The organism is Enterobacter sp. HG048 (assembly GCF_024702055.1).
Lineage (GTDB): Bacteria > Pseudomonadota > Gammaproteobacteria > Enterobacterales > Enterobacteriaceae > Enterobacter > Enterobacter dykesii.
Genome location: NZ_JANLIZ010000004.1, coordinates 57672 through 114372 on the forward strand (window position 1 = coordinate 57672; position 56701 = coordinate 114372).

General features: G+C 56.3%; 59 protein-coding genes and 1 tRNA gene (2 of these 60 only partly in view). 47 read left to right on the forward strand and 13 right to left on the reverse strand.

Going from position 1 to position 56701, the window contains the following annotated elements:
- The 7 genes from tssA to NUX24_RS07295 all read left to right on the forward strand — a co-directional run.
- A protein-coding gene (gene tssA / locus NUX24_RS07265) for a type VI secretion system protein TssA (RefSeq protein ID WP_257830598.1) crosses the window boundary here: on the forward strand, positions 1-1343 show its 3' portion. 253 nt of this gene lie to the left of the window's left edge; 1343 of the gene's 1596 nt are visible here — the last part of the coding sequence; its start codon lies off the left edge, out of view; its stop codon occupies positions 1341-1343.
- A gap of 20 nt (positions 1344-1363) precedes the next feature.
- Positions 1364-3127, forward strand: a complete 1764-nt coding sequence (gene tssF / locus NUX24_RS07270) for a type VI secretion system baseplate subunit TssF (protein ID WP_257830600.1) — start codon at positions 1364-1366, stop codon at positions 3125-3127.
- Positions 3082-4191, forward strand: coding sequence for a type VI secretion system baseplate subunit TssG (gene tssG / locus NUX24_RS07275; protein ID WP_257830602.1), 1110 nt, complete (start codon positions 3082-3084; stop codon positions 4189-4191). The genes tssF and tssG overlap by 46 nt, the downstream gene beginning before the upstream one ends.
- The gene (gene tssJ, locus NUX24_RS07280; protein WP_257830604.1) at positions 4172-4708 is read left to right on the forward strand and encodes a type VI secretion system lipoprotein TssJ; all 537 of its coding nucleotides are present in this window, start codon (positions 4172-4174) and stop codon (positions 4706-4708) included. The genes tssG and tssJ overlap by 20 nt, the downstream gene beginning before the upstream one ends.
- The gene (gene tssE, locus NUX24_RS07285) at positions 4701-5153 is read left to right on the forward strand and encodes a type VI secretion system baseplate subunit TssE (protein ID WP_257830607.1); all 453 of its coding nucleotides are present in this window, start codon (positions 4701-4703) and stop codon (positions 5151-5153) included. The genes tssJ and tssE overlap by 8 nt, the downstream gene beginning before the upstream one ends.
- A gap of 13 nt (positions 5154-5166) precedes the next feature.
- Positions 5167-5637, forward strand: coding sequence for a hypothetical protein (locus tag NUX24_RS07290; RefSeq protein ID WP_257830608.1), 471 nt, complete (start codon positions 5167-5169; stop codon positions 5635-5637).
- Positions 5638-5740: 103 nt separating this feature from the next.
- On the forward strand, positions 5741-7072 hold the full coding sequence (locus NUX24_RS07295) for a VasL domain-containing protein (protein ID WP_257830610.1): 1332 nt from the start codon (positions 5741-5743) through the stop codon (positions 7070-7072).
- Between the two features lie 49 nt (positions 7073-7121).
- Here the strand turns inward: NUX24_RS07295 and NUX24_RS07300 are convergent.
- Together NUX24_RS07300 and NUX24_RS07305 are read right to left on the reverse strand one after the other, a co-directional pair.
- Positions 7122-7193: transfer RNA gene (locus tag NUX24_RS07300), tRNA-Arg, on the reverse strand.
- A 75-nt stretch (positions 7194-7268) separates the two neighbouring features.
- Positions 7269-8198: a formate/nitrite transporter family protein gene (locus tag NUX24_RS07305; RefSeq protein ID WP_023312586.1), complete on the reverse strand. Its 930-nt coding sequence runs from the start codon at positions 8196-8198 to the stop codon at positions 7269-7271.
- 314 nt (positions 8199-8512) lie between these two features.
- Between NUX24_RS07305 and mlaA the strand changes: the two genes are divergently transcribed.
- Positions 8513-9265 carry a phospholipid-binding lipoprotein MlaA gene (mlaA, locus tag NUX24_RS07310; protein WP_023336447.1) on the forward strand — a complete coding sequence of 251 codons (753 nt, stop codon included), beginning with the start codon at positions 8513-8515 and terminating at the stop codon, positions 9263-9265.
- 44 nt (positions 9266-9309) lie between these two features.
- Here the strand turns inward: mlaA and fadL are convergent, their stop codons facing one another.
- Positions 9310-10632, reverse strand: coding sequence for a long-chain fatty acid transporter FadL (gene fadL / locus NUX24_RS07315; RefSeq protein ID WP_023312584.1), 1323 nt, complete (start codon positions 10630-10632; stop codon positions 9310-9312).
- Positions 10633-11004: 372 nt separating this feature from the next.
- Between fadL and NUX24_RS07320 the strand changes: the two genes are divergently transcribed.
- The 4 genes from NUX24_RS07320 (at position 11005) to sixA (ending at position 15679) form a co-directional block, all read left to right on the forward strand.
- Positions 11005-11289 (forward strand): YfcZ/YiiS family protein, encoded by a 285-nt coding sequence (locus NUX24_RS07320; RefSeq protein WP_023336445.1) that lies wholly within the window; start codon positions 11005-11007, stop codon positions 11287-11289.
- 237 nt (positions 11290-11526) lie between these two features.
- Positions 11527-12837: an acetyl-CoA C-acyltransferase FadI gene (gene fadI / locus NUX24_RS07325; protein WP_087823068.1), complete on the forward strand. Its 1311-nt coding sequence runs from the start codon at positions 11527-11529 to the stop codon at positions 12835-12837.
- Positions 12837-14984, forward strand: a complete 2148-nt coding sequence (gene fadJ / locus NUX24_RS07330; RefSeq protein ID WP_257830617.1) for a fatty acid oxidation complex subunit alpha FadJ — start codon at positions 12837-12839, stop codon at positions 14982-14984. The genes fadI and fadJ overlap by 1 nt, the downstream gene beginning before the upstream one ends.
- 209 nt (positions 14985-15193) lie before the next feature.
- The gene (gene sixA / locus NUX24_RS07335; protein WP_257830619.1) at positions 15194-15679 is read left to right on the forward strand and encodes a phosphohistidine phosphatase SixA; all 486 of its coding nucleotides are present in this window, start codon (positions 15194-15196) and stop codon (positions 15677-15679) included.
- A 46-nt stretch (positions 15680-15725) separates the two neighbouring features.
- Here the strand turns inward: sixA and smrB are convergent, their stop codons facing one another.
- Positions 15726-16277, reverse strand: a complete 552-nt coding sequence (smrB, locus tag NUX24_RS07340) for an endonuclease SmrB (protein ID WP_023344606.1) — start codon at positions 16275-16277, stop codon at positions 15726-15728.
- A gap of 145 nt (positions 16278-16422) precedes the next feature.
- On the opposite strand from smrB, the gene prmB reads away from it, so the two are divergent.
- From prmB to NUX24_RS07370, 6 genes are read left to right on the forward strand one after another with little or no spacing between them, the layout of a single operon-like run.
- Positions 16423-17355, forward strand: a complete 933-nt coding sequence (gene prmB, locus NUX24_RS07345; protein WP_008502612.1) for a 50S ribosomal protein L3 N(5)-glutamine methyltransferase — start codon at positions 16423-16425, stop codon at positions 17353-17355.
- A 60-nt stretch (positions 17356-17415) separates the two neighbouring features.
- Positions 17416-18501: a chorismate synthase gene (gene aroC, locus NUX24_RS07350; protein ID WP_257830624.1), complete on the forward strand. Its 1086-nt coding sequence runs from the start codon at positions 17416-17418 to the stop codon at positions 18499-18501.
- A gap of 2 nt (positions 18502-18503) precedes the next feature.
- Positions 18504-19328, forward strand: a complete 825-nt coding sequence (gene mepA, locus NUX24_RS07355; RefSeq protein ID WP_024908935.1) for a penicillin-insensitive murein endopeptidase — start codon at positions 18504-18506, stop codon at positions 19326-19328.
- A complete protein-coding gene (locus NUX24_RS07360; RefSeq protein WP_032642026.1) occupies positions 19328-20137 on the forward strand; it encodes a sulfite exporter TauE/SafE family protein in 810 nt (269 codons plus the stop codon). The genes mepA and NUX24_RS07360 overlap by 1 nt, the downstream gene beginning before the upstream one ends.
- Complete coding sequence (locus tag NUX24_RS07365; protein ID WP_033146101.1) at positions 20137-20682, forward strand: elongation factor P hydroxylase; 546 nt, start codon at positions 20137-20139, stop codon at positions 20680-20682. The genes NUX24_RS07360 and NUX24_RS07365 overlap by 1 nt, the downstream gene beginning before the upstream one ends.
- Before the next feature lie 13 nt (positions 20683-20695).
- On the forward strand, positions 20696-20974 hold the full coding sequence (locus NUX24_RS07370) for a YfcL family protein (protein ID WP_047652588.1): 279 nt from the start codon (positions 20696-20698) through the stop codon (positions 20972-20974).
- Positions 20975-21030: 56 nt separating this feature from the next.
- On the opposite strand, the gene mnmC is transcribed toward NUX24_RS07370, so the two are convergent.
- Positions 21031-23028, reverse strand: a complete 1998-nt coding sequence (mnmC, locus tag NUX24_RS07375; RefSeq protein ID WP_257830631.1) for a bifunctional tRNA (5-methylaminomethyl-2-thiouridine)(34)-methyltransferase MnmD/FAD-dependent 5-carboxymethylaminomethyl-2-thiouridine(34) oxidoreductase MnmC — start codon at positions 23026-23028, stop codon at positions 21031-21033.
- A 158-nt stretch (positions 23029-23186) separates the two neighbouring features.
- On the opposite strand from mnmC, the gene fabB reads away from it, so the two are divergent.
- Positions 23187-24404: a beta-ketoacyl-ACP synthase I gene (gene fabB, locus NUX24_RS07380; RefSeq protein ID WP_257830633.1), complete on the forward strand. Its 1218-nt coding sequence runs from the start codon at positions 23187-23189 to the stop codon at positions 24402-24404.
- 208 nt (positions 24405-24612) lie between these two features.
- On the forward strand, positions 24613-25791 hold the full coding sequence (locus NUX24_RS07385; protein ID WP_257830635.1) for an MFS transporter: 1179 nt from the start codon (positions 24613-24615) through the stop codon (positions 25789-25791).
- A gap of 42 nt (positions 25792-25833) precedes the next feature.
- On the opposite strand, the gene flk is transcribed toward NUX24_RS07385, so the two are convergent.
- Positions 25834-26838, reverse strand: a complete 1005-nt coding sequence (gene flk, locus NUX24_RS07390; protein ID WP_126329828.1) for a flagella biosynthesis regulator Flk — start codon at positions 26836-26838, stop codon at positions 25834-25836.
- Between the two features lie 113 nt (positions 26839-26951).
- Between flk and pdxB the strand changes: the two genes are divergently transcribed.
- The 15 genes from pdxB (at position 26952) to hisP (ending at position 40973) form a co-directional block, all read left to right on the forward strand.
- Entirely contained in the window at positions 26952-28088 is a 1137-nt protein-coding gene (gene pdxB, locus NUX24_RS07395; protein ID WP_257830638.1) for a 4-phosphoerythronate dehydrogenase PdxB, read from the forward strand.
- Between the two features lie 67 nt (positions 28089-28155).
- On the forward strand, positions 28156-29169 hold the full coding sequence (locus tag NUX24_RS07400) for an aspartate-semialdehyde dehydrogenase (protein WP_047652582.1): 1014 nt from the start codon (positions 28156-28158) through the stop codon (positions 29167-29169).
- Positions 29169-29981 carry a tRNA pseudouridine(38-40) synthase TruA gene (gene truA, locus NUX24_RS07405; RefSeq protein ID WP_008502600.1) on the forward strand — a complete coding sequence of 271 codons (813 nt, stop codon included), beginning with the start codon at positions 29169-29171 and terminating at the stop codon, positions 29979-29981. Before NUX24_RS07400 ends, truA begins: the two co-directional genes overlap by 1 nt.
- Before the next feature lie 28 nt (positions 29982-30009).
- Entirely contained in the window at positions 30010-30669 is a 660-nt protein-coding gene (locus tag NUX24_RS07410; protein ID WP_039263236.1) for a DedA family protein, read from the forward strand.
- 154 nt (positions 30670-30823) lie between these two features.
- Complete coding sequence (gene accD, locus NUX24_RS07415) at positions 30824-31729, forward strand: acetyl-CoA carboxylase, carboxyltransferase subunit beta (RefSeq protein ID WP_003861408.1); 906 nt, start codon at positions 30824-30826, stop codon at positions 31727-31729.
- A gap of 70 nt (positions 31730-31799) precedes the next feature.
- Positions 31800-33068 (forward strand): bifunctional tetrahydrofolate synthase/dihydrofolate synthase, encoded by a 1269-nt coding sequence (gene folC / locus NUX24_RS07420; RefSeq protein WP_257830644.1) that lies wholly within the window; start codon positions 31800-31802, stop codon positions 33066-33068.
- Positions 33058-33756, forward strand: a complete 699-nt coding sequence (gene dedD / locus NUX24_RS07425; protein ID WP_257830646.1) for a cell division protein DedD — start codon at positions 33058-33060, stop codon at positions 33754-33756. The genes folC and dedD overlap by 11 nt, the downstream gene beginning before the upstream one ends.
- A 165-nt stretch (positions 33757-33921) precedes the next feature.
- Positions 33922-34410: a colicin V production protein gene (gene cvpA, locus NUX24_RS07430; protein ID WP_000262116.1), complete on the forward strand. Its 489-nt coding sequence runs from the start codon at positions 33922-33924 to the stop codon at positions 34408-34410.
- Positions 34411-34443: 33 nt separating this feature from the next.
- On the forward strand, positions 34444-35961 hold the full coding sequence (gene purF / locus NUX24_RS07435; protein WP_021241570.1) for an amidophosphoribosyltransferase: 1518 nt from the start codon (positions 34444-34446) through the stop codon (positions 35959-35961).
- A gap of 89 nt (positions 35962-36050) precedes the next feature.
- Complete coding sequence (locus tag NUX24_RS07440; protein ID WP_214576760.1) at positions 36051-36620, forward strand: UbiX family flavin prenyltransferase; 570 nt, start codon at positions 36051-36053, stop codon at positions 36618-36620.
- Between the two features lie 291 nt (positions 36621-36911).
- On the forward strand, positions 36912-37694 hold the full coding sequence (gene argT / locus NUX24_RS07445; RefSeq protein WP_193806068.1) for a lysine/arginine/ornithine ABC transporter substrate-binding protein ArgT: 783 nt from the start codon (positions 36912-36914) through the stop codon (positions 37692-37694).
- Between the two features lie 226 nt (positions 37695-37920).
- Positions 37921-38703, forward strand: coding sequence for a histidine ABC transporter substrate-binding protein HisJ (gene hisJ, locus NUX24_RS07450; protein ID WP_023336423.1), 783 nt, complete (start codon positions 37921-37923; stop codon positions 38701-38703).
- Positions 38704-38791: 88 nt separating this feature from the next.
- On the forward strand, positions 38792-39478 hold the full coding sequence (locus NUX24_RS07455) for a histidine ABC transporter permease HisQ (RefSeq protein ID WP_023336422.1): 687 nt from the start codon (positions 38792-38794) through the stop codon (positions 39476-39478).
- Positions 39475-40191 (forward strand): ABC transporter permease, encoded by a 717-nt coding sequence (locus NUX24_RS07460; protein WP_008502590.1) that lies wholly within the window; start codon positions 39475-39477, stop codon positions 40189-40191. The genes NUX24_RS07455 and NUX24_RS07460 overlap by 4 nt, the downstream gene beginning before the upstream one ends.
- Positions 40192-40199: 8 nt before the next feature.
- The gene (hisP, locus tag NUX24_RS07465; RefSeq protein ID WP_023312558.1) at positions 40200-40973 is read left to right on the forward strand and encodes a histidine ABC transporter ATP-binding protein HisP; all 774 of its coding nucleotides are present in this window, start codon (positions 40200-40202) and stop codon (positions 40971-40973) included.
- 36 nt (positions 40974-41009) lie between these two features.
- Here the strand turns inward: hisP and NUX24_RS07470 are convergent, their stop codons facing one another.
- The 4 genes from NUX24_RS07470 to yfcG all read right to left on the reverse strand — a co-directional run bounded on the left by NUX24_RS07470 (position 41010) and on the right by yfcG (position 43544).
- Entirely contained in the window at positions 41010-41519 is a 510-nt protein-coding gene (locus NUX24_RS07470; RefSeq protein WP_257830653.1) for a GNAT family N-acetyltransferase, read from the reverse strand.
- A 44-nt stretch (positions 41520-41563) separates the two neighbouring features.
- Complete coding sequence (locus NUX24_RS07475; protein ID WP_257830655.1) at positions 41564-42457, reverse strand: TIGR01777 family oxidoreductase; 894 nt, start codon at positions 42455-42457, stop codon at positions 41564-41566.
- A 13-nt stretch (positions 42458-42470) separates the two neighbouring features.
- A complete protein-coding gene (gene folX / locus NUX24_RS07480; protein ID WP_023312555.1) occupies positions 42471-42839 on the reverse strand; it encodes a dihydroneopterin triphosphate 2'-epimerase in 369 nt (122 codons plus the stop codon).
- A gap of 75 nt (positions 42840-42914) precedes the next feature.
- Positions 42915-43544: a GSH-dependent disulfide bond oxidoreductase gene (gene yfcG, locus NUX24_RS07485; protein ID WP_008502585.1), complete on the reverse strand. Its 630-nt coding sequence runs from the start codon at positions 43542-43544 to the stop codon at positions 42915-42917.
- Between the two features lie 140 nt (positions 43545-43684).
- Here yfcG and yfcF point away from each other — a divergent pair, with 140 nt between their 5' ends.
- Genes yfcF through yfcD form a run of 3 tightly spaced genes read left to right on the forward strand, consistent with a single transcriptional unit; the run spans position 43685 to position 45547 of the window.
- A complete protein-coding gene (gene yfcF / locus NUX24_RS07490) occupies positions 43685-44329 on the forward strand; it encodes a glutathione transferase (RefSeq protein WP_257830658.1) in 645 nt (214 codons plus the stop codon).
- Positions 44330-44385: 56 nt separating this feature from the next.
- Complete coding sequence (gene yfcE, locus NUX24_RS07495; protein WP_257830660.1) at positions 44386-44937, forward strand: phosphodiesterase; 552 nt, start codon at positions 44386-44388, stop codon at positions 44935-44937.
- A gap of 55 nt (positions 44938-44992) precedes the next feature.
- Positions 44993-45547: an NUDIX hydrolase YfcD gene (yfcD, locus tag NUX24_RS07500; protein WP_023312551.1), complete on the forward strand. Its 555-nt coding sequence runs from the start codon at positions 44993-44995 to the stop codon at positions 45545-45547.
- Between the two features lie 3 nt (positions 45548-45550).
- On the opposite strand, the gene NUX24_RS07505 is transcribed toward yfcD, so the two are convergent.
- A complete protein-coding gene (locus NUX24_RS07505) occupies positions 45551-46570 on the reverse strand; it encodes a LacI family DNA-binding transcriptional regulator (protein WP_029741925.1) in 1020 nt (339 codons plus the stop codon).
- A 234-nt stretch (positions 46571-46804) separates the two neighbouring features.
- Between NUX24_RS07505 and NUX24_RS07510 the strand changes: the two genes are divergently transcribed.
- From NUX24_RS07510 to NUX24_RS07530, 5 genes are all read left to right on the forward strand, one after another.
- Positions 46805-47248: a PTS sugar transporter subunit IIA gene (locus tag NUX24_RS07510; RefSeq protein ID WP_047060619.1), complete on the forward strand. Its 444-nt coding sequence runs from the start codon at positions 46805-46807 to the stop codon at positions 47246-47248.
- An 80-nt stretch (positions 47249-47328) separates the two neighbouring features.
- Entirely contained in the window at positions 47329-47601 is a 273-nt protein-coding gene (locus tag NUX24_RS07515; RefSeq protein WP_023336413.1) for a PTS sugar transporter subunit IIB, read from the forward strand.
- 21 nt (positions 47602-47622) lie between these two features.
- Complete coding sequence (locus NUX24_RS07520; RefSeq protein WP_257830666.1) at positions 47623-49014, forward strand: PTS ascorbate transporter subunit IIC; 1392 nt, start codon at positions 47623-47625, stop codon at positions 49012-49014.
- Entirely contained in the window at positions 49011-49841 is an 831-nt protein-coding gene (locus tag NUX24_RS07525) for a transketolase (RefSeq protein WP_257830668.1), read from the forward strand. The genes NUX24_RS07520 and NUX24_RS07525 overlap by 4 nt, the downstream gene beginning before the upstream one ends.
- Complete coding sequence (locus NUX24_RS07530; RefSeq protein ID WP_023312546.1) at positions 49834-50787, forward strand: transketolase family protein; 954 nt, start codon at positions 49834-49836, stop codon at positions 50785-50787. The genes NUX24_RS07525 and NUX24_RS07530 overlap by 8 nt, the downstream gene beginning before the upstream one ends.
- Positions 50788-50861: 74 nt before the next feature.
- On the opposite strand, the gene pta is transcribed toward NUX24_RS07530, so the two are convergent.
- Both pta and ackA read right to left on the reverse strand, forming a co-directional pair.
- Positions 50862-53003, reverse strand: a complete 2142-nt coding sequence (gene pta, locus NUX24_RS07535) for a phosphate acetyltransferase (RefSeq protein ID WP_047652569.1) — start codon at positions 53001-53003, stop codon at positions 50862-50864.
- Between the two features lie 76 nt (positions 53004-53079).
- Positions 53080-54282, reverse strand: coding sequence for an acetate kinase (ackA, locus tag NUX24_RS07540; RefSeq protein WP_023312544.1), 1203 nt, complete (start codon positions 54280-54282; stop codon positions 53080-53082).
- Positions 54283-54619: 337 nt separating this feature from the next.
- On the opposite strand from ackA, the gene yfbV reads away from it, so the two are divergent.
- The 4 genes from yfbV to NUX24_RS07560 all read left to right on the forward strand — a co-directional run.
- The gene (yfbV, locus tag NUX24_RS07545) at positions 54620-55075 is read left to right on the forward strand and encodes a terminus macrodomain insulation protein YfbV (RefSeq protein ID WP_023312543.1); all 456 of its coding nucleotides are present in this window, start codon (positions 54620-54622) and stop codon (positions 55073-55075) included.
- 91 nt (positions 55076-55166) lie between these two features.
- Positions 55167-55661: a YfbU family protein gene (locus NUX24_RS07550; protein WP_257830671.1), complete on the forward strand. Its 495-nt coding sequence runs from the start codon at positions 55167-55169 to the stop codon at positions 55659-55661.
- Positions 55662-55672: 11 nt separating this feature from the next.
- Positions 55673-56332 (forward strand): sugar phosphatase, encoded by a 660-nt coding sequence (locus NUX24_RS07555; protein WP_126329801.1) that lies wholly within the window; start codon positions 55673-55675, stop codon positions 56330-56332.
- Positions 56333-56407: 75 nt separating this feature from the next.
- Positions 56408-56701, forward strand: partial view of an SLC13 family permease gene (locus NUX24_RS07560; protein WP_257830673.1) — the beginning only. 1539 nt of this gene lie beyond the right edge of the window; only the first 294 of its 1833 coding nucleotides appear in the window; it begins with the start codon at positions 56408-56410; the stop codon falls past the right edge of the window.

Genomic DNA, 56701 nt, shown 5'->3' on the forward strand with positions numbered 1-56701 from the left:
TCCGTGTGGCAACCTGGTACTGCTGGGCGAAGCTGCACCGCGAAGGTGAACAGGGGCTGGCCGAAGGACTCGAACTGCTGGCTGGTCTGCTGGAACGCTTTGATACACAGCTGCACCCGCAGCGTGACCGCAGCCGTAAGGCGGCACTGGAATGGCTGGCAGGATCGCGCATGACTGACTCGCTTTCCCTGTACCCGGAAGTAGTCAGGGAAGAGGCTATGCGTACTACAGGAGCGCTGCTGCTAATAGCACAGCTTATTGAGAATGAGCCGGATGAAACCCGTCCCGAACTCAATGCGCTGTACGGCGCGCTGGAAAGCCGTCTGCAGAAAGCGGGCGGCGTGGATGCGGTGGTACCGCAGAACGCCAGTACCAGCGAAACCCCATCGTTTGCCAGTCACAGCGATGCCCCGGTCATCGGGCGGATTTCGTCCGGTCAGGATTTGCTGGCCCAGGCCCGCACCCTCACCGAATACCTGCGCGAGCAGCCGGATGGCTGGCTGTCAGCACACCATCTGATGAAAAGCCTGCGACATGACACCCTGCGGGCCATTCCGGCCCCGGATGCGCAGGGACGTACGCGCATCGAGCCGCCAAGGGCGGATCAGCGCGCGTTGCTCAAACGCCTCTACCTGCAGCAGAGCTGGGCTGAAATGCTGGAAACGGCCGACAGCACCTTTTCCCGCGGAGCCAATCACCTGTGGCTGGATTTGCAGTGGTACATCCACCAGGCGTTGACGAAATCCGGTCAGGAGACGCTGGCCGACATTGTCTTGGCTGATCTAAAAGGGCTGCTGTCTCGCCTGTCCGGGCTGGAGACACTGGCGTTCAGTGACGGTACACCGTTTGCGGACGAAGTGACGCTGAACTGGATCCAGAATAGCGTGATTGATACCACTGGTGGGTGGGACAACGATACGCCATTAGCCCCGGCCACCGCCGGTAACGATGACATTCTGGCGCTGGAGCCGGAAGCCGTGGCGCTGGCCGACAGTGAAGGCCCGGATGCCGCGCTAGGCTGGTTGCAGACCCGGCCGGGCATGACCACCGATCGTCAGAAGTGGCTGTTGCGTCTGCTGATGGGGCGCATTGCTGAGCAGTACGGTAAAAATGACCTGGCGGTACACCTGTTTGCTGAGCTGGGTGAACGTGCAAGAGAAGTGACCCTCAGTAACTGGGAGCCTGAGCTGATGTTTGAGGTGCAGGCCCGCCATCTGAAACTCCTGCGTCTGAAAGCCGGTCGCAGCGAGGCTGAAAAGGCCCGCCTTACACCGGTAATGGACCAGTTACTTGCCGAACTGATCGCCGTCGATCCAGCCCGTGCCGCCGTGCTTTGCGGTTAAATCCACAGGAACAGAAATAAATGGAAGATTTGACCCTGCGTTATTACGACGCAGAAATGCGGTACCTGCGTGAAGCCGCGAAAGAGTTCGCTCAAACCCATCCCGATCGCGCAGCAATGCTCGACCTGGATAAGGCCGGCACACCCGATCCGTATGTAGAACGTCTGTTTGAGGGCTTTGCTTTTTCGATCGGACGCTTGCGGGAGAAGATTGACGACGATCTGCCGGAACTTACCGAAGGACTGGTCAGTATGCTCTGGCCACACTACCTGCGAACCATTCCGTCACTCTCGGTGGTGGCGTTCACGCCAGTGCTTCAGGCCGTGAAGATGGCGGAAGTCATGCCCGCGGGTCTGGAAGTTTACTCCCGCCCGGTAGGGCCGAAGAATGCAGTCTGCCGCTACCGCACCACTCGCGATGTGATGCTCAATCCGCTGAACATCTCAGGGATAACCATGACCACTGAGCCTGACGGGCGTTCGCTGCTGCGGATGCGCTTTGCCTGCAGCACACAGGCGGACTGGTCCCATGCTGATCTCAGCCACCTGAGTCTCTATCTCGGCGCGGATGCGCCTGTCAGCAGTCAGTTACATCTGATGCTGACCAGGCGACAGGCTGCCCTGTATATGCGCCTGCCCGGACAAATCGACCGCATTCGCCTTGACGGGTACTTCTCGCCGGGAGGATTTGCGGAGGAAGATGGACTGTGGCCGAAAGGCGATACCGCCTTCAGTGGTTACCAGCTGCTGCTGGAGTATTTCACCTTCCGTGACAAGTTTATGTTTGTCCACCTCAACGGCCTGGATGGCATTATACCGCCTGACGGAGCGGAGTATTTCGACATCGAAGTCGTGTTCAGCACACCGTGGCCATCAGAACTGCCGGTCACCGATGACGCAGTTCGTCTTCACTGTGTGCCGGTGATTAACCTGTTCACACTGGAAGCTGACCCTCTCACCATTACCGGGCTTGAAAGTGAGTACCTGCTGCGCCCCAAACGTCTGCAGGACGGACACACCGAGATTTATTCGGTGGATTCGGTGACAGGCTCAAACCGGACCAGTGACGCTGAGTATGTGCCGTTCAGCAGCTTCAGGCACAAGGGCGGGATGATGCGCCGTCATGCACCACCCCGTTACTACCACACCCGCGTGAAGCGCAGCGTGACCGGGTTGTATGACACCTGGCTTATCCTTGGGGGACACCAGTGGGAAGAGGACCGCCTGTTTGAGCGTGAAGCCGTATCGCTGCAAATCACTGGCACCAACGGCCAGCTGCCGCGCCGTGCACTACAGAGTACGCTGCTTGACCGCTGTGAGCAGGTGGTCAGTACACAACTTTCAGTACGTAATCTCTGTAAACCAACGCTGCCAGTCTATCCGCCTTCCGAAGACCGGTTTCACTGGCGGGTTCTGAGCCACCTGGGATCCGGTTTCCTGAACATGATGAGTACCGCCGAAGTGCTGCGCGGGACGCTTGCGCTCTACAACTGGCAGGAAGATGAACTGAACACCCGGCGTCTGGGGGCGATTCAGCATGTAGAGCACCATCGCCTTCAACGTTTTGAACAGGGCTACCTGCTTCGGGGGCTGGATATCGAAGTAACCCTCGACAGCAACGGTTTCACCGGTGAGGGTGACATTCACCTGTTCGGTGAAATGCTCAACCGATTCTTTGCGCTGTATGCCGATATGAACCAGTTCAACCAGCTCACCCTCATTGTTCAGCCAGAAGGAAAATGCATCCGGTGGAAAGAGAATCACAGTCCGCGTCTGCCCGGCTGATAGCGCAACTGGGCGACCGGCTGCCGCACATGAATTTTTACCGTTTCTGTCAGCTACTGGAGCAGAGCCAGCCGGATAAACCGGTCACCGGCAGCACCTGGCAGGTACGCCATGAGCCGGTGCGCTTTCGGCCCCATTCGGGGATGGGGTTCCCGGCCTCTGAAATCAAAGGGGCAGAGCTATCGGAACATCCGCACCTTCCACCCACAATCCGTACCACCTTTATGGGGCTCTACGGCGTGGAATCCCCGCTGCCGACGCACTACATCGATGATATTACCCAACGCCGGGAAGGCTATGAAGCCACGGCGGACTTCCTCGATATCTTCAACCACCGGCTGATTGCTCAGTACTACCGTATCTGGCGTAAATATTCCTACCCGGCGACCTTCGAAGAAGGCGGTAAGGATAAAACCTCGCAGTACCTGCTGGGACTGGCCGGGCTTGGGATTAACGGCTGCACGGATAGCATCGCGACCCCGGCTTCGCGCTTTCTGGCGCTGCTGCCGGTTATGTTGCTGCCGGGGCGTACCGCAGAAGGCATGGTCTCGCTGGTGCGACTCCTGGCACCCAACACGCAGGCGAAAATCTGGCACCATGACAAACGCCGTGTGCCTCTGAAGAAACCTTTGGTTATGAGCGTCAGCCAGCCTGTCACGCTGACAAACCGTCCGGTGATGGGTAACTATGCCACCGACGTAAACAGCCAGGTGCTGATACGCCTGACAACCACTGACTCAACTGAAGTGCTGGGCTGGTTACCGGGCGGGGAGCTTCACTCGGACCTGATGACGCTGCTGCATGTGTATCTTGGGACTCGCCTGGATGTCCGCCTGCAGCTATCCGTCGACCGTAGTCTGCTGCCGGACGCGACGATGAACATTAAGCCCGATGCCGGAGCCGGGCAGTTGGGCCGCACCGCCGTGATGCGGCCGCTGAATGCAGCGAACACCGTTACGCACTCCAAAACCAAAACCATAACCATCAATCTTGGCCGCTATGAGCGGGTACAGGAAAATATTCACCGCAGGGAGACCGATGAAGATGGCGATTACCGCTGGTAAATTTCCTCTGGCTGCGCTGGCCGCTGGTATCACCTTGATGCTGGCGGGCTGCGGGCTGACGCAAAAAGTGACAGACGGCACCGTTGCTGTGACCAAATCGATTTTTTACAAGCAGGTAAAAACCCTGCATCTGGATATTCGCGCCCGGGAGGCAGTGAACAGCAATGCGGGTGGTGTGGCGCTGTCGACGGTGGTGCGCATCTACCAGCTTAAGGATCGCAAAACGTTCGACAGTACTGACTATCCGTCACTGTTTAAAGAGGACAGTCGGGTCATCAAAGCAGACCTGCTGGTGGAGAAAGATATCCTCCTGCAGCCGGGCGGGGCGGTCACGGTCGATATGCCGATGGATGAAAATGCTCAGTACGTGGCGGTGGCCGGGATGTTTATGTCACCGGACCTGGAGAACAATACCTGGCGTGTGGTAATGAGTCGCGGTGACCTTGATCCGGATAAGGCACGCGTCATTGAGGCGGGGAACAACAAACTGACCATGCAGGTGCTGAAAGATGAATGAGACGCCCCATTCCTCGCTTTACGAGACGCTATTTGGCAATTTTACCGGTGGGTTCGATCTGCATCAGGTCAGTGAAGAAAACCAGGTCATCCTTTCGGTTCTGGATAACATGCAGCGCGTTCTCAACTGTCGCGCCGGCACGCTGGCGCATCTGCCTGACTACGGGCTGCCCGATATGACCAAAATCCTGCAGGGCATGCCCGGAACGGCTCATGAACTAATGGGTACATTGTCTGCCGTCCTGCTCAAATATGAACCGCGCCTGAAAAAGATAGACGTTGTTCTGCTGGAGCAGAGCATTCCCGGCGAGCTGCGCTATGCCATTGATGCTGAACTTAAAGGGATTGGCCTGGTGCGCTACGGGACTGAGTTTATGCCCGAAGGTCGGGTCCTGTTGCGGCATCTCAGGCAACAGCAGTATCTCGACACAACTCTCCGTATATAAGGCAGATAACACCATGTCAGTAAAATCACAGTTCCTGAAGAAGCTGCAGGCCAGACAGCCTGCACCCGTTCCCGCAGCTAATAAAAGCCAGGTTGATATTGCAGAGTTTCGCCAGCGAATGGCTGAGCTTCAGGATGAGATGGACGCGTGGCTGACAGATACGGGACTTAATACGGAGCCACGGACGGTATGCGTTCCGGACCTGCTGGTGGAGAGCGGGGCTTTTGATATTTCCGGTATCGTCCTGCGTTATGGTAACCGGGCGGTTAAGTTTATGCCGATATTTCTTTATGGACAGGGAGTCGCAGGTTGTGTCGAGGTGACTTTGTGTTCCGGGGATAAGGTGATTTCTCAGGGACGCCTGTTCATGCGGGTGGGGAGCGTAAATGACTGGATCTTTACTCCCCCTGATACATCACCTCAGTCAGGACAACTATTTGATGAAGGTGTTTTTTTCGGTCTGATTTTAGCGCTGCTGCCATAGCAATAACATTCATTTCTTTATTAGTCATTGCGTTTCTACACGCAAAACTGTCTTACACATCAACTGACGATATTAACCGACACGGATATGCAGGCCCTGCAGAATGACCAAACATATAACGTTAAAAACCGGCGGCGACCCGCGTACGCTGCCAGATTATGCCGCTCTCCGCGATGAACTCAGCAAGCTGACGCATCCTGCTCGCCCTGATGTGAACTGGCAATATGTTCAAAGACTCTGTCTCTCAATGTTTGAACAAAACGGCGTGGAGTTGCAGACAGCAGCCTGGTACACCCTTGCCCGTACTCACCTGTCTGGATTAGCTGGCCTGAATGAAGGGCTGGCGATTCTGGAGGCCCTGATTAGCCGCCAGTGGCGCACCTTATGGCCGAAGACACAACACGCTCGTATGGAAATCCTTAGCGGCCTTAGCCAGCGCCTGCAGCAGCGCATGCGTATGCTGCCATTCAACAGCAGTCATCTTTGTGAGCTTTATCGTGCAGAAGCGTTACTTACCAGCCTGAGCGCGGTGCTACAGCGCCTTGAGCTTAAACACCTTAGCCAGCTTGATACGTTACGAACGTTGATACGTTCAAGTGCTGAACGGCTGGAAAGCAGTAATGACGCATCAGATTTGAATGTGAACATGAAGCCCGATAGCGAATCGCCTCTGGATAAAGCCGAACCGATCGAAGAGGTGAAATGGATATATGTTGTGCATCAGGAAAATCAGCCGAATGGAGAGGATCGCACGACAGCCCCCGTGCCAGTCAGACAGTGGAAGCCCTTTTTTGCCGGGATGTGTTCAACGCTGGTGGTTTGCATCGCTGTGGCTTGGGGATGGATTTCTTTGTCCAGACCCGACCCCCTGGCGACTCAGGCTTTTGCCTCTCTGGCTCCGTTACCTGAAGTGCTCACGCCCGTGCAGCAAAACGCGTTAACACTGCGAGGCACTTTATCGTCCACCTTTATCACAGACACGCAGCAGCAGCTTGCCCGCCTGGATAAACTGCCTCCTGACTGGAATATTTCCTACAGCCTTCAGCTGTTAGAACAGCTCCAGACATTGCGGCCGGAGGAGGCGAAATCGCTCACAATGCAGTGGCAGCAAAAATTTAACGCGGCTGCGTTGCCTGTCGACGCCATGAATAGCTGGTATCAGGGAATGATGACGCTTCAGCAACTGAGTCACCGGCTGAGTAGTCTGGACGAGCAAAAAGGAAAATACATCACGGTAAGCGAGCTTAAATCGGTGGTTTTTTCGACTATACAGTCCTTTAACCAAACGATACCGGCTGAAGAACAGCTCAGGCGTCTGTCACAGCATCCAGCAGGACATGCGCTTCCTGAAGCTGAAAAGACTCAACTGGAGTTACGTCTTAAACAGCTGGCAACGCGTTACGCTCAAATAAAACAGGATTCTTCTGCTCAGTGAATTCTGGCGTTGGACAGACGAATGTGCTGAAAAAAGCGCGAGGGTAAAGTGTCCCCTGCAGGAATCGAACCTGCAACTAGCCCTTAGGAGGGGCTCGTTATATCCATTTAACTAAGGGGACGAGGCGGCACTAGTATAGCCTTATTTACACTTTGCGTTAAGCGCATCGCCGCCTGACTGCTCAAAGAGTCACCATTCAGGTCGATTTTTTTGTCGATTTATCATCATTTTCCCGTGCCTTAAGCTCAGCTTTGCGTTTGTTCGACATGTCGTTACGAATTTGGGCATGGCTTAACAGCGCGAAGATAAACGTTCCGCCGCAAATGTTTCCCGCCAGCGTCGGAAGGGCAAACGGCCAGAAAAAATCGCTCCAGTGAAGCGTACCGTTAAAGACCAGATAGAGGATTTCAACGGTACCGACCACTATATGCGTGGTGTCCGCCAGCGCAATCAGCCAGGTCATCAATATGATCACCACAATTTTGGCGCTTCCCGCTGAAGGAAACATCCAGACCATCGTGGCGATAATCCAGCCAGAGATGATGGCGTTTGAGAACATCTCGACCGGCGTGTTTTTCATTACGTCCATGCCGATTTTCACAAACGCATCCCGGGTGGGTTCATCAAAGATCGGCATATATTCAAACGCCCATGCCGCGATGCCCGTGCCGATAATATTACCCAGCAGGACCACGCTCCAGAGCCGCATCAATAAACCGAAATTACCGAGTGTGGGGTTTTGCATCACCGGCAGAACGGCGGTCACCGTGTTTTCGGTAAACAGCTGCTGGCGGGCCATGATGACAATAATAAAGCCGAAGGTATAGCCGAGATTTTCCAGTAAAAATCCACCGGGTACGCCTTCCAGCTGCACATGAAATATCCCTTTCGCAAGCAGAGATGCGCCCATTGAGAGCCCGGCAGCGATGGCTGACCAGAAGAGGGCCATCGCGTCGCGCTCCATCTCTTTTTCACCATCCTGGCGTATATGCTCGTGGATAGCCATTGCGCGGGAGGGGAGGCGATCTTCATCAATTTCAATCTTCTCGCCGCGCGCTTTCTCCTCACTTTCAATTTCAAGATCCTCACTGCTCTCACCAATTTTTTCTTCGCCTACATCTTTCATATCTGCTCCCGGAGGTTGTCTTTCTTTTAAGCGTAGCGGCTTTTATCGGGATGCCTGTGGGGATGCTCTTAAATTGTCAGCAATGACAACAAAGGTGATACATCTCTTTCAAAGACATTATAAAATTGCCAGCGAAACGAATTCCAAAAGCCAGGCTATGCTGAGATCAGAGTCACGGTGGTTACTGCCCGTAATTGTGCTCATAGACATCGGTAAACGTGCTGTTACAATCGCTTGCACGTTTACAGACGGAGCATTAACGGCTCCGTTACGGATGGCAATCAACGATAGCCATACTGAACAGGGAGATATTTATGAAACTTCGGCTGTCGGCGCTTGCGCTTGGCGCGACGATGCTTGTGGGCTGCGCCAGCTCCGGTGAGCAAACGGGACGCTCCGATCCTCTCGAAGGATTTAACCGCTCAATGTATAGCTTCAACTACAACGTACTGGACCCGTATGTGGTTCGTCCGGTAGCAGTAGCATGGCGCGATTATGTTCCACAACCTGCGCGTAACGGGTTAAGTAACTTTACCAGCAACCTCGAAGAGCCTGCGGTAATGGTGAACTACTTCCTGCAGGGCGACCCGTATCAGGGGATGGTCCACTTTACCCGCTTCTTCCTGAACTCCATTTTGGGGATGGGGGGCTTTATTGATGTAGCAGGTATGGCTAACCCGAAACTGCAGCGTGAACAGCCGCACCGTTTCGGTAGTACGCTGGGGCATTATGGTGTCGGTTACGGTCCTTACGTTCATCTGCCGTTCTATGGCAGCTTCACCGTGCGTGATGATGGCGGCGATATGGTCGATACGCTGTATCCGGTTCTGTCGTGGCTGACCTGGCCGCTGTCGGTGGGTAAATGGACGGTGGAAGGGATTGAAACCCGCGCGCAACTGCTCGACTCTGATGGTCTGCTGCGCCAGTCTTCTGACCCGTATATTATGGTGCGTGAAGCGTACTTCCAGAATCATGACTTTATTGCCAACGGCGGCAAGCTGAAGCCGGAAGAGAATCCAAACGCGAAGGCAATCGAAAACGAACTCAAAGATATTGATTCGGAATAAATAAAAAAGGTGAGCAATGCTCACCTTTTTTGATTCTAATCCAATTAGAACGCGTAGTTGAAGTTCATGCCGTACAGCCAGGCTTTACCTTCGGAAGAGAACTCATACGGACCTTCCTTGAAGTTAACTTTTTGACCGTGCATATAAGAGATACCTGCATCAATAGATGCATCTTTATTGAATGCATAGGTCGCACCTGCGCTCAGCCAGAAGCGGTCCTGATCCGGAATTGAGATAGAGCGTTTGTCTGCTGGTACCGGACTATCATCGAAGGCAATACCGGTACGGAATGTCCAGTTGTCATCCATATAGTAGGTGGTCCCCAGCGCGATGCGGTAAGCATCACGGAAGCTCTCATCTTTATAGAAGAGCGTGTCGCCGTTGCTATTGGTCGCCTTCAGCTCCTGGAACTGGCTCCAGCTGGTGTAGGTCAGGCTATAGTGAACTGCCCACTGTGGCGCCACTTTGTTATAACCTGACAATTCCCACATTTCTGGTAAGTGCAGGCTCAGAGAGCCGCCAGTGGTTTGGCCATTGGTGCCCATCGGCAGACCGAAGTTGCCGAGGATCTGGTTATAGGCAGAAGGGAGGCTGCTTTTGTAATCTCCATCAAAGTCGATTTTTACTTCGGAACGGTAGGTTAAGCCGTAACGGTTGTTTTTATCGAGTTCATAAAGGATACCGGCGTTCCAGCCAAAGCCCCACTCATCGCCCTTCAGATAAGCGATCTGAGTGTCTGCCGGGATACCAGCCACTCGCTGTGCCAGGGCTGGAGGAAGTGCGCCTGAGCCAGCGACGACTTTACCCAGGTCGCCCGCATAACGTTCGATCTTGGCTTTAGCATACACAGCGTCAAAGCCAACGCCGAAACTCCAGTGATTATCCAGACGGTAAGCACCGCTCAGGTTCAGGTTCAGGGTTTCCAGGTCGGTTTTACCGCCAAACGCTCCAGCTGCATAGTCGTTATTGAACTCGGTTGCTAAACCGTAGTTAGAGGTCACGGATGCGCCCCAGCCGAACTGGTCGTTAATCGGCGCCACGAAGTGCATGTTTGGAACCCATGCCGTTGGGGCAATGTTATCCGATTTCAGATCGGCGCCTGTCGGAGAACGGCCCGATATATCAACACCTGGATCGACAAAAATTGCACCGGCAGAGAAAGTCGGACGATCGAACATCATGATCAACGCGGGGTTACGACTCGCGTTACCCGCATCATCAGCAATAGCGCCTTCCCCTGAATACGCACGGCCAAGGCCAGAGGAAGAAAATTCGTTTAACTGAAAGCCCGCTGACCAGGCGGAAGTGGAGACGAGTGCCACTGCGACTGCCAGCGCAGTCTTGTTGAACAGGGTTTTCTGGCTCATGACCATAACCTCATTGAGTTATTTTTATTCAATAATTGTTACATACCGTAACAGGAGCGCGAAGTGTAGGGTCTGAGGTATGACAGACAAATCAGACCAGTGGCCAGAGTATAGGTCTGACCAGCCGGAATGTTGCAAGTTTGTTTATTAATATTTTCAAACATGTTTCGTGAAACGAGATCTGGTTGGCAAAATTGTGACCATCAATACTCACCCAAAAGGGTGGTTTTTGTTTTAGATCATTTTTTAGTGTGATATTGGTCACTTATCCGCTTTTGCGCCATTAACGGCTGGAGAGCGCCCGCTCCGGGGCGTAAAATAGCAGCATCGTGTTTATCTCGCGCGCTGCGCGAATACAGAGGAAATTGAGCTATGAGTAAATGCAGTGCTGATGAAACCCCGGTTTGCTGCTGTATGGATGTTGGGACTATCATGGACAACACCGATTGCACCGCCTCTTACAGCCGTGTATTCACCAACCGTGCCGAAGCGGAAGAGACCCTGGCCGCGCTGAGCAAGCGTGCGCGTGACGTTGAATCCGATCCGTGTGAAATCAAGTCTACCTTTACCGAAGTGGAAGGTGGCGTGAAGCTGGACATCGACTTTGTCTTCGCCTGTGAAGCAGAAACGCTGATTTTCCAGCTGGGCCTGCGTTAATCTCTGTGGCCTGATGCCCTCACCCCCAGCCCTCTCCCACGGGAGAGTGTGCAAACACTAAAAACGGTAACCTATGGGTTACCGTTTTGCTTTTTCCTTGGGGCATTTTCTTTTTCTTCTCTGTGTTTTAGCTCGCACTTTTTCGTTTCCCCGATTGGCTGAATGTAAAAAAATGGTTAAGACTATTATCAGGTCAGACCACTTTATGTTTGCAAAAATTTTTTACAGGGGAGTGTTATGAGTCAGGCATTACCGCTTATTACCCGTCAGGGCGATCGCATTGCCATAGTCAGTGGGTTGCGCACGCCGTTTGCGCGTCAGGCAACGGCGTTTCATGGCATACCGGCCGTTGACCTGGGGAAAATGGTAGTGGGGGAGATGCTGGCTCGCAGCGAAATTCCGCCTGAGGTCATCGAACAGCTGGTATTTGGTCAGGTTGTGCAGATGCCTGAAGCCCCCAATATTGCGCGTGAAATCGTCCTCGGTACCGGGATGAACGTGCATACCGATGCCTACAGCGTCAGCCGCGCCTGCGCAACCAGCTTCCAGGCCGTAGCTAACGTCGCCGAAAGCCTGATGGCGGGCACGATTCGCGCCGGGATTGCGGGTGGGGCGGACTCCTCTTCGGTGCTGCCGATTGGGGTCAGTAAAAAGCTGGCGCGCATCCTGGTGGATGCTAATAAAGCCCGCACGACGGGTCAGAAACTCAAACTCTTCTCGCGTTTACGTCTGCGCGACCTCATGCCTGTACCACCTGCCGTAGCGGAATACTCCACCGGCCTGCGCATGGGCGATACCGCCGAGCAGATGGCAAAAACGTACGGCATTACGCGTGAACAGCAGGATGCCCTGGCGCATCGCTCGCATCAGCTTGCGGCAAAAGCCTGGTCGGAAGGCAAGCTGGCCGACGAGGTCATGACCGCCTATATCCCTCCCTACCGTGAACCGCTTGCGGAAGATAACAATATTCGCGGCACCTCAACGCTGGCGGATTACGCCAAACTGCGCCCGGCGTTTGACCGCAAACACGGCACGGTGACGGCGGCGAACAGCACGCCGCTGACGGATGGCGCCGCCGCCGTGATCCTGATGACCGAATCCCGCGCGAAGGAGCTGGGCATCACTCCCCTGGGCTATCTACGCAGCTATGCCTTCACCGCTATTGATGTCTGGCAGGACATGCTGTTAGGTCCGGCGTGGTCCACGCCGCTGGCGCTGGAGCGCGCGGGGCTGACGCTGGCTGATTTAACCCTGATTGATATGCACGAAGCGTTTGCCGCGCAAACCCTGGCAAACGTCCAGCTGCTGGCAAGCGAGCGTTTCGCGCGCGATGTGCTGGGCCGCGCCCATGCCACGGGCGAAGTGGATCAGAGTAAATTCAACGTGCTGGGCGGCTCTATCGCCTACGGTCATCCGTTTGCCGCCACAGGGGCGAGGATGATCACGCAAACATTACATGAACTCCGTCGCCGTGGCGGCGGGTTTGGCCTCGTTACCGCCTGTGCGGCGGGTGGCCTTGGCGCAGCAATGGTTCTGGAGGCTGAATAATGGATATGCCATCTGCATTTAATCTGACGGTTCGCCTCGATAACGTGGCCGTTATCACTATTGATGTGCCTGATGAAAAGATGAATACCCTGAAGGCCGAATTTGGTGTTCAGGTGCGCGCGATGCTAAAGCAGATCCGCGATAACAAAGCTATTCGTGGTCTGGTGTTTATCTCTGCCAAGCCGGATAACTTTATCGCCGGCGCGGATATCAACATGATCGCCCGGGCGCAAAGCGCCCTGGAAGCCGAAGAGCTGGCGCGTCAGGGGCAGCAGGTGATGGCGGAGATCAACGGTCTGCCGATCCCGGTCATTGCCGCGATCCACGGTGCCTGTCTGGGCGGTGGGCTTGAGCTGGCGCTGGCCTGTCACAGCCGGATTTGCACCGACGATGCGAAAACGATTCTGGGCCTGCCGGAAGTGCAGCTGGGACTTCTGCCTGGCTCCGGCGGAACGCAACGGCTGCCGCGCCTGGTGGGTGTCAGCACGGCGCTGGAGATGATCTTAACCGGTAAACAGCTGCGTGCCCGTCAGGCGCTCAAAGCCGGTCTGGTCGATGATGTCGTGCCGCAGTCCATTTTGCTGGAGGCCGCCGTTGAGCTTGCGCTGAAAGGGCGTCAGGCAAAACGTCCTCTGCCGGTTCGCGAGCGCGTGCTGGCCGGCCCGTTGGGAAGAACCCTCCTGTTCAACATGGTGGGCAAAAAGACCGAACAAAAAACCAAAGGCAATTACCCGGCGGCAAAGCGGATCCTGGACGTGATCGAAACCGGGCTGTCGCAGGGCAGCAGCAGCGGTTATGCCGCGGAGGCCAAAGCCTTTGGCGAACTGGCGATGACGCCGCAGTCGCAGGCGCTGCGCAGCATCTTCTTCGCCAGCACGGACGTGAAAAAAGATCCGGGCAGCGAGGCTGAGCCTGCGCCGCTGCGTGCCGTTGGCGTACTGGGTGGGGGACTCATGGGCGGCGGTATCGCTTTTGTTACCGCCAGCAAAGGCAAATTGCCTGTACGAATCAAAGACATTAATCCTAAGGGGATCAACCACGCGCTGCAGTACAGCTGGCTGAACCTTGATCTAAAGGTCAAGCGCCGCCATATCAAGGCAAGCGAGCGTGATAAAACCCTGGCGATGATCTCCGGTACGACGGATTACAGCGGTTTTGCGCACCGCGATCTGGTGATTGAAGCCGTGTTTGAAGATCTGGCGCTTAAACAACAGATGGTGGCAGACGTTGAGCAACATTGCGCCCCGCACACCATTTTTGCCTCTAACACGTCGTCATTACCGATTGGCGATATCGCGGCGAAAGCCGTGCGTCCGGAGCAGGTGATCGGACTGCACTTCTTTAGCCCGGTAGAAAAAATGCCGCTGGTGGAGGTTATTCCGCACGCGACGACCAGTCCGCAAACTGTTGCCACCGTGGTGAAGCTGGCGAAAAAACAGGGCAAAACCCCGATTGTGGTAGCGGACAAAGCTGGCTTCTACGTCAACCGCATTCTGGCTCCCTACATTAATGAAGCCATGCGGCTGCTGACGGAAGGGGAGAAGATTGAGCACGTCGACGAGGCGCTGGTAAAGTTTGGTTTCCCCGTTGGCCCAATCCAACTTTTGGATGAGGTGGGAATAGACACCGGCACTAAAATTATACCAGTGCTGGAAGCTGCATATGGCGATCGTTTTAGCCCACCTGCAAACATTGTTTCTGCGATTTTGAAGGACGATCGCAAAGGCAGAAAAAATGAACGCGGTTTCTATCTTTACGGCGCGAAAGGGCGTAAAAGCAGGAAACAGGTCGACCCTTCGGTATATGGACTCATTTCGACCACAGGTCAGGGAAAACTCTCCGCCGTTCAGTGCGCTGAGCGCTGCGTGATGATGATGCTCAATGAAGCGGCGCGCTGCTTTGATGAGCAGGTGATCAAGAGTGCACGCGATGGCGACATCGGTGCGGTATTTGGTATTGGTTTCCCGCCGTTCCTTGGCGGCCCGTTCCGTTACATGGATACGCTCGGCGCGGGTGAAGTGGTTGCAATCCTGCAACGTCTGGCTTCGCAATATGGTCCCCGGTTTACGCCGTGTGACGAATTATTGCAGATGGCGGAACGCGGCCAGACATTTTGGCCTGCAAGGGAAACTGTCCTCGTAAGCTGAGGTCAAAGAAGGGTAAATCCTGAAGTGAATGGACCTGTTCTGGCGATTTTGTAAACAGAGATTGACTATACTTACGCCATTGAGGTAAAAAACAGCGTTTCATTCACCGAATGGATCAGGCACAATGCCCGGCCATCGGGTTTTCTACCTCTTAGCATTTATCGCGGGTAGTTAACGCCGGTGATTCTGGTTAACAAAAGCGGTGCAATATGCAAGTTTTTATCATGCGTCACGGCGACGCGGCACTCGATGCCGCCAGTGACTCAGTACGTCCTTTGACCGTCTGTGGCTGCGACGAATCTCGTCTGATGGCGACCTGGCTTAACGGTCAAAAAGTGGACATCGAACGCGTTCTGGTGAGTCCGTTCCTGCGTGCAGAACAGACGCTTGATGTGGTAGGGGAGTGTATGAACCTGCCGAACAGCGTGGATGTTCTCCCTGAACTCACCCCGTGTGGCGATGTAGGCCTTGTCAGCGCTTATCTTCAGGCGCTGTGCAATGAAGGTGTTGCTTCCGCGCTGGTCATTTCCCACCTGCCACTGGTTGGCTATCTGGTATCTGAGCTGTGCCCGGGCGAGACCCCGCCGATGTTCACGACATCCGCCATTGCCAACGTTTCTCTCGACGAAACGGGCAAAGGTGTCTTCAACTGGCAAATGAGTCCGTGCAACCTGAAGATGGCAAAAGCGATCTGACGTGACGTGCGATATGGCGGGGGGCAATGTGCTTCCCGCCCTTCTGTCAGGGCAACTCTGGCGGCTGCCACTCTTCCACTTCAATCAACACCAGCAACGCGGCATCTCCGCCGTACTCTTTCGGTGCCTGATGAAAAGCCATGACGTGTGGGTGCTGAGCCAGCCACAGCGGCGTCTGTTGCTTGAGGATATGTTTACCGTGGCCATGCATCACGCAGGCGCAGAAAACATGTTCACGGCGACAGGCAGCGATCAACGCCCCCAGCTCCTGTTTCGCCTGCATCTGCGTTAAACCGTGCAGATCGAGAAAAAGCTCCGGCGAATAATCTCCGCGGCGTAATTTTTTCAGCTCAAAATGGCTGACGTCTTCGCGTACATACTTAACAGCCCCTTGCGTATTAAGCAGCGGCTGAAATTCATCTGAAAAATAGTGGCTGTTATCCGCCTGCTCCTGCAGCAGACGCTTGACCGGTACTTCGCTGATTTTTTTACGCAGCGGGCGATGGACGATGGTGTCCTGCGCGATTTTCCGCGTCCCGGTCATTAGCTGGCGGAAGAGCGCCTGATCCTCCTCGCTGAGCGATGTTTTCTTTTTCATTCGTCATTCTCATCTCGTATTTCCGATAGTGTACCCGACTAAACGCATTTTTTAACCTCAAGCGCGACGCGTCATTGCTGATTTATCGCCGTCTTCATGGCAAACTAGCCGCCGAAAATTATGCGAGCATGCCCTGGAGGAAAGAGTGGATAAAATATTTGTCGATGAAGCAGTAAACGAGCTGCATACCATACAGGACATGTTGCGCTGGTCGGTTAGCCGCTTCAGCGCCGCCAATATCTGGTACGGTCACGGTACCGACAACCCGTGGGATGAGGCCGTGCAACTGGTGCTGCCGTCTCTCTACCTGCCGCTGGATATTCCGGAAGACATGCGCACCGCGCGCCTGACCTCCAGCGAAAAACACCGCATCGTTGAGCGCGTGATCCGCCGCGTGAACGAGCGCATTCCGGTCGCCTATCTGACCAACAAAGCCTGGTTCTGCGGCCATGAGTTCTATGTCGATGAACGCGTGCTGGTGCCGCGCTCGCCGATTGGTGAGCTGATCAACAACCACTTTGAAGGCCTGATCGGCCATCAGCCGCAGCACATTCTGGATATGTGTACCGGCAGCGGCTGTATCGCCATCGCCTGCGCGTACGCCTTCCCGGAAGCGGAAGTGGACGCCGTCGATATCTCCACCGACGCGCTGGCCGTGACCGAGCACAACATCGAAGAGCATGGGCTCATCCATCACGTTACGCCAATTCGCTCCGACCTGTTCCGCGATCTGCCGACGCTGCAGTACGATCTGATCGTCACCAACCCGCCGTACGTCGATGCGGAAGACATGTCCGATCTGCCGAACGAATACCGTCACGAGCCGGAGCTGGGTCTGGCGTCAGGCTCTGACGGCCTGAAGCTGACCCGCCGCATTCTGGCCTGCGCGCCGGATTACCTGACCGACGACGGCGTTCTGATTTGTGAAGTGGGCAACAGCATGGTACATCTGATAGAGCAGTACCCGGATGTGCCGTTCACCTGGCTTGAGTTCGACAACGGCGGTGACGGCGTCTTTATGCTGACCAAAGCGCAGCTGCTCGACGCGCGCGAACACTTCAGCATCTATAAAGATTAATCCAGCGGGCTTCGACCCGTTTCACAACGCTCAAACACAAACAACAACATCGGAGCCGTGATGGCAGGAAACAGTATTGGACAGGTATTCCGCGTGACCACCTTTGGGGAATCACACGGGCTGGCGCTGGGCTGTATCGTTGATGGCGTACCGCCAGGCATCGAACTGACCGAAGCCGATTTACAGCACGACCTCGACCGTCGTCGCCCGGGCACCTCTCGCTACACCACGCAGCGTCGCGAGCCGGACCAGGTCAAAATTCTCTCCGGCGTTTTTGAAGGCCGCACCACCGGGACCAGCATCGGTCTGCTGATCGAAAACACCGATCAGCGCTCCCAGGACTACGGCGCCATCAAAGACGTCTTCCGTCCGGGCCATGCCGACTACACCTACGAGCAAAAGTACGGCTTCCGCGACTATCGCGGCGGCGGGCGCTCTTCCGCGCGTGAAACCGCGATGCGCGTGGCGGCAGGGGCGATTGCCAAAAAATACCTGCAGCAGAAATTTGGCATCGTTATCCGCGGCTGTCTGACCCAGATGGGCGACATTCCGCTGGCGATCAAGGACTGGGATCAGGTTGAACAAAACCCGTTCTTCTGCGCCGATGCCGACAAGCTTGAGGCGCTGGACGAACTGATGCGCGGCCTGAAAAAAGAGGGCGACTCCATTGGCGCGAAAGTGACCGTGGTGGCAGACGGCGTCCCGGCTGGCTGGGGCGAGCCGGTATTCGACCGTCTCGACGCCGACATTGCCCACGCGCTGATGAGCATCAACGCGGTGAAGGGCGTAGAGATTGGCGACGGCTTTGACGTGGTTCAGCTTCGCGGCAGTCAGAACCGCGATGAAATCACGAAAGCGGGCTTCCAGAGCAACCATGCGGGCGGTATCCTGGGCGGTATCAGCAGCGGGCAGCAGATTGTTGCCAACATCGCGCTGAAGCCAACTTCCAGCATTACCGTGCCGGGCCACACGATTAACCGCGAGGGCGAAGAAGTTGAGATGATCACCAAAGGACGTCACGATCCGTGCGTGGGGATCCGCGCGGTGCCGATCGCAGAAGCGATGCTGGCGATCGTGCTGATGGATCACTTCCTGCGCCAGCGCGCGCAGAATGCGGATGTGACGACCACCATTCCACGCTGGTAAACATGAAAAAAACCGCAATTGCTCTGCTGGCGCTGCTTGCGAGTGGAGCCAGTCTGGCCGCCACACCGTGGCAAAAAATCACCCACCCGGTGGCGGGGAGCGCGCAGTCCATTGGCGCCTTTTCCAACGGCTGTATCGTCGGTGCCCAGGAGCTTCCTCTCCAGTCTGATACCTATCAGGTGATGCGTACCGACCAGCGTCGTTACTTCGGCCACCCTGACCTGGTGCTGTTCATCCAGCGCCTGGGAAACCAGGTGCATAACCTGGGGCTGGGCACGATGCTGATTGGCGATATGGGGATGCCTGCCGGCGGGCGTTTTAACGGTGGACACGCCAGCCACCAGACCGGACTGGATGTTGATATCTTCCTGCAGCTGCCGAAAACGCGCTGGACCTCCGCCCAACTGCTGAAACCGCAGGCGCTGGATCTGGTGGCGAGCGACGGCAAGCGCGTTGTGCCATCACTCTGGACGCGGGACGTATCCAGCATGATCAAGCTGGCGGCAGAAGATAACGACGTCACGCGGATTTTCGTCAACCCGGCCATCAAGCAGCAGCTCTGCCTGGATGCCGGAACCGATCGCGACTGGCTGCGCAAAGTGCGCCCGTGGTTCCAGCATCGTGCGCACATGCATGTTCGTCTGCGCTGCCCGGCAAACAGCCTGGAATGTGAAGATCAGCCGCTTCCGCCGCCAGGCGATGGCTGCGGTGCGGAACTGCAAAGCTGGTTTGAGCCGGCAAAACCTGGAACCTCTAAGCCTGAGAAGAAGACACCGCCTCCGTTGCCGCCTTCCTGCCAGGCGCTACTGGATGAGCATGTACTTTAATGGATAATTTCGTCGATCTGTTTATGGTGTCACCGCTGCTGCTGGTGGTGCTGTTCTTTGTGGCCATGCTGGCCGGTTTTATCGACGCGCTCGCGGGCGGCGGCGGGTTGTTAACCGTGCCCGCTCTGCTGGCGGCGGGCATGAGCCCGGCGCAGGCGCTTGCCACCAATAAGCTTCAGGCCTGCGGCGGCTCGCTCTCGGCGTCGCTCTATTTTATCCGCCGTAAGGTGGTGAGCCTGGCCGATCAGAAGCTCAATATCCTGATGACCTTTATCGGCTCCACGTCGGGCGCGCTGCTGGTTCAGCACGTGCAGTCCGATATTTTGCGCCAGATCCTGCCGATTCTGGTCATTTGCATCGGGCTTTACTTCCTGCTGATGCCAAAGCTCGGTGAAGAAGACCGCCAGCGTCGTCTGCACGGCCTGCCGTTTGCCCTGATTGCCGGGGGCTGCGTGGGTTTTTACGACGGTTTCTTCGGGCCGGGGGCCGGTTCATTTTACGCGCTGGCGTTCGTGACGCTGGCCGGGTTTAACCTCGCCAAATCCACCGCCCATGCCAAAGTGCTCAACGCGACCTCAAACGTCGGCGGCCTGCTGCTGTTTATCATTGGCGGCAAGGTTATCTGGGCAACCGGATTTGTGATGATGGCAGGGCAGTTCCTGGGCGCGCGCGCGGGCTCGCGTCTGGTATTAAGCAAAGGACAAAAACTTATTCGCCCGATGATCGTCATCGTCTCGGCCGTAATGAGCGCCAAACTTCTTTATGACAGCCATGGACAGGAGATCCTCACCTGGTTGGGGATGCACTAATGAACAGTACGCATAAATACGAACAGCTGATTGAGATTTTCGACGGCTGTTTTGCTGACGATTTTAATACCCGTCTGATTAAAGGCGACGACGAACCGATCTATCTTCCTGCTGATGCGGAGGTTCCGTATAACCGCATCGTCTTTGCCCACGGCTTTTATGCCAGCGGCTTGCACGAGATTTCGCACTGGTGCATTGCGGGTAAAGCGCGGCGCGAGCTGGTGGACTTCGGTTACTGGTACTGCCCGGACGGACGTGATGCCGCCACTCAGGGCCAGTTTGAAGATGTGGAAGTGAAGCCGCAGGCGCTGGAATGGCTATTCTGCGTCGCGGCGGGTTTCCCGTTCAACGTCAGCTGTGACAACCTCGAAGGCGACTTCGAGCCAGACCGTATCGTCTTCCAGCGCCGCGTTCACGCGCAGGTGATGGAATATCTTGAGAAAGGCATCCCGGAACGTCCGGCACGTCTGATCGAGGCCTTACAGAATTATTACCACACGCCGGTTATCACGGCGGAATGCTTCCCTTGGCCGGAAGATCTTTAACAGAGGAAAGAAGATGATCGCAGAATTTGAATCACGCATTCTGGCGTTAATTGATGACATGGTGGAACATGCCAGCGATGATGAGCTGTTCGCCAGCGGTTATCTGCGTGGTCACCTGACGCTCGCGGTAGCCGAGCTGGAAGCGGGGGACGATCACTCTGCTGATGCCGTTCACGCTGAAGTCACTCGCAGCCTGGAAAAAGCCATTCTGGCCGGGGAGCTCTCTCCGCGCGACCAGTCACTGGTGCTGGGCATGTGGGACAAATTGTTCCAGCAGGCGAAAGCGAAGTAAGTGTTTCACCACCCTCTCCCTGTGGGAGAGGGACGGGTGAGGGCACCAGGCCGCACCTACTTAACCTTCTTCCCCTTCAGCAGTTTCCGTACCCACAATCGATTCGGATTCAGCCCCGCAAGCGTAACCCTGTCCAGCGGGATCGGCTCGCCGCTCATCTGTGCCGCTAAGACTTCGGCCAGAAGTGGGGCAGAACACAGCCCACGAGACCCTAATCCACCCAGCATATACAGCTCCGGATAAACCGGCGCGCTTACCGCGTTATCCCGGTTATCAGCCAGATCCTGATAGGCCTCAAGCGTCGCGTCGTAGTCCGGCACATTTCCCGCCATTGGCAGATGATCGCGGGTGGCGCAGCGCACGCCGCAGCGCGCGTCACCCTCGCTGACGTCGACTTCTTTCGCCCACGCCGCATCCGGGAAACAGTCAATCAGGCGCTGGCGGTTCTGGGCCTGATCCGCGTCGCTGTAGCGCATATCCGTTTCGCCACGATGATAGCTGGCCCCGATGCAGTGATGGCCGTTAGACGGATTTTGCGGCGTCAGATAGCCGTCATAGCACAGGACCTGACGCAGTTTGCTCAGTTCGGGCGCGGAAGGAATATGGCTCACCTGGCCGCCGACGGGATAAACCGGCAACGTCTCTGTCTGGGTAAACTGGCTGATGTTATGTCCGTTTGCCACAACAACGCTGGCATGGCTCGCCGCTTTGCTATCGGCAAAACGCAGATTCCAGCGTTCTGTCCGGCTCAACGATTCAACCTTGTGAGCATAGTGCACCGTCAGCCCGCGCGACTGCGCCAGCGCAATGACCGCCGCTGTCAGTTCAGCCGGGCACAGCCAGCCGCCGAGCGGATACTGAATGCCCCCACATCCGGTTTCCACGCCAGCGGTGTCTGCCACCTCTTGCGCACTTACCGCGCGTGCAATCTCGTCAGGAAGACCCAGCGACAGCATCTGCGTGATTTTTTGCTGGCTCTTTTCATCCCAGCCGAGCTGCGTGACGCCGCACCAGTCATGATCGAACCCCACCGGCAGGGCGTCGTACAGACGACGAGCGAAGGTAAACGCCGCGGGGAAAAACTGGAACAGGGCCGGATCGTGCGCGCTTAAAAGCGGGTAGAGCGCCCCCTGACGGTTACCGGACGCTCCACAGGCGGGTGCGTCGTCAGCACAGTAGAGCGTGACCTGCCAGCCACGGTGGAGAAGCGCGAGGGACAGCAGAGCGCTGGCGATCCCCCCGCCGACTATCGCCACCTCACGGGATGCGCTGGCGCGGCGCGCAAACCAGGGCGCCTGTGCGGGGATGTCCAGCGTCTGCTCCATTCTGCCGACCAGCATGTCGCGCTTGCGGCCAAAGCCTTTGGTCTTCTGCATGGTAAAGCCCGCCTCCTGCAGCCCGCGGCGGACAAAGCCTGCCGAGGTGAAGGTGGCAAGCGTTGCGCCCGGGCGCGCCAGCCGCGCCATCGCGCTAAACAGATGCTGGCTCCACATGTCCGGGTTTTTGGCGGGGGCAAAGCCGTCCAGGAACCACGCGTCCACCGTCTGATTCATCGAATCGTCGAGGGTATCGGTCAGGTCATTGATGTCGCCAAGCCATAAATCCAGCGTCACGCGTCCGTCGTCCAGAATCAGACGATGGCAGCCGCCGATGTGGGGCGGCCACTGCGCCTGAAGCTGCTCCGCCCAGGCAGCAAGCTCTGGCCAGCGCTGATGGGCGAGCCGCAGATCGTGCGCGGTCAGCGGGAATTTTTCGAAACTGATGAAATGTAATCTTTGTAGCGTAGCCTCAGGGTGTGCAGCGTGAAACTGGTTAAACGCCTGCCAGAGGGTTAAAAAATTCAGCCCGGTGCCGAATCCACTTTCCGCGACCACAAACAGGCTCCGCGGATGCGCCGGGAAGCGGGTGCTGAGTTGGTTTCCGTCGAGGAAAACATAGCGAGTTTCTTCGAGTCCGTTATCATTAGAAAAATAGACGTCATCAAAATCTCGGGAAACAGGTGTACCCTCAGCGTTGAATTCGAGGTTGGCGGGTTGTATAGCGTTTTGTTTCACGTAAGTTACTCGTCTGACAGGCAGTGGCACGATCTTAACGATGTGAGTCCATCGGTGCAAATTTCCGCAGAAAATGTCTGATCGGACTTGTTCGGCGTACAAGTGTACGCTATTGTGCGACTCGAAACTTACTATAGTGCGACTTACAGAGGTATTGAATGAAACGTGCAGTGATTACTGGCCTGGGCATTGTTTCCAGCATCGGTAATAACCAGCAGGAAGTCCTGGCATCTCTGCGTGAAGGACGCTCCGGGATCACTTTCTCTGAAGAGTTTAAAGATTCAGGTATGCGTAGCCACGTATGGGGTAACGTCAAACTGGACACCACCGGTTTGATTGACCGCAAAGTGGTTCGTTTCATGAACGATGCCTCTATTTATGCTTATCTCTCCATGCAGGAAGCGATCAAAGATTCCGGCCTGAGCGAAAAGGTTTATCAGAACAACCCGCGCGTGGGTCTGATCGCCGGTTCCGGCGGCTCATCAAAAGCGCAGGTATTCGGCGCTGACGCAATGCGAAGCCCGCGTGGTCTGAAAGCAGTAGGTCCGTACGTGGTAACCAAAGCCATGGGTTCTGCGGTTTCCGCGTGCCTGGCGACCCCATTCAAAATCCACGGTGTGAACTACTCCATCAGCTCCGCGTGTGCGACCTCCGCGCACTGCATCGGTAATGCTGTTGAGCAGATCCAGCTGGGTAAACAGGACATCGTATTTGCTGGCGGCGGCGAAGAGCTGGGCTGGGAAATGGCCTGTGAATTCGACGCGATGGGCGCACTGTCCACCAAATACAATGAAACCCCGGATAAAGCCTCCCGTACCTATGATGCGCACCGTGACGGTTTCGTTATCGCTGGCGGCGGCGGTATGGTTGTGGTTGAAGAGCTGGAGCATGCCCTGGCACGTGGCGCGCACATCTACGCTGAAATCGTGGGCTACGGCGCAACGTCTGACGGCGCCGACATGGTTGCGCCATCCGGTGAAGGCGCGGTGCGCTGCATGAAGATGGCGATGCACGGCGTTGACACCCCAATCGACTACCTGAACTCCCACGGTACCTCTACTCCGGTAGGCGACGTGAAAGAGCTGGGTGCGATCCGTGAAGTCTTCGGCGACAACAGCCCGGCGATCTCCGCGACCAAAGCCATGACCGGCCACTCGCTGGGTGCGGCTGGCGTGCAGGAAGCGATCTACTCTCTGCTGATGCTGGAAAACGGCTTTATCGCGCCAAGCATCAACATTGATGAGATGGACGAGCAGGCTGCAGGCCTGAACATCGTGACCAAACCAACGGACGCGACGCTGACTACCGTCATGTCAAACAGCTTCGGCTTCGGTGGCACCAACGCCACGCTGGTGATGCGTAAGCTGGAAGCATAAGTTTTACGTTTGATTACGGAAGGGAGCCATAAGGCTCCCTTTTTTTATGCATTGACAAGCGGCTGATCTCACAGGCAAACTTCACCCCTCAACATTATCCTCACGATAATGCGTAAGCGTTTAACGTCAACCAACGCACCTTAATCCTGATTATCAGGTAGAGGGGGCGTGGCATTTCCCCGCCTTACTCTTCATTTCGGAGTAAAGCATGACTGCAGTAACTCAAACAGAAACAACCCCTTCAGCGAACGTCTCGCTGTTCCGTATCGCTTTTGCGGTATTTCTGACCTATATGACCGTTGGCCTGCCGCTGCCGGTGATCCCGCTGTTCGTTCATCAGGAGCTGGGCTATGGCAACACCATGGTCGGCATTGCCGTGGGCATTCAGTTTTTAGCCACGGTATTGACCCGCGGTTACGCCGGACGGCTGGCGGATCAGCACGGTGCAAAACGTTCGGCGTTACAGGGAATGTTTGCCTGCGGGCTGGCGGGCGGCGCATGGCTGCTGGCTGCTCTCCTGCCTGTAGACGCCGCGTATAAATTTGCGCTGCTGGTGCTGGGCCGTTTAATCCTTGGCTTTGGTGAAAGCCAGCTGCTGACCGGCACCCTGACCTGGGGAATGGGGCTGGTGGGTCCTGCGCGTTCCGGCAAGGTGATGTCCTGGAACGGCATGGCCATCTATGGCGCGCTGGCCGCAGGCGCACCGCTTGGGCTGCTGATTAATAGCCAGTTTGGGTTTGCGGCGCTGGCCGCTACCACCATGGCTTTACCCCTGCTGGCGTGGGCGTTTAACGGCTCGGTGCGTAAGGTGCCCGCGCACAAAGGCGAGCGTCCTTCCCTGTGGAGCGTGGTCGGCCAGATCTGGCAGCCGGGTCTTGGCCTGGCGCTGCAGGGCGTGGGTTTTGCGGTGATTGGTACCTTCGTCTCGCTCTATTTTATGAGCCGCGGCTGGGCGATGGCCGGTTTTACGCTCACCGCGTTTGGCGGCGCGTTTGTGCTAATGCGCGTCTTCTTCGGCTGGATGCCGGATCGCTTCGGCGGCGTGAAGGTCGCGGTGGCGTCGCTGGTGATTGAGACCATCGGTCTGCTGCTGCTGTGGAATGCACCCGTGGCCTCCGTTGCGCTGCTTGGTGCGGCGCTGACCGGGTGCGGCTGTTCACTGATCTTCCCTGCGCTCGGTGTTGAAGTCGTGAAGCGCGTGGCCCCGCAGGTGCGCGGCACGGCGCTGGGCGGCTACGCGGCGTTTCAGGATATCTCATACGGGGTAACCGGGCCGCTGGCCGGGGTTTTAGCTACCTCGTTTGGTTATCCGTCCGTCTTCCTGGCCGGTGCGGTTTCTGCGGTGGTGGGGATCGTGGTGACGCTGGTGGCATTTCGCAGGGCTTGAGCCGCTTTAGGCCCGGTAAGCGTAGCGCCACCGGGCAAAAGCTCAGGCAACCAGCCAGAAAATCGCCAGCGCAATCAGTAGCGCAATAAACATCAACCCCGGACGCGCAGAGAGCGTTCTGAACGTCTCGACTACCGGCGAAAACAGCGGGCTGTAGATCGGCTGAATGTTTCTCACCTCCGGCACGCCGCCCTCGCGCTCGGCGCGGCGAACGAAGATTTGATTGAGCAGATCCTGCACCTGCGCGGTGGTCAGTACCGTTTGCGGCGTGGCCTGCCAGTTTTGCTGGGCGTAATCCCGGATAACTTCAAATTCGTGCGGCTCAAGCGGCTGCTTCAGTGCCGCCTGGACGGTATGCAGGGTAGGGGCATTCTGGGTGCTGAGCGTCTGGCGCGCCTGAAGCCAGGTCACCAGATGCGTAAACTGTTTGGCCGGGATCAGCTCACCCGCCTTCACGCCGGACAGCTCCAGCATGGATTGCCAGATAAGCTTCGTCGGTTCGCCGGTGGCCGCAGCCAGCTTCGTCACCATCTGCTTGAGCGTATTGTGTTCGGCCGGCAGCAGCGGACGTTCGGTCGCCGGTCGCACCTGAGGTTGTGGAATAGACAGCTCGTTGTTCTGCAGCAGGGTCAGCACGGTTTTAAGCTGGTCGGGCGTCAGCTGGCCCAGCGCGGTCTGACCATACTGCTGGCGAATAAAATCACTCACCGCCTGGCGGTTATTGCCCTGGCCCAGCAGCTCCGTCAGCTGAGAAACAATCTGGCGCGTGGTGTGATTCTGCTGCGCGGTCGTAATACGCTGGTTCAGGTTTTGTTCGGCCGCAGGGAAATGGCGAGACTGCAGCGGTGCGTCGTTCCTCACGCCTAAATCATGTTTTACCCCGGCCCAGACTTCCGCGTTTTGCTGCGAAGTCAGCGCAATCAGGCGCGTAATCAGTCGCTCCAGCACGGTGCGCTGTTGCGTGGATAGCGGTTGTTCACCGGCAACGTTTGGCGTGACGGGGCCTTCACCCGGAGGGCGTGGCGGCGTACCTGAAATGGGCTGCATCGTCAAAAATCCTTAAAGTCAAAACTCAGCGTAAACCTGGCGAACGTATATGCCTGGCGGCCAGATTATGGCACACTTGGCAGGTTTTCTTCCTCTCAAACAGGTACTCAGACGTGAAAATCCTCGTTGATGAAAATATGCCTTATGCCCGTGAGCTGTTTAGCCGCCTGGGTAACGTTAAGGCTGTCCCTGGTCGCCCGATCCCGGTCAACGAACTGGATGACGCCGACGCGCTGATGGTGCGCTCGGTGACCAAAGTAAATGAGGCGTTGCTCGCCGGTAAGGCAGTTAAGTTCGTTGGGACCGCAACGGCAGGGACCGATCATGTGGATGAGCAATGGCTGAAGCTGGCCGGAATCGGTTTTTCCGCCGCGCCGGGCTGTAACGCCATAGCCGTCGTGGAATACGTCTTCTCCTCGCTGCTGATGCTGGCCGAACGCGACGGTTTTGCCCTAAAAGACCGCACCGTGGGGATTGTCGGCGTGGGTAACGTCGGCGGGCGCCTGCAAAAGCGCCTTGAAGCCTTAGGGATCCGCACGCTGCTGTGCGATCCGCCGCGTAAAGACAACGGTGATGACGGCGATTTCCGCTCGCTGGATGAGCTGGTCGAACAGTGTGACGTGCTGACTTTCCACACGCCGCTGTTTAAAGAGGGGCCGTATAAGTCGCTGCATCTTGCCGACGAGGCGCTGATCCGTCGTCTGAAGGCTGGCACTATTCTGATAAATGCCTGCCGTGGTCCGGTGGTAGATAACGCCGCGCTGCTGACGTGTCTGAACGAAGGACAAGACCTCAGCGTGGTGCTGGACGTCTGGGAGCCGGAGCCGGATCTCAACGTTGAACTGCTTAACAAGGTGGACGTGGGCACGGCGCATATCGCTGGTTACACCCTCGAGGGGAAAGCGCGCGGCACGACGCAGGTCTTCGAAGCCTTCAGCGCTTTTATTGGCCATCCGCAGCAGGTGGCGCTGGATACCTTACTCCCCGCGCCTGAATTTGGCCGCATTACCCTGCACGGCCCGCTCGATCAGGCAACGCTGAAAAGGCTGGTGCATTTGGTGTATGATGTGCGCCGCGATGATGCGCTGCTGCGTAAAGTGGCGGGGATCCCGGGTGAGTTTGATAAGCTGCGCAAGAACTACGTTGAGCGCCGCGAGTGGTCTTCCCTGTATGTAATGTGCGACGACGCGTCGGCGGCGACGCTGCTGCATAAGCTGGGATTTAACGCCGTTCATCACCCGGCGCATTAATGTCTTCTTAATGCTCCCTGTCGGATACTCCGACAGGGACGCTTTTTTATTTCTGGAGTAAACCACCATGTCTGAAGGCTGGAACATTGCCATTTTAGGTGCCACGGGTGCCGTGGGCGAAGCCCTGCTCGAAACCCTTGCTGAGCGTCAGTTCCCGGTGGGCGATATCTATGCGCTGGCCCGTACCGACAGCGCAGGTGAGCATCTGCGTTTTAACGGTAAATCCGTCATGGTTCAGGACGCGGCCGCGTTCGACTGGACGCAGGCGCAGCTGGCGTTTTTCGCCGCGGGCGCAGAAGCCACTGCGGCGTATGTTGAAGAGGCGACTAACGCAGGCTGCCTGGTGATCGACCTGAGCGGTCTGTTCTCAATGGAGCCGGATGTGCCGCTGGTGGTGCCGGACGTGAACCCGTTTGTGCTGGCTGACTACCGCAACCGTAACGTCATTGCGGTGCCGAACAGCCTCACCAGCCAGCTGCTGACCGCCCTGAAACCGCTGATCGACGACGGCGGCCTGTCGCGCATTTCCGTCACCAGCCTGCTGTCCGCGTCCGCTAACGGCAAAAAGGCCGTTGACGCGCTGGCCGGGCAGAGCGCGAAGCTGCTGAACGGTATCCCGATTGACGAAGATGATTTCTTTGGCCGCCAGCTGGCGTTCAACATGCTGCCGCTGCTGCCGGATCGCGAGGGCTCCGTGCGCGAAGAGCGCCGTATCGTCGATGAAGTGCGTAAAATTCTGCAGGACGATGGCCTGACGATCTCCGCGAGCGTCGTGCAGTCTCCGGTCTTCTACGGCCACGCGCAGATGGTCGGCTTTGAAGCTCTCCGTCCGCTGGCGGCAGAAGAGGCGCGCGACGCGTTTGGCCGCGGTGACGACATCGTGCTCTCTGAAGAGAGCGAGTTCCCGACGCAGGTTGGTGATGCCACCGGTAGCGCGCATCTTTCCGTTGGCTGCGTGCGTAACGATTACGGGATGCCGGAGCAGGTTCAGTTCTGGTCCGTTGCCGATAACGTTCGCTTCGGCGGCGCGCTGATGGCGGTCAAAATCGCTGAAAAACTGGTGCAGGAGTACCTGTACTGATGTCAGACGTGGAACAAAAGCCGGTTCATAAAATTGCCCTCGGTATTGAGTACGATGGCAGTAAATATTATGGCTGGCAGCGTCAGAATGAGGTGCGCAGCGTCCAGGAAAAGCTGGAGAAAGCGCTCTCTCAGGTGGCAAACGAGCCGATTAACGTCCTGTGCGCGGGACGTACGGACGCGGGAGTTCACGGCACGGGACAGGTGGTGCACTTTGAAACCACCGCCGTGCGTAAGGATGCCGCCTGGACGCTGGGTGTAAATGCGAATTTGCCTGGTGACATTGCGGTGCGTTGGGTAAAAGCTGTGCCGGATGATTTTCACGCGCGCTTCAGCGCCACGGCGCGTCGCTACCGTTATGTCATCTACAACCAGCGCCTGCGTCCTGCGGTGTTAAGCCAGGGCGTGACGCATTTTTATGAACCGCTTGATGCAGAACGTATGCATCGCGCGGCGCAGTGTCTGATTGGTGAAAATGACTTTACGTCGTTTCGTGCGGTGCAGTGTCAGTCCCGCACGCCATGGCGCAACGTCATGCACATAAACGTCAGCCGTTTTGGCGCGTATGTGGTGGTGGATATCAAAGCCAATGCCTTTGTACATCATATGGTTCGGAATATTGTGGGCAGCCTGATGGAAGTGGGTGCCGGACACCAGCCGGAGAGCTGGATTGCAGACCTGCTGGCAGCGAAGGACAGAACGCTTGCGGCAGCCACGGCGAAGGCGGAAGGATTGTATCTGGTCTCAGTAGACTATCCGGATCGATTTGACCTGCCGAAACCGCCAATGGGTCCGCTGTTTTTAGCGGACTAAACAAAGGTGCAATTAGGGCTTAGACAATATGGACGTAATACGTTTTCTGATTGATTTCATTCTGCATATTGATGTTCACCTGGCGGAGCTGGTCGCGCAGTATGGCGTCTGGGTTTACGCCATACTGTTCCTCATTTTGTTTTGTGAAACCGGTCTGGTCGTTACCCCATTCCTGCCAGGGGATTCACTGCTGTTCGTGGCCGGGGCGCTATCGGCGTTACCCACTAACGATCTGAACGTGCATCTTATGGTTGTGCTGATGGTGATTGCCGCCATTGTCGGTGATGCGGTCAACTATACGATTGGACGAGTGTTCGGTGAACGGCTTTTCAGCAATCCTGATTCCAAAATTTTCCGTCGCAGCTATTTAGATAAAACCCATGCGTTTTATGAACGCCATGGCGGTAAAACCATTATCCTTGCGCGTTTTGTGCCTATTGTGCGCACATTTGCACCGTTTGTGGCGGGAATGGGGCATATGTCCTATCGTCATTTTGCGGCATACAACGTGGTTGGCGCGCTGCTGTGGGTACTGCTGTTTACCTACGCAGGCTATCTGTTTGGCGATCTCCCGGTGGTGCAGGAAAACCTTAAGTTACTGATTGTAGCGATTATTGTGCTTTCCGTACTGCCTGGCGTTATCGAAATCATTCGTCACAAACGTGCGGCGGCAAAACAAGCGAAGTAAATGCACACTGGCGGTTCGACCACTTTTTTATCCAAAGTTTCGGGCTGTTATGTTTTAATGTGCAACATTCATGGTCTGTTGGAGGCAAAAATGGCATTATTCGCCTCTTATAGCAAAACTGGCATACGACCAGGTTCAGGCAGAAAGGTTATCAATGAGCTGGATTGAACGAATTAAAAGCAACATTACCCCAACGCGCAAAGCGAGCATTCCTGAAGGGGTATGGACGAAGTGTGATAGCTGCGGTCAGGTTCTTTATCGCGCAGAGCTGGAGCGCAACCTTGAGGTGTGTCCGAAGTGTGACCACCATATGCGTATGTCGGCGCGCAACCGCCTGCATAGCCTGCTGGACGAAGGCTCTCTGGTAGAGCTGGGTAGCGAACTCGAGCCAAAAGACGTGCTGAAGTTCCGCGATTCCAAAAAATACAAAGATCGTCTGGCCTCTGCACAGAAAGAGACCGGCGAGAAAGACGCGCTGATCGTCATGAAAGGCACCCTGCATGAGATGCCGGTTGTCGCCGCTGCCTTTGAGTTCTCCTTTATGGGCGGCTCAATGGGCTCCGTGGTCGGTGCGCGCTTCGTGCGTGCCGTTGAGCAGGCGCTGGAAGACAACTGTCCGCTGATCTGCTTCTCTGCCTCCGGCGGCGCGCGTATGCAGGAAGCGCTGATGTCGCTGATGCAGATGGCGAAAACCTCTGCTGCGCTGGCGAAAATGCAGGAGCGCGGTCTTCCGTACATCTCCGTGCTGACCGACCCAACCATGGGCGGCGTCTCCGCGAGCTTCGCGATGCTGGGCGACCTGAACATCGCTGAGCCAAAAGCGCTGATCGGCTTTGCGGGTCCTCGCGTTATCGAGCAAACCGTTCGTGAAAAGCTGCCGCCGGGCTTCCAGCGCAGTGAGTTCCTCATTGAGAAAGGCGCTATCGATATGATCGTCCGCCGTCCGGAAATGCGCCTGAAGCTGGCGAGCATCCTGGCGAAGCTGATGAATCTGCCAGCGCCGAACCCGGATGAGCCGCGCGAAGGCGTGGTGGTACCGGATCAGGAACCCGAGGCCTGATAACTGAAAAGGGCAGGGCCGGTTGGCGCTGCCCTTTTGCTTTCTAATCTGTTAATGACAACCGGGCATTATGGAAAATAAAAGCATTCCCCAAGCCACGTCGCCCCTGGCCGCGTGGCTTTCTTATCTGGAAAACCTGCACAGTAAAACCATCGATATGGGGCTTGAGCGCGTAAGCCAGGTCGCCGCGCGTCTTGATGTGCTCAAACCGGCACCTTTTGTGTTTACCGTCGCGGGCACCAACGGTAAAGGCACCACCTGCCGCACGCTGGAATCTGTCCTGATGGCTGCGGGTTACAGAGTAGGCGTGTACAGCTCTCCACACCTGGTCCGCTACACCGAGCGGGTTCGCGTGCAGAACAGCGAGCTGCCGGAATCGGCGCATACGGCGTCGTTCGCGGAAATTGAAGCCGCGCGCGGTGAGATCTCATTAACCTATTTTGAATACGGTACGCTTTCCGCGCTGTGGCTGTTTAGGCAGGCGCAGCTGGATGTGGTGATCCTTGAGGTTGGCCTCGGCGGACGTCTTGATGCGACCAATATGGTGGATGCGGACGTGGCGGTGGTCACCAGCATCGCGCTGGACCATATCGACTGGCTGGGGCCGGATCGTGAAAGCATTGGCCGCGAGAAGGCCGGTATTTTCCGGGCGAATAAACCTGCCGTGGTCGGCGAGCCGGACATGCCGCACACCATTGCTGACGTGGCAAACGAGAAGGGCGCGCGTCTGCTGCGCCGCGGCGTTGACTGGCAGTATGAGGTTCAGGATAACGGCTGGCGCTTCAGCGATGGTCAGGGCACGCTTGACAACCTGCCGCTGCCGCAGGTGCCGCAGCCGAACGCGGCAACCGCGCTGGCGGCACTGCGCGCCAGTGGATTAGCGGTCAGCGAGCAGGCTATCCGCGACGGCATTCAGAGCGCAATTCTGCCCGGGCGTTTCCAGATTGTCAGCGAGTCACCGCGCCTGATTCTGGACGTGGCGCATAACCCGCATGCGGCGGCGTATCTCGCGGGACGTCTCAAATCGTTACCAAAAACCGGGCGCGTGCTGGCGGTTATCGGTATGCTTCATGATAAAGATATCGGCGGGACGCTGGCCTGCATGGAGAGTGTGGTCGATAGCTGGTATTGTGCTCCTCTGGAGGGGCCGCGCGGCGCGGCGGCTGAGCAGCTGATGGAACATCTCGGCAAAGGCGCAATCTACAGTAGCGTGGCTCATGCCTGGCATGCCGCGATGGCGGATGCTAAACCAGAAGATACCGTGCTGGTGTGTGGTTCATTCCACACGGTGGCACATGTCATGGAAGTGATGGACGCGGGGAGAACCGGTGGCGAGTAAGTTTCAGAACCGTTTAACAGGAACCATTGTGCTGGTCGCGCTCGGGGTGATTATTCTCCCCGGGCTGCTCGACGGGCAGAAAAAGCATTATCAGGATGAGTTTGCCGCTATTCCGCTGGTGCCGAAGCCGGGTGACCGCGATGAGCCGGATATGCTGCCTGCGGCGACGCAGGCGCTGCCTGCCCAGCCGCCGGAAGGGGCGGCGGAAGAGGTGCGGGCAGGCGATGCAGCCGCACCGTCGCTCGATCCGTCTCGCCTGGCGGCAGCGAGCAGCAGCGATATCGATCCGTTGCCGGTAGAGCAGCCTAAACCTGTGGAAAAACAGAAGCCGGTTGAGAAGCCGCAGCCGAAACCCCAGCAACAGCCACAGCGGGATAAAGCAGCGGAGCAGCTGGCTGCCGCATCAGAAACCCCTCCGCCGGCAAAACAGGACGCGGCACCGACCGGAAAAGCGTACGTTGTGCAGCTCGGCGCGCTGAAAAACGCCGACAAAGTTAACGAGGTGGTGAGCAAACTGCGCAGTGCGGGATATCGTGTTTACACTTCACCTTCCACGCCGGTGCAGGGTAAAATTACCCGCATCCTCGTGGGGCCAGAAGCGTCCAAAGATAAGCTTAAAGGTTCGCTGGGCGAGCTGAAGCAGATCTCCGGCCTGAGCGGCGTGGTGATGGGCTACAGCGCGAACTAAGTACGACCTGCTCCTTAAAGAGAGAGGCGATAAGCCACGGCGTTGAACATTTTTTCAGCGCCTTTTTTATTTACGCGCGGGAAGGAAATCCCTACGCAAACGTTTTCTTTTTCTGTTAGAATTCGCCCCGAACTGGATGACAGGGCGTTTAATCGTGGGACACATATGGTCTGGATTGATTACGCCATCATTGCGGTGATTGGTTTTTCCTGTCTGGTTAGCCTGATCCGTGGCTTTGTTCGTGAAGCGTTATCGCTGGTGACTTGGGGTTGTGCTTTCTTTGTCGCCAGTCATTACTACACTTACCTGTCTGTCTGGTTCACGGGCTTTGAAGATGAACTGGTCCGAAATGGAATCGCTATCGCGGTGCTGTTTATCGCAACGCTGATTGTCGGCGCTATCGTGAATTACGTGATAGGTCAGCTGGTCGAGAAAACCGGTCTGTCAGGAACGGACAGGGTACTCGGGATCTGTTTCGGGGCGTTGCGAGGCGTGCTGATTGTGGCCGCGATCCTGTTCTTCCTGGATACCTTTACCGGGTTCTCCAAAAGTGAAGACTGGCAGAAATCGCAGCTCATTCCAGAGTTCAGCTTCATCATCAGATGGTTCTTTGACTATCTGCAAAGCTCGTCGAGTTTTTTGCCCAGGGCATAAACCCTGAGATGTGGCTTAACGAGGAAAAGACGAATGTGCGGTATTGTCGGTATCGCCGGTTTCATGCCGGTAAACCAGTCGATTTATGACGCGTTAACGGTGCTTCAGCACCGTGGGCAGGATGCTGCGGGTATCATCACCATTGATGCAAACAACTGCTTCCGTTTACGCAAGGCGAATGGCCTGGTGAACGATGTGTTTGAAGCCCGCCATATGCAGCGTCTGCAAGGTAATATGGGGATCGGTCACGTTCGTTATCCTACTGCTGGCAGTTCCAGCGCCTCTGAGGCACAGCCTTTCTACGTCAACTCACCGTATGGCATCACCCTTGCTCATAACGGCAACCTGACCAACGCGCATGAGCTGCGTAAAAAGCTGTTCGAAGAGAAACGTCGCCACATTAACACCACCTCTGATTCTGAAATTCTGCTCAATGTGTTCGCCAGCGAGCTGGATAACTTCCGCCACTACCCGCTGGAAGCAGACAACATCTTTGCTGCCATTGCTGCGACCAACCGCCAGATCCGCGGCGCGTATGCCTGCGTGGCGATGATCATCGGTCACGGCATGGTGGCCTTCCGCGATCCAAACGGCATTCGTCCCCTGGTGCTCGGCAAACGCGACCTCGGCGATGGCCGTACCGAATATATGGTTGCCTCTGAGAGCGTGGCGCTGGATACCCTGGGCTTTGAGTTCCTGCGCGACGTTGCGCCGGGCGAAGCGGTTTATATCACCGAGAAGGGCCAGCTGTTTACTCGCCAGTGTGCCGATAACCCGGTCAGCAACCCGTGCCTGTTTGAATACGTTTACTTTGCCCGTCCGGACTCCTTCATCGACAAGATTTCCGTCTACAGCGCGCGCGTGAACATGGGCACCAAGCTGGGCGAGAAGATTGCCCGCGAGTGGGACGATCTCGACATCGACGTGGTGATTCCTATCCCGGAAACCTCCTGCGATATCGCGCTGGAAATCGCCCGCATTCTGGACAAGCCATACCGTCAGGGCTTCGTGAAGAACCGCTACGTTGGCCGCACCTTTATCATGCCGGGCCAGCACCTGCGCCGTAAATCCGTGCGCCGCAAGCTGAACGCCAACCGCGCGGAATTCCGCGACAAGAACGTTCTGCTGGTGGATGACTCCATCGTTCGCGGCACCACCTCTGAGCAGATCATCGAGATGGCGCGCGAAGCGGGCGCGAAGAAAGTCTACCTGGCCTCTGCCGCGCCGGAGATCCGCTTCCCGAACGTGTACGGCATCGATATGCCAACCGCTAACGAGCTGATCGCTCACGGCCGTGAAGTGGATGAAATTCGCCAGATCATCGGTGCCGACGGCCTGATTTTCCAGGATCTGAACGATCTCATCGACGCGGTGCGTGCCGAGAATCCGGAAATTCAGCAGTTCGAATGCTCCGTGTTCAACGGTATTTACGTGACCAAAGACGTTGACCAGCAGTACCTCGACTATCTTGATTCGCTGCGCAACGACGATGCGAAAGCCGTCCAGCTGCAGAACGATCTCGAAAGCTTAGAGATGCACAACGAAGGTTGATGCTCCGGCAGGTGAGGGCGAATGCCCTCACTTGCAACTCCCCGCAAAATCCTGCACAGTCTGCCCTGAAATCAGTAAGGGCGAAAATCATGAAACGACTCATTGTTGGGCTTAGCGGCGCCAGCGGCGCGATTTACGGCGTACGTCTGTTACAGGTTCTGCGTAACGTGGCGGAAGTCGAGACCCATCTGGTGATGAGCCAGGCGGCGCGGCAGACCCTCTCTCTGGAAACCGATCTCTCCCTGCGCGATGTCCAGGCGCTGGCGGACGTGGTTCACGATGCCCGTGATATCGCCGCCAGCATCTCCTCAGGCTCGTTTAAAACGGCCGGCATGGTTATCCTGCCCTGTTCCATTAAAACGCTCTCCGGCATTGTGAACAGCTATACCGACACCCTGGTGACGCGCGCGGCGGATGTGGTGCTGAAGGAGCGTCGTCCTCTGGTGCTCTGCGTGCGGGAAACGCCGCTGCATCTCGGTCATCTGCGTTTAATGACCCAGGCCGCCGAACTTGGGGCCATCATCATGCCGCCGGTTCCGGCGTTTTATCATCGCCCGGCCTCGCTGGATGACGTGATTAATCAGACCGTCAACCGCGTGCTGGATCAGTTTGACATCGACCTGCCTGAAGATCTCTTCACCCGCTGGCAAGGGGCCTGAATCTGTGCACAAACAGAGTGCATGAAAAGAGACGTTGCCCTGTTTCAGGGCAATTATGCAACGGCGATCATATCCTCGACATTTAATTCGTTTTTTCCCTTTTTCTCTTTCCGGTTCGTTCGGCAGACCTGCTATCTTTCACCATTAAGGCAATATCGCAACGTTTTATTAACATATTTAACGTCGAAGTTTTGACCAGACGGCAATGTGGCATAAGACCTGCAAGATGAAGCCTGCAACACAACACACTACACAATACATAATAAAATCACGGTACTTGAGGGTAAATGTATGAAGAAGACGGTTCTGGCTCTGTCTTTGCTCGTGGGGTTAAGTGCGGCAGCAGGTAGCTACGCAGCGCTTCCACAGACGGTTCGTATCGGTACAGACGCAACCTACGCGCCATTCTCTTCCAAGGATGCGAAAGGCGATTTCGTGGGGTTTGATATCGATCTGGGAAATGAAATGTGCAAACGCATTGCTGTGAAATGCACATGGGTGGGCAGCGACTTTGACGCGTTAATCCCGTCGCTGAAAGCCAAGAAAATCGATGCCATTATCTCTTCTCTCTCCATCACCGAAAAACGCCAGCAGGAGATTGCCTTCTCTGACAAGCTCTACGCTGCGGATTCGCGTCTGATTGCCGCGAAAGGTTCCCCGATTAAGCCCACCATCGACTCGCTGAAAGGCAAACACGTCGGCGTGCTTCAGGGATCGACGCAGGAAGGTTATGCCAATGCGACCTGGCGTGAGAAGGGCGTAGACGTGGTGGCTTACCAGAACCAGGATCTGATTTACTCTGACCTGGCCGCAGGCCGTCTGGATGCGGCATTCCAGGATGAAGTCGCCGCGAGCGAAGGCTTCCTGAAACAGCCTGCGGGTAAAGACTATGCATTTGCTGGCCCGTCGGTAAAAGACAAAAAATACTTTGGTGACGGCACCGGTATTGGCCTGCGCAAGGATGATACCGAGCTGAAAGCCGCCTTCGACAAAGCCTTTGCAGAGCTGCGTAAAGACGGTACTTACGACAAACTGGCGAAGAAATACTTCGACTTCAACGTATACGGTGAATAATACCTGACGCTAACGCACCAAAAAGGTGCATTACGGGAGCGGTTGACCCAGTACGGTGCATGTGTTGCACCGTATTGGATCGCTTTGTGCATACTTACGCATTTATAATGCAAAAATTCCCGCCTGAAAGGCATTAATCTTTGCCTGACTGAGGGGATTAATGGCACATTAGCACCACCCCGTCGTCGTAAAAATCCCGTATGAAGACAGTTTGTTGAGGATAAATATGAAAAAACTCGTGTTGTCACTATCTCTGGTACTGGCCTTTTCCAGCGCCACCGCGGCATTCGCAGCCATTCCGCAGAAAATCCGAATTGGTACCGATCCAACCTATGCGCCGTTCGAATCGAAGAATTCAAAGGGTGAACTGGTCGGTTTTGACATCGATCTGGCCAATGAGCTGTGCAAACGCATCAAAGCACAGTGTACCTACGTTGAGAACCCGCTGGATGCGCTGATCCCGTCCCTGAAAGCGAAAAAAATCGACGTGATCATGTCCTCACTCTCCATCACCGAAAAACGCCAGCAGGAGATTGCCTTCACCGACAAACTCTACGCGGCCGATTCTCGTCTTGTAGTGGCTAAAGCTTCTGACATTCAGCCAACGCTGGAGTCGCTGAAAGGCAAACGCGTCGGCGTGCTGCAGGGCACCACGCAGGAAACCTACGGCAACGAACACTGGGCACCGAAGGGAATTGAAATCGTCTCCTATCAGGGCCAGGAAAATATCTACGCTGACCTGACGGCAGGCCGAATTGATGCGGCATTCCAGGATGAAGTCGCGGCAAGCGAAGGCTTCCTGAAAACGCCGGTGGGTAAAGATTACAAGTTTGGCGGCCCGTCAATTAAGGACGTGAAGTTGTTTGGTGTGGGCACCGGCATGGGCCTGCGCAAAGAAGACAACGAGCTGCGTGAGGCGCTGAACAAAGCGTTCGCTGAAATGCGCGCTGACGGTACCTACGACAAACTGGCGAAAAAGTACTTTGATTTTAATGTTTACGGTGGCTAATCGCCCCGTCATATAACGTGCGGCCCCTCCCGCTGCGGGAGGGGAAAAGACACGGTTCCACCACTCACGATACGACAGGGCTCGCGGTATGCTGTACGGATTTTCTGGCGTTATTTTACAGGGCGCGCTTGTCACCCTTGAGCTGGCTATCAGCTCCGTGGTGCTGGCGGTGCTGATAGGTCTGGCAGGCGCAGGGGCGAAGCTTTCAGCTAACAAACCGCTGGCGCTCATATTTGAAGGCTACACCACGCTTATTCGCGGCGTTCCCGATCTGGTGCTAATGCTGCTTATCTTTTACGGTCTGCAGATTGCGCTGAACAGCGTAACGGACGCGATGGGCATGGGACAAATTGATATCGACCCGATGGTGGCCGGTATTATTACCCTCGGTTTTATCTACGGTGCCTACTTCACCGAAACCTTCCGCGGTGCCTACATGGCCGTGCCGAAAGGACACATTGAGGCGGCAACCGCATTTGGTTTTACCTCTTCACAAACGTTTCGTCGGATTATGTTCCCGGCCATGATGCGCTATGCGCTGCCGGGTATCGGCAACAACTGGCAGGTTATCCTCAAAGCGACAGCGCTGGTCTCGCTGCTCGGTCTGGAAGACGTCGTAAAAGCAACTCAGCTGGCGGGCAAGAGCACCTGGGAGCCGTTCTACTTTGCGGTGGTCTGCGGCGTGATTTATCTGGTCTTTACGACCGCCTCCAATGGTGTGCTGCTTCTGCTCGAGCGTCGCTACTCCGTGGGTGTGAAGAGGGCTGACCTGTGATTGAGATTATTCAGGAATACTGGAAATCGCTGCTGTGGACGGATGGCTACCGCTTTACCGGCGTGGCGATTACCCTCTGGCTGCTGATCTCCTCCGTGGTGATGGGCGGTATTCTGGCGGTGTTTCTTGCCATTGGCCGCGTGTCGAACAATAAATTTATCCAGTTCCCGATCTGGCTGTTCACCTACGTGTTTCGCGGTACGCCGCTGTACGTGCAGCTGCTGGTGTTCTATTCGGGGATGTATACGCTTGAGATCGTAAAAGGCACTGAGATGCTGAACGCGTTCTTCCGCAGCGGTCTGAACTGTACGGTGCTGGCGTTGACGCTCAACACCTGCGCCTACACCACCGAGATTTTCGCCGGGGCAATTCGCTCTGTTCCTTACGGCGAGATTGAAGCGGCGCGCGCGTACGGCTTTTCCTCGGTGAAACTTTATCGCTGCATTATTCTGCCGTCGGCGCTGCGTATCGCGTTACCGGCGTACAGTAATGAAGTGATTTTGATGCTGCACTCCACCGCGCTCGCCTTTACCGCGACGGTGCCGGATCTGCTCAAAATCGCGCGCGATATTAACTCCGCGACCTATCAGCCGTTTACCGCGTTTGGCATTGCGGCGGTGCTCTATTTAATTATCTCCTATGTTTTGATTAGCCTGTTCCGTAAGGCTGAAAAACGCTGGTTGCAGCATATAAAACCTTCTTCGACGCACTGAGAAAGATGATGGCTGAGAACAAATTAAACGTTATTGATTTGCACAAACGCTACGGCGAACATGAAGTGCTGAAAGGGGTGTCGCTGCAGGCGAATGCGGGCGACGTGATCAGTATCATCGGCTCATCCGGCTCGGGTAAAAGTACCTTCCTGCGTTGCATTAACTTCCTCGAAAAGCCGAGCGAAGGCTCGATTGTGGTGAGCGGGCAGAATATTAACCTGGTCCGTGATAAAGACGGCCAGCTTAAGGTTGCGGATAAACACCAGCTGCGCCTGCTGCGTACGCGCCTGACCATGGTGTTCCAGCACTTCAACCTCTGGAGCCACATGACGGTGCTGGAGAACGTGATGGAAGCACCGATTCAGGTGCTGGGCCTGAGCAAGCAGGAAGCCCGCGAGCGCGCGGTGAAATACCTGGCGAAAGTGGGTATCGACGAGCGCCAGCAGATGAAATACCCGGTGCATCTCTCCGGCGGTCAGCAGCAGCGTGTCTCCATCGCCCGCGCGCTGGCGATGGAGCCCGAAGTGCTGCTGTTCGACGAACCGACTTCCGCGCTGGACCCTGAACTCGTCGGCGAAGTGCTGCGCATCATGCAGAAGCTGGCCGAAGAGGGCAAAACGATGGTGGTGGTGACGCACGAGATGGGCTTCGCCCGTAACGTCTCGAACCACGTTATCTTCCTGCATCAGGGGAAAATTGAAGAGCAGGGACACCCGGACGAGGTGCTGGCGAACCCGCAAAGCCCGCGCCTGCAGCAGTTCCTGAAAGGGTCTTTGAAGTAGGTTTTGCCTTTCGCCCTCTCCCAGGGGGAGAGGGCATCAAGCCGCACCGCACTCCAGCCGATACACCCAGTCGTCATAGCGCACGCCGTCAATCTCATACGCTTTTTCAAGCACCTGCGTGCGCACAAACCCGGCTTTCTCCAGCACCCGCACCGAACCGCCGTTATCTGCCAGCACGTACGCGTTAATCGCTTTCACGCTGGTCTGGTTAAACGCGTAATCGCACACCGCGCGCAGCGCCTCGCTGGCGATACCTTTCCCCTGCGCGGCAGGCACAACCGTGTAGCCGATATCGGCCTCTTCACGATTCTCAGGGCTGATTTGCAGGCCGATATCGCCAAGCGGCGTATCATCATCCCGCAAGCGAATGACAAACACGTGGGCAGCAGTGAGCCGCGCGGCAAACACGCGGCGGGTCTCTTTTTCCGGCGCGATGGCGGCCATGTAGCGCATGATGCGGCGATCTTCTCGCAGCGAGCGGAAGAAGGCCCAGTCAGTGGGTTCGAAAGGAGTGAGGTGAAGCCGGGGAGTGGTTATCGTTGCCATTGTTACGCCATATCTTCGGAACATGGCCTGTCACTGTAACATATTCACCGCACCACATCCCCCAGCGCTTCTTCTAATTCGTACCAGCGGAACGCAAAGCCGGCCGCTTCCAGCCGTTTTGGCAGCGCTCGCTGTCCGCCTAATACCAATACAGACGCTTCACCCATCATCAGGCGAATCACCGTGGCAGGCACGCGTAATATCGCCGGGCGGTGCAGGGCATGCCCCAGCGCGTGGGCAAACTGTTCATTACGTACCGGATAGGGCGCAACCATGTTAAACGGCCCGCGCAGGTCGTTATCCAGCAGCCAGAGAATCCCGTTGACCATATCGTCGATATGGATCCACGCCAGGTACTGGCGACCATTGCCGATGGGGCCGCCGAGCCCAAGCCGGAAAGGGGGAAGCATCTTCGCCAGAATGCCGCCTTTCGGCGCAAGCACGACGCCGGTCCGCAACAGGCAGACGCGGGTGCGATCGCTTTGTGCCGCGCAGGCGATACGCTCCCACTGGGCGCAGAGCTTATGGGTAAACTCGTTATGCGGCGGCTCTTCCTCGGTCACCACCACCTCGCCGAGATCGCCGTAATAGCCCACCGCTGAACCTGAAATCAGTACCGAAGGCGGCGTGTGGCTATTGCGGATCAGCTCGACCAGCTTTTCGGTAATGTTCCACCGGCTGCTGCATAACAGCTGTTTTTGCTCTTCCGTCCAGCGCTTATCGGCGATGGGTTCACCCGCGAGGTTAATGACGGCGTCGAAGCCGTCCAGATTTTGCTGCTCGACCAGATTTTTCCAGATATCGACACCCGCCCCCAGCACCTGGCGCGCTTTCTCCGGGCTGCGCGTGACCACGGTGATGTCGTGATGCAGGGCCTGCAGACGCGCAATGAGGTGACGACCAATAAGGCCCGTGCCGCCGGTCAGCAAAATCTTCATACAACCTCCAGGGTTACGCCTGGCGTCGCCAGCTTAGCGTCATGGAGACGGAATCGGCGTAGCGCAGGGCGTGAAGTTTATCGATCTCAACTTCAGCATAAGTGACCCAGTGATGTTCGCGTGCGATATCGAGCACATCCTGAGTTAATTTTTCCAGCAGAGAGAAGCGGTTATTTTCCACGTACTGGATGATATTTTTGGTGATGGTGCGGTAGTTAAGCGCGTCGTTGATGTCTTCGCTGGCCCGCGCTTTGTCTGCGGGATAGTGAATCACCACGTTAATGACAATATCCTGACGGTTGGCGATCTCTTCCTCTTTAATACCGATGAAGGTACGCAAGCGTAAATTTTTTATACGAATAATGGCGTCTGGCTGTGACATTGCAGGTCTTCTCCGTGTCAGTATTTCCTGCTCATAATACATGAGAGGCTCGCAGGCACCCAGCCTCATAGCGGGTTAAATCTGCTGGATTTTTTGCATTGCCCGCTCGGTGGCCGGCCGGGTCCGGATGCGCTCAAACCAGTTGTTCACCGCCGGGTAAGCGGCCAGGTCAATTCGGTGTTTTTCATGCGTATTCACCCACGGCCAGCAGGCGATGTCGGCAATACTGTAATGATCGCCCCCGAGCCACGGCGTTTTCTCCAGCCGACGGTTCAGAACGTCATAGAGCCGCTGCGTCTCGACCTGATAGCGCTCTATCGCGTAAGGAATGGGCTGCGGGGCGTATGCGGTAAAGTGATGATTTTGACCCAGCATGGGCCCCAGCCCGCTCGCCTGCCAGAAGAGCCATTGCAGGGTATGGTGACGCTCGCGCAGTTCGCCGCTCAGCAGTTTGCCGGTTTTCTCCGCCAGGTAGAGCAAAATTTCACCGGATTCAAACAGGCTCAGCGGTCTGCCCCCGTCCGCCGGCTGGTTATCAATAATGGCCGGGATTTTGTTATTCGGCGAGATAGCCAGAAAGAGAGGGCTGAACTGTTCGCCTTTGCTGATATCCACGCGAATGATCCTGTAATCCAGCTCGGCTTCTTCAAGAAAGAGGGTGATCTTATGGCCGTTTGGGGTAGGGGCGTAATAAAGGTCGATCATTCTCAACTCCTGTCCATGCGAAGAGTGGTGCCATGACAAATGAGTATAGGTGGTTGTTGTAAATCGTGAGTTTTCATCAAGTGACAGCGAGGCAAAGAGATTATATGTTGAGTAAAAACCGATCAGCCTATGAGGATGTTATGAACCAGCCCGTCATCACGTTGTGGTCCGATGCGAATTTCTTTTCTCCCTATGTTATGAGCGTATACGTTGCGCTGGCCGAAAAAGGGCTTACTTTTACGCTGAAGACCGTCGATCTCGACGGCGGTGAACATCTTAAACCGCAGTGGCAGGGCTACGACCTGACCCGACGCGTGCCGGTGCTGGAGGTTGATGGTTTTGCCCTGAGCGAATCGTCGGCGATCGATGAATATCTGGAAGATCGGTTTGCGCCGCCCGAGTGGGAACGCATCTATCCTCACGACCTGCAGAAACGCGCGCGGGCGCGGCAGATCCAGGCGTGGCTGCGTAGCGATCTGGTGCCGATTCGCGTGGAACGCTCGACGGACGTTGTGTTTGCCGGGGTGAAAAAGCCAGCGCTGAGCGCAGAAGGTGTAGAAAGCGCGAAGAAACTGATTGAAACCGCTACCTCGCTGCTCGCCCACGGCAACCCGAACCTGTTCGGCGAGTGGTGCATTGCCGACGCCGATCTGGCGTTGATGCTAAACCGCCTGATCCTCAACGGCGACGAGGTGCCGCAGCTGCTGGTGGATTATGCCGCGTTTCAGTGGCAGCGCGCCTCCGTGCAGCGCTATGTGGCACTCTCGGCTAAGCGCGCGGGCTGATAAGCCCTGACGCTTCAGGTATGATGGGGGCAGTCTGTTTTCCCGAGGAGTGACTGATGAAACTGATGTTTGCGTCGGATATCCATGGATCGCTGCCCGCTACCGAGCGTGTCCTCTCCCTGTTTGCACAAAGCGGCGCGCAGTGGCTGATTATTCTGGGGGATGTGCTCAACCACGGCCCGCGCAACGCGCTGCCGGAGGGCTATGCCCCGGCGCAGGTCGCGGAAAAGCTCAACCCGTACGCCTCGCGCATCATCGCCGTTCGCGGCAACTGCGACAGCGAAGTGGACCAGATGCTGCTGCATTTTCCCCTTACCGCGCCATGGCAGCAGGTGCTGCTGGAACAAAGCCGCCTGTTTCTGACGCACGGGCATCTTTTTAGCCCGGATAATCTCCCGGCCCTCGCGGCTGGCGATGTCCTGGTTTACGGTCATACTCATATTCCGGTTGCTGAAAAGCGCGGTGAGATTTATCACTTTAACCCGGGTTCGGTCAGCATACCGAAAGGCGGTTATCCAGCGAGCTATGGCATGCTGGAAGGAAATACCCTGCGCGTTATCGCACTTAATGATCAGCAAGTTATTGCGCAGGTAGCGATTAATCCGTAAGTTACACCACAACTGCAAACGCGCCGAAAGAGCGCTTAGAAGAGAAGGTTTCCCGATGGTGGAGCAGAGTCATTTGGCAAGTACAGAGTGGGTTGACATTGTCAGCGAAGAGAATGAAGTGATCGCGCAGGCCAGCCGCGAACAAATGCGTGCGGAGCGTTTACGTCACCGCGCAACGTATATCGTTGTGCATGACGGTATGGGCAAAATTCTGGTCCAGCGCCGCACGGACACCAAAGATTTTCTCCCGGGTATGCTGGATGCCACCGCAGGTGGAGTTGTCCAGGCAGATGAAGTGCTGCTGGATTCCGCGCGTCGTGAAGCGGAAGAAGAGTTAGGCATCGCCGGCGTGCCGTTTGCCGAGCACGGCCAGTTCTATTTCGAAGACGAAAACTGCCGCGTCTGGGGCGGGCTGTTTAGCTGCGTCTCCCACGGGCCGTTCGCTCTGCAGGAAGAAGAGGTGAGTGAAGTCAGCTGGATGACGCCGGAAGAGATCACCGCGCGCTGCGACGAGTTCACGCCGGATTCGTTAAAAGCGCTGGCGCTGTGGATGACCCGCAACGCCAAAAACGAATCGACCAAATCAGAGAAAGAGGAAGAGGCTGAGTAAGCGTCAGCAACTCTCTCTCAGACACAGACTGGACGCGATGGGCTTTTGATCGCGCCAGTCCCCGTCATTCAGACGCTCCAGCAACGCTTTCCCGGCTTCAATTCCAATCTTACGATGCGGCACCGCCATCGTCGTCAGCGGCGGCTGACAGACGCGGCTCACGTCGCTATCGCCAAAACCTACCACCGCCAGATCGTCCGGCACTTTGATTCGCCTGCGCTGACACTCGTACAGCGCCCCGCACGCCAGCTCGTCTGAGACGCACACCAGCGCATCCAGCTCAGGCCACGCCAGCAGGAATTCTGGCAGCTGTGCCGCGCCGGTCGAGAAGCTCGGCGGCATCGCCGCGTTAATCACCCGGTTCGGCGACATATGGTGGCGAAGCATGGCTTTGTACCAGCCCTGCAGATGCTGCTGGAAAATCCACTGCTCCTGGTTGGCGCACAGCAGGCCAATATTTTGATAGCCGCGCTTAATCACCATTTCCGTGAGTTCATACATGGCCGCTACGTTATCAATCCCGATATTCATATCGATCGGGTCGGCACGCATGGCACCCATCTCCATCACCGGAATAGAGGCGTTTTTCAGCCAGTGGCGAACGGTATCGGTATGTTCAACGCTGAGCAGGATTGCGGCGGCAATATTCGACGCCAGCAGCGTCTCCAGTAATTTCTCCTCCTGCTCCAGGCGATGCTGGGATTCTGCCAGCATGATCTGATACCCGGCAGGCTGTAGCACCTGCTGTAGCCCGGCGAACATCTCCGAGCATCCGGCTTCGGAGAGATTAGGCACCACCATAGCGATCGTCCATGACGACGCAGAGGCCAGCGCGCTGGCGGCAAGATTAGGCATATAACCCAGCTCCTGCACGGCAGCTTCAATTTTTTCTCGTAGTTTATCGGAAACCTGTTCGGGCGTGCGGAGTGCACGGGACACGGTCATCGTGCCCACACCGGCAAGCTGTGCGACATCGGCGAGTGTCACTTTACCGGTACTGCGCCGTTTTCGGGTTAGAGACATACACCTTCCTGCTGACCAGACGCGTTCTTCTTTTCCTTCGCTTCACGTGACAGGCAGTATACGCCTTAAATCCCTTTGTTTGCTGTGATTTAGCGCCGTGATTGCAATTTGATAGCGCTATCACATTTCTGCATGTTAGCGATTGGTAGCGCTATCTTTGTGATCGCGATCGCAGTCATCCAGCGATGTGTTGAATAAAGTTTGCTCATCTTTAGCGTGTAGCGGGAGTGAAAAGTGCTCAAAAAATGGATATATGATACAACCATCACGCTGCAGGATAGCGTGGAAAACTGGCCGCAGGCGCTGGAGCTGTGCGCGAAGCCGCTTCTTGATTTGCAGGTGATTGAGCCTGAATACGTCACGGCCATCATCCAGCAGCATCACACGTTAGGACCCTATTATGTGCTGGCACCAGGGCTAGCAATGCCGCATGCGCGGCCGGAGGAAGGCGCCAAAGGACTGGGGTTGTCGTTATTAAAACTAAAACAGGGCGTCTCGTTTGGTGCCGGTGAGTTTGACCCTGTCGATGTCATTATTATGCTCGCGGCACCGGACAAACATAGCCATATCGAAATGATATCCGCACTCGCAGAATTATTTTCCAGCGACGAGGATATGGAGAAACTGCATCAGGCGAATACTCTGGAGGAAATTAAAACGATTATTGACCGCTTCTGATTTAACTCTTTAATCCGATTATTCACAACATTACGCGCCAGCGTGATGGGGCGTGCTCTACTCAAAGTAAGGGGATAACAATGAAAATCATGGCTATTTGCGGCTCCGGCCTGGGCAGCAGTTTTATGGTCGAAATGAATATTAAAAAGGTGCTTAAAAAACTGGAGATTGAGGCTGAGGTTGAACACTCCGATCTCTCCTCAGCCACGCCGGGCGCAGCCGATCTTTTCGTGATGGCAAAAGACATTGCGGCCAGCGCCAGCGTGCCGGAAAGCCAGCTGGTAGTGATTAACAACATCATCGACATCAACGAACTTGAAGCGCAACTGCGCGCCTGGTTCGACAGACAATAACCCTGATAAGGCGAGGTGGATATGTTTATCCTTGAAACGCTGAATTTCGTTGTTGATATTTTAAAAGTCCCTTCGGTGCTGGTCGGTTTAATTGCGCTTATTGGTCTGGTTGCGCAGAAGAAAGCGTTTTCGGACGTGGTGAAAGGAACGATTAAAACCATTCTCGGCTTTATTGTGCTGGGCGGCGGCGCCACGGTGCTGGTGGGGTCATTAAATCCTTTGGGCGGTATGTTTGAACACGCCTTTACGATTCAGGGCATTATTCCAAACAATGAAGCCATTGTGTCCATTGCGCTCGAAAAATACGGTGCAGCGACCGCGCTGATTATGGCTTTCGGCATGGTGGCGAATATTATCGTCGCGCGCTTTACCCGCCTGAAGTATATCTTCCTGACCGGACACCACACGTTTTATATGGCGTGCATGATTGGCGTGATCCTGACGGTGGCGGGCTTTGAGGGCGTGGGGCTGGTCTTTACCGGCTCGCTGATCCTCGGCCTGATCATGGCTTTCTTCCCGGCGATTGCGCAGCGCTACATGAAGCGCATTACCGGCAACGATGAAATTGCCTTCGGCCACTTCGGCACGCTGGGCTACGTGCTGTCCGGCTGGATTGGCAGCAAGGTCGGCAAAGGCTCCCGCTCAACCGAAGAGATGAACCTGCCGAAGAACCTGAGCTTCCTGCGCGACAGCTCGATCTCCATCTCCCTGACCATGATGATTATCTACCTGATCATGGCGGTGAGCGCCGGGCGTGAGTACGTGGAGGCCACCTTCAGCGGCGGTCAGAACTACCTGGTCTACGCCATCATCATGGCGATCACCTTCGCGGCGGGTGTGTTCATTATCCTGCAGGGCGTGCGCCTGATTCTGGCGGAAATCGTTCCGGCCTTTACCGGCTTCTCGGAGAAACTGGTGCCGAACGCGCGTCCTGCGCTGGACTGCCCGGTTGTGTATCCCTATGCGCCAAACGCGGTGCTGATTGGCTTCCTGTTCAGCTTCCTCGGCGGGATTATAGGGTTGTTCATCTGCGGTCAGTTTAGCTGGGTGCTGATCCTCCCGGGCGTCGTGCCGCACTTCTTCACCGGCGCAACGGCGGGCGTGTTCGGTAACGCCACCGGCGGACGTCGCGGGGCAATGATTGGCGCCTTTGCTAACGGCCTACTGATCACCTTCCTGCCGGTCCTGCTGCTGCCGGTACTGGGCGCCATTGGCTTTGCCAACACCACCTTCTCGGACGCCGACTTTGGCGCGGTCGGGATTGTGCTCGGCAACCTGGCGCGCTTCCTTTCGCCGCTCGCCATCACCGGGCTGGTCGTGGCGCTGTTCGCGCTGCTAGTGGCGTACAACGTCTTCGCGAAAAACAAACCTGCGGGCGGTAACGCGCAGGAAAACACCGGAGCCAAATCATGAATGAGAAAGAGATAACCGAACTCGCGCGTCAGATCCGTCTTGAGACGCTGAAATCCCTGACGCAGCTGGGCTTTGGGCACTACGGTGGCAGTATGTCGGTGGTTGAAACCCTGGCCGTGCTGTACGGCGCGGTGATGAAAATCGACCCGGTGGATCCGGACTGGCCGGAGCGAGACTATTTTGTCCTGTCAAAAGGTCATGCGGGCCCGGCGCTCTACAGCACGCTGGCGATCAAGGGCTACTTCCCGGTGGAAGAGCTGAGCACCCTGAACCAGAACGGCACGCGTCTGCCAAGCCACCCGGACCGCCTGAAAACGCGCGGCGTGGACGCCACCACCGGTTCGCTGGGGCAGGGGATCTCCATCGCCGGCGGCATGGCGCTTTCGCACAGGCTGGCGGGGCGACCGAATCGCGTCTTCTGCATCGTTGGTGATGGCGAGCTGAACGAGGGGCAGTGCTGGGAAGCCTTCCAGTTTATTGCCCACCATCGCCTGAACAACCTGACGGTGTTCGTGGACTGGAACAAACAGCAGCTCGACGGCGAGCTGGACGAGATCATCAGCGCGTTCGACCTGGAGGGGAAATTCCGCGCCTTTGGCTTTGACGTTGCGACGGTGAAGGGCGACGACATCCCGAGCCTGCTGGCGGTGACGTCGCGGGTCCCGGCTGCCGACGCGCGTCCGTTAGTCGTCATCCTCGACAGCATCAAAGGGCAGGGGGTGCCGTACCTGGAACAGCTCAGCAACTCGCACCACCTGCGGTTGACCGCGGAGAGTAAAGCGGCCCTCAACGAGACGATTCGCCAACTGGAGGCTTCACATGATTAAGGTTGCACCGGCAGGAGAGAAAGACGCCGTTGAGATGCGTAAGGTCTACGCGGGCTTTGTGGCAAAGCAGATTGAGGCGGGAAGCGAGATTATCGCCCTTGAAGCGGATCTGATGAGCTCGATGGCGATGGACGGCGTGGCGCGCGATTATCCGCAGCACGTGATTAACTGCGGCATTATGGAAGCCAACGTCATCGGCACGGCAGCCGGGCTGTCGCTTACCGGACGCAAGCCGTTCGTTCACACCTTCACCGCGTTTGCCAGCCGTCGCTGCTTTGACCAGCTGTTTATGTCCCTGGACTATCAGCGTAACAACGTGAAGGTTATTGCCTCGGATGCGGGCGTGACGGCCTGCCATAACGGCGGAACGCATATGTCGTTTGAGGATATGGGCATCGTACGCGGTCTGGCGCATTCGGTGGTGCTGGAGGTGACCGACGCGGTGATGTTTGAGGACGTGCTGCGCCAGCTTATCGACCTCGAAGGCTTCTACTGGGTACGCACCATCCGTAAGCAGGCGCCGAGCGTGTATGCGCCGGGCTCAACCTTCACCATTGGTAAAGGCAACGTGCTGCGCGAAGGAACCGATATCACCCTGATTGCCAACGGCATCATGGTGGCGGAAGCGCTGGAGGCGGCGCGCCAGCTTGAGCAGGAGGGGGTAAGCGCGGCGGTCATCGACATGTTTACCCTGAAGCCTATCGACCGGATGCTGGTGAAAAACTACGCCGAGAAAACCGGTCGCATCGTCACCTGTGAAAACCACAGCATTCACAACGGCCTGGGATCGGCAGTGGCGGAGGTGCTGGTGGAAACCTGCCCGGTGCCGATGCGGCGGGTGGGCGTCAAGGAGCGTTACGGCCAGGTGGGGACACAGGATTTCCTGCAGAAGGAGTATGGCCTGACGGCGCATGACATTGTGTCGGCGGCGAGAGAGCTGCTGTAAATAAAAAAGGCGACCAATTAAGTGGTCGCCTTTTTGTTGCCCGGTAAGCGCTAGCGCCACCGGGCTTTTTAACATTACTGCTGCTGTGAAGACTGGATCGCGGTCAGCGCGATGGTGTAGACGATATCGTCAACCAGCGCGCCACGAGACAGGTCGTTCACAGGTTTGCGCATGCCCTGCAGCATTGGCCCGATGGAGATCAGGTCTGCTGAACGCTGCACCGCTTTATAGGTGGTGTTACCGGTGTTCAGATCCGGGAAGATGAACACGGTAGCGCGACCTGCAACCGGCGAGTTCGGCGCTTTAGATTTCGCAACGTCGGCCATAACGGCGGCGTCGTACTGCAGCGGGCCGTCGATCATCAGGTCAGGACGTTTTTCCTGCGCCAGACGGGTCGCTTCACGCACTTTCTCTACGTCGCTACCTGCACCAGAGGTACCGGTGGAGTAGGAGAGCATCGCTACGCGCGGTTCGATACCGAAGGCAATCGCGGAGTCCGCGGACTGGATAGCGATTTCGGCCAGCTGCTCTGCGGTTGGATCCGGGTTGATCGCGCAGTCGCCGTAAACGTAAACCTGTTCAGGCAGCAGCATGAAGAACACGGAAGAAACCAGAGAGCTGCCTGGAGCGGTTTTGATCAGCTGCAGCGGTGGACGGATGGTGTTCGCCGTGGTGTGAACCGCACCGGAAACCAGACCGTCAACTTCGTCCTGCTCAAGCATCAGCGTGCCCAGCACCACGTTGTCTTCCAGCTGTTCGCGCGCCACGGCTTCGGTCATGCCCTTGCTCTTACGCAGCTCGACCAGACGGGCAACGTAGCTTTCGCGAACCACTTCCGGGTCAACGATTTCGATGCCAGCGCCCAGCTCAACGCCCTGAGACGCCGCAACGCGGGTGATCTCATCCGGGTTACCCAGCAGCACGCAGGTCGCGATGCCGCGCTCTGCACAGATAGCAGCCGCTTTAACGGTGCGTGGTTCGTCGCCTTCAGGCAGAACAACGCGTTTGCCCGCTTTACGCGCCAGCTCGGTCAGCTGGTAACGGAATGCTGGAGGAGACAGGCGGCGGCTGCGCTCGGAGGTCGCAGTCAGGGATTCGATCCAGTCTGCGTTGATATAGCCCGCTACGTATTCCTGAACTTTCTCGATACGCTCGTGGTCATCAACCGGCACTTCAAGGTTGAAGCTCTGCAGGCTCAGGGAGGTCTGCCAGGTGTTAGTGTTCACCATGAAGACCGGCAGGCCGGTCGCGAACGCGCGCTCGCACAGCTTGCTGACGCGTGGGTCCATCTCGTAGGCACCGGTCAGCAGGATCGCACCGATTTCCACGCCATTCATCGCGGCCAGGCAGGCTGCAACCAGCACGTCAGGACGATCTGCGGAGGTCACCAGCAGGGAACCTGCGCGGAAGTGTTCCAGCATGTGCGGAATGCTGCGCGCACAGAAGGTCACGGACTTCACGCGGCGGGTGTTGATGTCGCCTTCGTTAACGATGGTAGCGTTCAGGTGACGCGCCATATCGATTGCACGGGTGGCAATCAGATCGAAGCTCCATGGCACCGCGCCCAGAACCGGAAGCGGGCTGGATCCCTGCAGCTTAGCCGGGTCAACTTTGATAACTTTCGCTTTGGAAGAGTCGTCGAAGATCTCGGACAGGTCAGGGCGAGTACGGCCCTGCTCATCCACCGGTGCGTTCAGCTTGTTCACGATCACGCCGGTGATGTTGGTGTTTTTCGCGCCGCCGAAGCTGCTGCGCGTCAGTTCGATACGCTCGTTCAGCTGCTCTGGGGTGTCGGTGCCCTGAGACATCACGAAAACGATCTCTGCGTTCAGGGTTTTCGCGATTTCAAAGTTCAGGGACTGGGCAAACTGGTGTTTGCGCGTCGGGACCAGACCTTCAACCAGCACCACTTCCGCGTCTTGCGCGTTAGCATGGTAGTTGGCGATGATCTCTTCCATCAGCACGTCTTTCTGGTTGCTGGACAGCAGAGACTCAACGTGGCTCATCTTCAGCGGTTCAGCCGCCGGCAGATTGGAGTTCTTGCGAACGATGGTGGTGGTCTGGTCTGGCGCATCGCCACCGGCACGTGGCTGGGCGATTGGCTTAAAGACGCTCAGACGAACGCCTTTGCGTTCCATAGCACGGATAACGCCAAGGCTGACGCTGGTCAGGCCGACGCTGGTTCCGGTAGGGATCAGCATAATAGTACGGGACACGGTTTATCCTCTTTCGTTACCGCCGCAATTGGGCGGGTTACAAAACAGCACCGCCAGCATTGCTGGCGGTGTGGAATCAGGCAGTCAGGCGGTGCGCGTCTTGCGCAATGACCAGTTCTTCGTTAGTTGGGATAACGAGAGCAGGGCGGGTGCCTTCTTTGTTGATGAAGCCAGACTTGCCGAAGCGGGCAGCCAGGTTACGCTCGTGATCAACGTCGAAGCCCAGAACGCCCAGTTTGCCCAGGGACAGTTCACGAACCATTGCCGCGTTCTCACCGATACCACCGGTGAAGATAACCGCGTCCAGACGGCCTTCCATCAGCGCAGTGTAAGAGCCGATGTACTTCGCCAGGCGGTGGCAGTAAACGTCCATTGCACGTTTAGCGTCTTCTTTCTCTGCGTAGTTGTCTTCAACGTAACGGCAGTCGCTGGTGACTTCGGTCAGACCCAGCAGGCCAGACTCTTTAGTCAGCATTTTGTTGATCTGGTCAACGCTCATGCCCAGGGTGTCGTGCAGGTGGAAGATGATCGCCGGGTCGATGTCACCGGAACGGGTACCCATCACCAGACCTTCCAGCGGGGTCAGACCCATGGAAGTATCAACACATTTACCGTTGCGGATAGCAGAAACAGAACCACCGTTGCCCAGGTGGCAGGTGATGATGTTCAGTTCTTCAACCGGCTTGTTCAGGACTTTAGCGGCTTCCTGAGTCACATAGAAGTGGCTGGTGCCGTGCGCGCCGTAGCGACGTACGCCGTGTTCTTTGTACAGGCTGTATGGCAGGGCATAGAGGTAAGACTCTTCCGGCATGGTCTGATGGAACGCGGTGTCGAATACGGCCACGTTTTTGTCTTTCAGATTCGGGAAGGATTTCAGCGCTTCAGCGATACCGATCAGGTGAGCCGGGTTGTGCAGCGGTGCGAAGGACGCAGAGTCCTTGATGCCCTGGATCACAGATTCGTCGATCACGACGGAGCTGGTGTATTTTTCGCCGCCGTGGACGATACGGTGACCAATCGCAGTCAGCTGAGCAGACAGTTCTGGTTTTTGTGCCAGAATAGTGTTAACGATAAAGTTCAGCGCTTCACTGTGAGCGGCGCCTGCACCTAAAGCCGCTTCTTGTTTGCTGCCGTCCATCTTCCACTTGATACGTGCTTCAGGCAGATGGAAACATTCGGCCAAACCAGAGAGGTATTCGTCACCGTTGAGCGCATCGATGATGGCGAATTTCAGTGAGGAGCTACCGCAGTTCAGAACCAGTACTAACTTACTCGACATGGAAGTACCTATTATTGATACGTGGCTAAAAAAACGTCAGTGAGTCTAACAGCGTAACGCATGATGACTCGGACATTTATGATTAACATCATGCCAAACAAACATTGTGGCATGATGGAAGAAATAACTATGATTTTATGCCATTTTGCACAATTTTCAGCCAATGGCATAATGTGCAATAATTTGACGAGTTAATGATTCTCGTCTATGGCCCTATCAGGCTGGCACAGGATACCCGATACGGGGTAGAGATGACAAAATATTTTGAACGTTGTCATAGCTTGTTGTGGTTTTGCACGAAAATTTTAATTTTTATATGTGAAGTTGAGGTACAGCCATGTCGACACCAGAGAACCCGTCCGTAAATTTTTTTAGTCTGTTTCGTCGGGGACAGCATTACGCAAAGACGTGGCCGATGGAAAAGCGCCTTGCGCCGATGTTTATTGAGAATCGCACTATCCGCGCCACGCGCTATGCGATTCGCTTTATGCCGCCAGTCGCTGTCTTTACGTTGTGCTGGCAGATTGCGTTGGGCGGGCAGCTTGGTCCTGCGGTCGCGACGGCGCTCTTCGCCTTAAGCCTGCCGATGCAGGGCCTGTGGTGGTTAGGTAAACGCTCCATCACCCCACTTCCCCCTTCTATTTTACACTGGTTTTATGAAGTGCGCGGAAAACTGGAGGAGGCCGGGCAGGCGCTCGCCCCGGTTGAAGGCAAGCCGGACTACCAGGCGCTGGCGGACACGTTAAAGCGTGCTTTTAAGCAACTGGATAAAACATTCCTCGATGACTTGTGATTGATCATCGAAACGACGACGAAAAGAAGGCACAGTAACAATCAGTTACCGTGTCTTTTTTTTAAGTGCAATGCGCTACAGGAGTCGAAAGATGGAAATGACCCATGCTCAACGTCTGATTTTGTCCAACCAGTACAAGATGATGACTATGCTTGATCCCGATAACGCTGCGCGCTACAGCCGCCTGCAAACCATCGTCGAACGCGGTTTTGGTTTGCAAATGCGCGAACTGGACCGCGAGTTTGGCGAGCTGAAAGAAGAAACCTGTCGCATCGTGATCGACATTATGGAGATGTATCACGCCCTGAACGTGTCCTGGACGAATCTCAAAGATCGGCAGTCCATTGACGAGCGCCGCGTGACCTTCTTAGGCTTTGATGCCGCAACGGAAGCGCGTTATCTGAGCTATGTTCGCTTTATGGTGAATACAGAAGGGCGCTATACCCACTTTGACGCGGGCACCCACGGCTTCAACGCGCAGACCCCTATGTGGGAGAAATATCAGCGTATGCTAAGCGCATGGCACGCCTGCCCGCGCCAGTACCATTTAAGCAGCAACGAAATTCAACAAATCATTAATGCCTGACGGAGGTGCGTGTGCAGTGTAAAGGTTTTCTGTTTGATCTGGACGGTACGCTGGTGGATTCGCTGCCGGTTGTGGAGCGTTCATGGTGCCATTGGGCTGACCGGCATGGCATCGACCATCAGGACGTGCTGAATTTTATCCATGGCAAACAGGCCATTACCTCGCTACGGCACTTCCTGGCCGGACGCTCTGAGGACGAAATTCAGGCGGAGTTCAAATACCTGGAACACATTGAAGCCACGGATACGGACGGCATCACAGCCTTACCGGGCGCGCGCGAACTGCTTGAGCATCTGAACGAGGCGCAGATCCCGTGGGCTATCGTCACCTCAGGCTCCATTCCCGTCGCCCACGCCCGTCATAAGGCGGCAGGTTTACCGAAGCCGGAAGTGTTTATTACTGCGGAGCGCGTAAAGCGCGGTAAACCGGAGCCCGACGCGTTTTTACTGGGCGCTGAACTGCTTGGCCTCGCGCCCGCAGAGTGCGTGGTGGTGGAAGATGCGGCCGCTGGCGTACTGGCCGGGCTGAACGCCGGAAGTCACGTTATCGCCGTTAACGTTCCGGCGGGATCTCCCCGCCTGGAGGAGGCAGACTTTGTGCTGAATTCACTGACGGCACTGGCTGTTTCGAAAGCCTCTGACGGAGTGGTAACCGTCTCGCTAAAACTGTAATCCCATGATACAGCCCCACATTGCTGGGGCTTTTTTATGGCACAATTCCTCATCTCCCACTGACAAGGACATGTTGTGAACGGTGAACTGATTTGGGTCCTGAGCCTGCTTTTAATCGCCATCCTTCTTTTTGCAACGGGCAAGGTACGCATGGACGCCGTCGCCTTGTTTGTCATCGTCGCATTTGTGCTGAGCGGTACGCTCACGCTGCCGGAGGCCTTCTCCGGGTTTAGCGATCCCAACGTTATCCTGATTGCCGCCCTGTTTATTATCGGTGATGGGCTGGTGCGTACCGGCGTGGCGACCATCATGGGATCGTGGCTGGTGAAGGTAGCGGGCAGCAGCGAAACCAAAATGCTGATCTATCTG

Coding starts and splice junctions, on each gene's coding strand:
- NUX24_RS07295 (WP_257830610.1), top strand. CDS start 5,741: ATGACCAAACATATAACGTTAAAAACCGGCGGCGACCCGCGTACGCTG.
- purF (WP_021241570.1), top strand. CDS start 34,444: ATGTGCGGTATTGTCGGTATCGCCGGTTTCATGCCGGTAAACCAGTCG.
- fabB (WP_257830633.1), top strand. CDS start 23,187: ATGAAACGTGCAGTGATTACTGGCCTGGGCATTGTTTCCAGCATCGGT.
- fadJ (WP_257830617.1), top strand. CDS start 12,837: ATGGATATGCCATCTGCATTTAATCTGACGGTTCGCCTCGATAACGTG.
- yfcE (WP_257830660.1), top strand. CDS start 44,386: ATGAAACTGATGTTTGCGTCGGATATCCATGGATCGCTGCCCGCTACC.
- NUX24_RS07385 (WP_257830635.1), top strand. CDS start 24,613: ATGACTGCAGTAACTCAAACAGAAACAACCCCTTCAGCGAACGTCTCG.
- mepA (WP_024908935.1), top strand. CDS start 18,504: ATGAAAAAAACCGCAATTGCTCTGCTGGCGCTGCTTGCGAGTGGAGCC.
- NUX24_RS07410 (WP_039263236.1), top strand. CDS start 30,010: ATGGACGTAATACGTTTTCTGATTGATTTCATTCTGCATATTGATGTT.
- NUX24_RS07455 (WP_023336422.1), top strand. CDS start 38,792: ATGCTGTACGGATTTTCTGGCGTTATTTTACAGGGCGCGCTTGTCACC.
- yfcG (WP_008502585.1), bottom strand. CDS start 43,544: ATGATCGACCTTTATTACGCCCCTACCCCAAACGGCCATAAGATCACC.
- fadI (WP_087823068.1), top strand. CDS start 11,527: ATGAGTCAGGCATTACCGCTTATTACCCGTCAGGGCGATCGCATTGCC.
- accD (WP_003861408.1), top strand. CDS start 30,824: ATGAGCTGGATTGAACGAATTAAAAGCAACATTACCCCAACGCGCAAA.
- NUX24_RS07440 (WP_214576760.1), top strand. CDS start 36,051: ATGAAACGACTCATTGTTGGGCTTAGCGGCGCCAGCGGCGCGATTTAC.
- aroC (WP_257830624.1), top strand. CDS start 17,416: ATGGCAGGAAACAGTATTGGACAGGTATTCCGCGTGACCACCTTTGGG.
- folC (WP_257830644.1), top strand. CDS start 31,800: ATGGAAAATAAAAGCATTCCCCAAGCCACGTCGCCCCTGGCCGCGTGG.
- tssG (WP_257830602.1), top strand. CDS start 3,082: ATGCATCCGGTGGAAAGAGAATCACAGTCCGCGTCTGCCCGGCTGATA.
- NUX24_RS07290 (WP_257830608.1), top strand. CDS start 5,167: ATGTCAGTAAAATCACAGTTCCTGAAGAAGCTGCAGGCCAGACAGCCT.
- argT (WP_193806068.1), top strand. CDS start 36,912: ATGAAGAAGACGGTTCTGGCTCTGTCTTTGCTCGTGGGGTTAAGTGCG.
- mlaA (WP_023336447.1), top strand. CDS start 8,513: ATGAAACTTCGGCTGTCGGCGCTTGCGCTTGGCGCGACGATGCTTGTG.
- smrB (WP_023344606.1), bottom strand. CDS start 16,277: ATGAAAAAGAAAACATCGCTCAGCGAGGAGGATCAGGCGCTCTTCCGC.
- NUX24_RS07505 (WP_029741925.1), bottom strand. CDS start 46,570: ATGTCTCTAACCCGAAAACGGCGCAGTACCGGTAAAGTGACACTCGCC.
- NUX24_RS07550 (WP_257830671.1), top strand. CDS start 55,167: ATGGAAATGACCCATGCTCAACGTCTGATTTTGTCCAACCAGTACAAG.
- NUX24_RS07400 (WP_047652582.1), top strand. CDS start 28,156: ATGTCTGAAGGCTGGAACATTGCCATTTTAGGTGCCACGGGTGCCGTG.
- NUX24_RS07515 (WP_023336413.1), top strand. CDS start 47,329: ATGAAAATCATGGCTATTTGCGGCTCCGGCCTGGGCAGCAGTTTTATG.
- NUX24_RS07365 (WP_033146101.1), top strand. CDS start 20,137: ATGAACAGTACGCATAAATACGAACAGCTGATTGAGATTTTCGACGGC.
- NUX24_RS07470 (WP_257830653.1), bottom strand. CDS start 41,519: ATGGCAACGATAACCACTCCCCGGCTTCACCTCACTCCTTTCGAACCC.
- tssJ (WP_257830604.1), top strand. CDS start 4,172: ATGGCGATTACCGCTGGTAAATTTCCTCTGGCTGCGCTGGCCGCTGGT.
- NUX24_RS07360 (WP_032642026.1), top strand. CDS start 19,328: ATGGATAATTTCGTCGATCTGTTTATGGTGTCACCGCTGCTGCTGGTG.
- yfcF (WP_257830658.1), top strand. CDS start 43,685: ATGAACCAGCCCGTCATCACGTTGTGGTCCGATGCGAATTTCTTTTCT.
- ackA (WP_023312544.1), bottom strand. CDS start 54,282: ATGTCGAGTAAGTTAGTACTGGTTCTGAACTGCGGTAGCTCCTCACTG.
- yfcD (WP_023312551.1), top strand. CDS start 44,993: ATGGTGGAGCAGAGTCATTTGGCAAGTACAGAGTGGGTTGACATTGTC.
- NUX24_RS07320 (WP_023336445.1), top strand. CDS start 11,005: ATGAGTAAATGCAGTGCTGATGAAACCCCGGTTTGCTGCTGTATGGAT.
- NUX24_RS07370 (WP_047652588.1), top strand. CDS start 20,696: ATGATCGCAGAATTTGAATCACGCATTCTGGCGTTAATTGATGACATG.
- sixA (WP_257830619.1), top strand. CDS start 15,194: ATGCAAGTTTTTATCATGCGTCACGGCGACGCGGCACTCGATGCCGCC.
- hisP (WP_023312558.1), top strand. CDS start 40,200: ATGGCTGAGAACAAATTAAACGTTATTGATTTGCACAAACGCTACGGC.
- NUX24_RS07520 (WP_257830666.1), top strand. CDS start 47,623: ATGTTTATCCTTGAAACGCTGAATTTCGTTGTTGATATTTTAAAAGTC.
- truA (WP_008502600.1), top strand. CDS start 29,169: ATGTCAGACGTGGAACAAAAGCCGGTTCATAAAATTGCCCTCGGTATT.
- tssF (WP_257830600.1), top strand. CDS start 1,364: ATGGAAGATTTGACCCTGCGTTATTACGACGCAGAAATGCGGTACCTG.
- NUX24_RS07525 (WP_257830668.1), top strand. CDS start 49,011: ATGAATGAGAAAGAGATAACCGAACTCGCGCGTCAGATCCGTCTTGAG.
- folX (WP_023312555.1), bottom strand. CDS start 42,839: ATGTCACAGCCAGACGCCATTATTCGTATAAAAAATTTACGCTTGCGT.
- cvpA (WP_000262116.1), top strand. CDS start 33,922: ATGGTCTGGATTGATTACGCCATCATTGCGGTGATTGGTTTTTCCTGT.
- tssE (WP_257830607.1), top strand. CDS start 4,701: ATGAATGAGACGCCCCATTCCTCGCTTTACGAGACGCTATTTGGCAAT.
- NUX24_RS07530 (WP_023312546.1), top strand. CDS start 49,834: ATGATTAAGGTTGCACCGGCAGGAGAGAAAGACGCCGTTGAGATGCGT.
- hisJ (WP_023336423.1), top strand. CDS start 37,921: ATGAAAAAACTCGTGTTGTCACTATCTCTGGTACTGGCCTTTTCCAGC.
- flk (WP_126329828.1), bottom strand. CDS start 26,838: ATGCAGCCCATTTCAGGTACGCCGCCACGCCCTCCGGGTGAAGGCCCC.
- NUX24_RS07305 (WP_023312586.1), bottom strand. CDS start 8,198: ATGAAAGATGTAGGCGAAGAAAAAATTGGTGAGAGCAGTGAGGATCTT.
- NUX24_RS07475 (WP_257830655.1), bottom strand. CDS start 42,457: ATGAAGATTTTGCTGACCGGCGGCACGGGCCTTATTGGTCGTCACCTC.
- fadL (WP_023312584.1), bottom strand. CDS start 10,632: ATGAGCCAGAAAACCCTGTTCAACAAGACTGCGCTGGCAGTCGCAGTG.
- yfbV (WP_023312543.1), top strand. CDS start 54,620: ATGTCGACACCAGAGAACCCGTCCGTAAATTTTTTTAGTCTGTTTCGT.